At 41.5% G+C, this 57,671-nt stretch carries 61 protein-coding genes (2 of these 61 running past the window's edge); all 61 read left to right on the top strand.

What is annotated here, in order from left to right; genetic code table 11:
- Positions 1-1,578 carry the 3' portion of a DAK2 domain-containing protein gene (locus LCD34_RS16755; RefSeq protein WP_048002836.1) on the top strand. Its footprint begins 96 nt before the window's first position, so 1,578 of the gene's 1,674 nt are visible here — the last part of the coding sequence; the start codon falls outside the window, past its left edge; its stop codon occupies positions 1,576-1,578.
- A gap of 149 nt (positions 1,579-1,727) precedes the next feature.
- Positions 1,728-2,390 carry an L-serine ammonia-lyase, iron-sulfur-dependent subunit beta gene (gene sdaAB / locus LCD34_RS16750; protein ID WP_017367229.1) on the top strand — a complete coding sequence of 221 codons (663 nt, stop codon included), beginning with the start codon at positions 1,728-1,730 and terminating at the stop codon, positions 2,388-2,390.
- A 20-nt stretch (positions 2,391-2,410) separates the two neighbouring features.
- Complete coding sequence (gene sdaAA / locus LCD34_RS16745; RefSeq protein WP_008354543.1) at positions 2,411-3,313, top strand: L-serine ammonia-lyase, iron-sulfur-dependent, subunit alpha; 903 nt, start codon at positions 2,411-2,413, stop codon at positions 3,311-3,313.
- Positions 3,291-5,339 (top strand): ATP-dependent DNA helicase RecG, encoded by a 2,049-nt coding sequence (gene recG / locus LCD34_RS16740; protein ID WP_224559768.1) that lies wholly within the window; start codon positions 3,291-3,293, stop codon positions 5,337-5,339. The genes sdaAA and recG overlap by 23 nt, the downstream gene beginning before the upstream one ends.
- 112 nt (positions 5,340-5,451) lie before the next feature.
- Positions 5,452-6,018 carry a transcription factor FapR gene (fapR, locus tag LCD34_RS16735; protein ID WP_017359102.1) on the top strand — a complete coding sequence of 189 codons (567 nt, stop codon included), beginning with the start codon at positions 5,452-5,454 and terminating at the stop codon, positions 6,016-6,018.
- A gap of 15 nt (positions 6,019-6,033) precedes the next feature.
- Positions 6,034-7,032, top strand: coding sequence for a phosphate acyltransferase PlsX (gene plsX / locus LCD34_RS16730; protein ID WP_017359101.1), 999 nt, complete (start codon positions 6,034-6,036; stop codon positions 7,030-7,032).
- Positions 7,033-7,047: 15 nt separating this feature from the next.
- Positions 7,048-7,992: an ACP S-malonyltransferase gene (gene fabD, locus LCD34_RS16725; protein WP_041090537.1), complete on the top strand. Its 945-nt coding sequence runs from the start codon at positions 7,048-7,050 to the stop codon at positions 7,990-7,992.
- Positions 7,992-8,735, top strand: a complete 744-nt coding sequence (gene fabG / locus LCD34_RS16720; protein WP_060832327.1) for a 3-oxoacyl-[acyl-carrier-protein] reductase — start codon at positions 7,992-7,994, stop codon at positions 8,733-8,735. Before fabD ends, fabG begins: the two co-directional genes overlap by 1 nt.
- An 81-nt stretch (positions 8,736-8,816) precedes the next feature.
- Positions 8,817-9,050, top strand: a complete 234-nt coding sequence (acpP, locus tag LCD34_RS16715; RefSeq protein WP_008344853.1) for an acyl carrier protein — start codon at positions 8,817-8,819, stop codon at positions 9,048-9,050.
- 184 nt (positions 9,051-9,234) lie between these two features.
- Positions 9,235-9,978 (top strand): ribonuclease III, encoded by a 744-nt coding sequence (gene rnc, locus LCD34_RS16710; protein ID WP_008344850.1) that lies wholly within the window; start codon positions 9,235-9,237, stop codon positions 9,976-9,978.
- Positions 9,979-10,083: 105 nt separating this feature from the next.
- Positions 10,084-13,644 carry a chromosome segregation protein SMC gene (gene smc / locus LCD34_RS16705; RefSeq protein ID WP_224559767.1) on the top strand — a complete coding sequence of 1,187 codons (3,561 nt, stop codon included), beginning with the start codon at positions 10,084-10,086 and terminating at the stop codon, positions 13,642-13,644.
- A gap of 21 nt (positions 13,645-13,665) precedes the next feature.
- Entirely contained in the window at positions 13,666-14,652 is a 987-nt protein-coding gene (gene ftsY, locus LCD34_RS16700) for a signal recognition particle-docking protein FtsY (protein ID WP_017359097.1), read from the top strand.
- Positions 14,636-14,917 carry a hypothetical protein gene (locus LCD34_RS16695; protein WP_224559766.1) on the top strand — a complete coding sequence of 94 codons (282 nt, stop codon included), beginning with the start codon at positions 14,636-14,638 and terminating at the stop codon, positions 14,915-14,917. The genes ftsY and LCD34_RS16695 overlap by 17 nt, the downstream gene beginning before the upstream one ends.
- A gap of 77 nt (positions 14,918-14,994) precedes the next feature.
- Complete coding sequence (locus LCD34_RS16690; RefSeq protein ID WP_008344844.1) at positions 14,995-15,327, top strand: putative DNA-binding protein; 333 nt, start codon at positions 14,995-14,997, stop codon at positions 15,325-15,327.
- 13 nt (positions 15,328-15,340) lie between these two features.
- The gene (gene ffh / locus LCD34_RS16685; RefSeq protein ID WP_171465323.1) at positions 15,341-16,681 is read left to right on the top strand and encodes a signal recognition particle protein; all 1,341 of its coding nucleotides are present in this window, start codon (positions 15,341-15,343) and stop codon (positions 16,679-16,681) included.
- Between the two features lie 105 nt (positions 16,682-16,786).
- Positions 16,787-17,059, top strand: coding sequence for a 30S ribosomal protein S16 (gene rpsP, locus LCD34_RS16680; RefSeq protein ID WP_008344841.1), 273 nt, complete (start codon positions 16,787-16,789; stop codon positions 17,057-17,059).
- Positions 17,059-17,304, top strand: a complete 246-nt coding sequence (locus LCD34_RS16675) for a KH domain-containing protein (protein WP_012009937.1) — start codon at positions 17,059-17,061, stop codon at positions 17,302-17,304. Before rpsP ends, LCD34_RS16675 begins: the two co-directional genes overlap by 1 nt.
- A gap of 103 nt (positions 17,305-17,407) precedes the next feature.
- Positions 17,408-17,794 carry a YlqD family protein gene (locus LCD34_RS16670; RefSeq protein ID WP_008344839.1) on the top strand — a complete coding sequence of 129 codons (387 nt, stop codon included), beginning with the start codon at positions 17,408-17,410 and terminating at the stop codon, positions 17,792-17,794.
- Between the two features lie 8 nt (positions 17,795-17,802).
- Positions 17,803-18,327 (top strand): ribosome maturation factor RimM, encoded by a 525-nt coding sequence (rimM, locus tag LCD34_RS16665; RefSeq protein ID WP_008344836.1) that lies wholly within the window; start codon positions 17,803-17,805, stop codon positions 18,325-18,327.
- Positions 18,324-19,058: a tRNA (guanosine(37)-N1)-methyltransferase TrmD gene (gene trmD, locus LCD34_RS16660; RefSeq protein WP_007499635.1), complete on the top strand. Its 735-nt coding sequence runs from the start codon at positions 18,324-18,326 to the stop codon at positions 19,056-19,058. The genes rimM and trmD overlap by 4 nt, the downstream gene beginning before the upstream one ends.
- A gap of 137 nt (positions 19,059-19,195) precedes the next feature.
- Positions 19,196-19,543 (top strand): 50S ribosomal protein L19, encoded by a 348-nt coding sequence (gene rplS, locus LCD34_RS16655; RefSeq protein WP_008344834.1) that lies wholly within the window; start codon positions 19,196-19,198, stop codon positions 19,541-19,543.
- Between the two features lie 90 nt (positions 19,544-19,633).
- A complete protein-coding gene (ylqF, locus tag LCD34_RS16650) occupies positions 19,634-20,482 on the top strand; it encodes a ribosome biogenesis GTPase YlqF (protein ID WP_007499632.1) in 849 nt (282 codons plus the stop codon).
- Positions 20,483-20,558: 76 nt separating this feature from the next.
- Positions 20,559-21,323, top strand: a complete 765-nt coding sequence (locus LCD34_RS16645) for a ribonuclease HII (protein ID WP_224559765.1) — start codon at positions 20,559-20,561, stop codon at positions 21,321-21,323.
- A 28-nt stretch (positions 21,324-21,351) separates the two neighbouring features.
- Positions 21,352-23,085 (top strand): glycosyltransferase, encoded by a 1,734-nt coding sequence (locus LCD34_RS16640; protein WP_224559764.1) that lies wholly within the window; start codon positions 21,352-21,354, stop codon positions 23,083-23,085.
- Positions 23,082-23,357, top strand: a complete 276-nt coding sequence (locus LCD34_RS16635; RefSeq protein ID WP_008344827.1) for a FlhB-like flagellar biosynthesis protein — start codon at positions 23,082-23,084, stop codon at positions 23,355-23,357. The genes LCD34_RS16640 and LCD34_RS16635 overlap by 4 nt, the downstream gene beginning before the upstream one ends.
- A 176-nt stretch (positions 23,358-23,533) precedes the next feature.
- Positions 23,534-24,694, top strand: a complete 1,161-nt coding sequence (gene sucC / locus LCD34_RS16630; RefSeq protein ID WP_008344824.1) for an ADP-forming succinate--CoA ligase subunit beta — start codon at positions 23,534-23,536, stop codon at positions 24,692-24,694.
- Between the two features lie 22 nt (positions 24,695-24,716).
- The gene (gene sucD, locus LCD34_RS16625; protein ID WP_007499624.1) at positions 24,717-25,619 is read left to right on the top strand and encodes a succinate--CoA ligase subunit alpha; all 903 of its coding nucleotides are present in this window, start codon (positions 24,717-24,719) and stop codon (positions 25,617-25,619) included.
- Between the two features lie 63 nt (positions 25,620-25,682).
- On the top strand, positions 25,683-26,585 hold the full coding sequence (gene dprA / locus LCD34_RS16620; protein WP_017367240.1) for a DNA-processing protein DprA: 903 nt from the start codon (positions 25,683-25,685) through the stop codon (positions 26,583-26,585).
- Positions 26,586-26,779: 194 nt separating this feature from the next.
- Positions 26,780-28,855, top strand: coding sequence for a type I DNA topoisomerase (gene topA / locus LCD34_RS16615; protein WP_008344821.1), 2,076 nt, complete (start codon positions 26,780-26,782; stop codon positions 28,853-28,855).
- A 70-nt stretch (positions 28,856-28,925) separates the two neighbouring features.
- On the top strand, positions 28,926-30,230 hold the full coding sequence (trmFO, locus tag LCD34_RS16610) for an FADH(2)-oxidizing methylenetetrahydrofolate--tRNA-(uracil(54)-C(5))-methyltransferase TrmFO (RefSeq protein WP_007499618.1): 1,305 nt from the start codon (positions 28,926-28,928) through the stop codon (positions 30,228-30,230).
- A gap of 62 nt (positions 30,231-30,292) precedes the next feature.
- Complete coding sequence (gene xerC / locus LCD34_RS16605; protein WP_007499616.1) at positions 30,293-31,210, top strand: tyrosine recombinase XerC; 918 nt, start codon at positions 30,293-30,295, stop codon at positions 31,208-31,210.
- A gap of 14 nt (positions 31,211-31,224) precedes the next feature.
- Positions 31,225-31,770, top strand: coding sequence for an ATP-dependent protease subunit HslV (gene hslV, locus LCD34_RS16600; protein ID WP_007499614.1), 546 nt, complete (start codon positions 31,225-31,227; stop codon positions 31,768-31,770).
- A gap of 16 nt (positions 31,771-31,786) precedes the next feature.
- Positions 31,787-33,187, top strand: coding sequence for an HslU--HslV peptidase ATPase subunit (hslU, locus tag LCD34_RS16595; protein ID WP_008344818.1), 1,401 nt, complete (start codon positions 31,787-31,789; stop codon positions 33,185-33,187).
- A gap of 34 nt (positions 33,188-33,221) precedes the next feature.
- Complete coding sequence (gene codY, locus LCD34_RS16590; protein ID WP_007499612.1) at positions 33,222-34,001, top strand: GTP-sensing pleiotropic transcriptional regulator CodY; 780 nt, start codon at positions 33,222-33,224, stop codon at positions 33,999-34,001.
- A 288-nt stretch (positions 34,002-34,289) separates the two neighbouring features.
- A complete protein-coding gene (gene flgB / locus LCD34_RS16585; RefSeq protein ID WP_208755866.1) occupies positions 34,290-34,679 on the top strand; it encodes a flagellar basal body rod protein FlgB in 390 nt (129 codons plus the stop codon).
- Positions 34,679-35,131 carry a flagellar basal body rod protein FlgC gene (gene flgC / locus LCD34_RS16580; protein WP_007499610.1) on the top strand — a complete coding sequence of 151 codons (453 nt, stop codon included), beginning with the start codon at positions 34,679-34,681 and terminating at the stop codon, positions 35,129-35,131. Before flgB ends, flgC begins: the two co-directional genes overlap by 1 nt.
- A gap of 11 nt (positions 35,132-35,142) precedes the next feature.
- Positions 35,143-35,460, top strand: a complete 318-nt coding sequence (fliE, locus tag LCD34_RS16575; protein ID WP_007499609.1) for a flagellar hook-basal body complex protein FliE — start codon at positions 35,143-35,145, stop codon at positions 35,458-35,460.
- A gap of 50 nt (positions 35,461-35,510) precedes the next feature.
- Positions 35,511-37,103, top strand: coding sequence for a flagellar basal-body MS-ring/collar protein FliF (gene fliF / locus LCD34_RS16570; RefSeq protein WP_007499608.1), 1,593 nt, complete (start codon positions 35,511-35,513; stop codon positions 37,101-37,103).
- An 11-nt stretch (positions 37,104-37,114) separates the two neighbouring features.
- On the top strand, positions 37,115-38,131 hold the full coding sequence (gene fliG, locus LCD34_RS16565; RefSeq protein WP_008344808.1) for a flagellar motor switch protein FliG: 1,017 nt from the start codon (positions 37,115-37,117) through the stop codon (positions 38,129-38,131).
- Positions 38,124-38,888: a flagellar assembly protein FliH gene (fliH, locus tag LCD34_RS16560; protein ID WP_017367245.1), complete on the top strand. Its 765-nt coding sequence runs from the start codon at positions 38,124-38,126 to the stop codon at positions 38,886-38,888. Before fliG ends, fliH begins: the two co-directional genes overlap by 8 nt.
- Entirely contained in the window at positions 38,885-40,201 is a 1,317-nt protein-coding gene (fliI, locus tag LCD34_RS16555; protein WP_008344803.1) for a flagellar protein export ATPase FliI, read from the top strand. The genes fliH and fliI overlap by 4 nt, the downstream gene beginning before the upstream one ends.
- A gap of 8 nt (positions 40,202-40,209) precedes the next feature.
- On the top strand, positions 40,210-40,653 hold the full coding sequence (fliJ, locus tag LCD34_RS16550; RefSeq protein ID WP_024720352.1) for a flagellar export protein FliJ: 444 nt from the start codon (positions 40,210-40,212) through the stop codon (positions 40,651-40,653).
- A gap of 12 nt (positions 40,654-40,665) precedes the next feature.
- Positions 40,666-41,352 (top strand): MotE family protein, encoded by a 687-nt coding sequence (locus tag LCD34_RS16545; RefSeq protein WP_017359089.1) that lies wholly within the window; start codon positions 40,666-40,668, stop codon positions 41,350-41,352.
- Entirely contained in the window at positions 41,353-42,675 is a 1,323-nt protein-coding gene (locus tag LCD34_RS16540) for a flagellar hook-length control protein FliK (protein WP_224559763.1), read from the top strand.
- A complete protein-coding gene (flgD, locus tag LCD34_RS16535; protein WP_224559762.1) occupies positions 42,675-43,118 on the top strand; it encodes a flagellar hook assembly protein FlgD in 444 nt (147 codons plus the stop codon). The genes LCD34_RS16540 and flgD overlap by 1 nt, the downstream gene beginning before the upstream one ends.
- Positions 43,119-43,139: 21 nt before the next feature.
- Complete coding sequence (gene flgG, locus LCD34_RS16530; RefSeq protein ID WP_017359086.1) at positions 43,140-43,931, top strand: flagellar basal body rod protein FlgG; 792 nt, start codon at positions 43,140-43,142, stop codon at positions 43,929-43,931.
- Positions 43,932-43,968: 37 nt separating this feature from the next.
- Positions 43,969-44,184: a flagellar FlbD family protein gene (locus LCD34_RS16525; protein WP_008344794.1), complete on the top strand. Its 216-nt coding sequence runs from the start codon at positions 43,969-43,971 to the stop codon at positions 44,182-44,184.
- Complete coding sequence (fliL, locus tag LCD34_RS16520) at positions 44,181-44,609, top strand: flagellar basal body-associated protein FliL (RefSeq protein ID WP_007499592.1); 429 nt, start codon at positions 44,181-44,183, stop codon at positions 44,607-44,609. The genes LCD34_RS16525 and fliL overlap by 4 nt, the downstream gene beginning before the upstream one ends.
- Before the next feature lie 32 nt (positions 44,610-44,641).
- Positions 44,642-45,640 carry a flagellar motor switch protein FliM gene (gene fliM, locus LCD34_RS16515; protein WP_008354483.1) on the top strand — a complete coding sequence of 333 codons (999 nt, stop codon included), beginning with the start codon at positions 44,642-44,644 and terminating at the stop codon, positions 45,638-45,640.
- Positions 45,630-46,751 (top strand): flagellar motor switch phosphatase FliY, encoded by a 1,122-nt coding sequence (gene fliY / locus LCD34_RS16510; protein WP_007499588.1) that lies wholly within the window; start codon positions 45,630-45,632, stop codon positions 46,749-46,751. The genes fliM and fliY overlap by 11 nt, the downstream gene beginning before the upstream one ends.
- A 27-nt stretch (positions 46,752-46,778) precedes the next feature.
- Complete coding sequence (locus LCD34_RS16505) at positions 46,779-47,141, top strand: response regulator (RefSeq protein WP_007499584.1); 363 nt, start codon at positions 46,779-46,781, stop codon at positions 47,139-47,141.
- An 18-nt stretch (positions 47,142-47,159) separates the two neighbouring features.
- Positions 47,160-47,819, top strand: coding sequence for a flagella biosynthesis regulatory protein FliZ (gene fliZ / locus LCD34_RS16500; RefSeq protein ID WP_024720357.1), 660 nt, complete (start codon positions 47,160-47,162; stop codon positions 47,817-47,819).
- Positions 47,812-48,477, top strand: coding sequence for a flagellar type III secretion system pore protein FliP (fliP, locus tag LCD34_RS16495; RefSeq protein ID WP_007499580.1), 666 nt, complete (start codon positions 47,812-47,814; stop codon positions 48,475-48,477). Before fliZ ends, fliP begins: the two co-directional genes overlap by 8 nt.
- Before the next feature lie 16 nt (positions 48,478-48,493).
- Positions 48,494-48,763: a flagellar biosynthesis protein FliQ gene (fliQ, locus tag LCD34_RS16490; RefSeq protein WP_003211206.1), complete on the top strand. Its 270-nt coding sequence runs from the start codon at positions 48,494-48,496 to the stop codon at positions 48,761-48,763.
- A gap of 6 nt (positions 48,764-48,769) precedes the next feature.
- A complete protein-coding gene (gene fliR, locus LCD34_RS16485; RefSeq protein WP_007499578.1) occupies positions 48,770-49,549 on the top strand; it encodes a flagellar biosynthetic protein FliR in 780 nt (259 codons plus the stop codon).
- The gene (gene flhB, locus LCD34_RS16480; protein WP_007499576.1) at positions 49,546-50,634 is read left to right on the top strand and encodes a flagellar biosynthesis protein FlhB; all 1,089 of its coding nucleotides are present in this window, start codon (positions 49,546-49,548) and stop codon (positions 50,632-50,634) included. Before fliR ends, flhB begins: the two co-directional genes overlap by 4 nt.
- Positions 50,635-50,663: 29 nt before the next feature.
- Entirely contained in the window at positions 50,664-52,697 is a 2,034-nt protein-coding gene (gene flhA / locus LCD34_RS16475) for a flagellar biosynthesis protein FlhA (protein WP_007499573.1), read from the top strand.
- The gene (flhF, locus tag LCD34_RS16470) at positions 52,697-53,815 is read left to right on the top strand and encodes a flagellar biosynthesis protein FlhF (protein ID WP_224559761.1); all 1,119 of its coding nucleotides are present in this window, start codon (positions 52,697-52,699) and stop codon (positions 53,813-53,815) included. Before flhA ends, flhF begins: the two co-directional genes overlap by 1 nt.
- Positions 53,812-54,717, top strand: coding sequence for a MinD/ParA family protein (locus LCD34_RS16465; protein WP_017367251.1), 906 nt, complete (start codon positions 53,812-53,814; stop codon positions 54,715-54,717). Before flhF ends, LCD34_RS16465 begins: the two co-directional genes overlap by 4 nt.
- Positions 54,714-55,796 carry a chemotaxis response regulator protein-glutamate methylesterase gene (locus tag LCD34_RS16460; protein WP_008344775.1) on the top strand — a complete coding sequence of 361 codons (1,083 nt, stop codon included), beginning with the start codon at positions 54,714-54,716 and terminating at the stop codon, positions 55,794-55,796. Before LCD34_RS16465 ends, LCD34_RS16460 begins: the two co-directional genes overlap by 4 nt.
- 5 nt (positions 55,797-55,801) lie before the next feature.
- A protein-coding gene (locus LCD34_RS16455; RefSeq protein WP_224559760.1) for a chemotaxis protein CheA crosses the window boundary here: on the top strand, positions 55,802-57,671 show its 5' portion. 158 nt of this gene lie beyond the right edge of the window; the window shows 1,870 of its 2,028 coding nt (coding positions 1-1,870); the start codon lies at positions 55,802-55,804; the stop codon falls past the right edge of the window.

Here is a 57,671-nt window from a genome sequence, read left to right as displayed (position 1 = left end):
AATGTTTTTCCAGTGCCAGACGGAGACACGGGGACAAATATGAATTTGTCAATGACTTCAGGGGCAAAAGCAGTTGAAGAAACAAATACCGATCACATTGGTAAGGTCGGGGTGGCTCTGTCGAAAGGGCTGTTAATGGGGGCAAGAGGAAACTCAGGTGTGATCCTGTCTCAGCTCTTCAGAGGTTTCAGCAAAAATATAGAACAAAAAGAAACAATTGACGCAAAAGAATTTGCGCTTGCCTTGCAGGCCGGTGTTGATACAGCATATAAAGCCGTCATGAAACCGATTGAAGGAACCATCTTAACGGTTGCAAAAGACGCAGCAAAGAAAGCGGTTGCTGTTTCAACAACAGAAGACCAAATCGATCGTGTGCTTGAATTAACGATTGAGGAAGCAAGAGCATCACTTGACCGCACGCCAGATCTCCTTCCTGTTTTAAAAGAAGTCGGCGTTGTAGATAGCGGCGGTAAAGGGCTTCTTTGTGTATATGAAGGTTTCCTTGCTTCATTAAGAGGAGAAGAGCTTCCTCCTAAAACGGCCTCTTTGCCAACATTAAAAGAATTAGTGAGTGCAGAGCATCATAAAAGTGCACAAAGCCATATGAACACAGAAGATATTGAATTTGGCTATTGTACAGAATTTATGGTGAAATTCGAAGAAGACAAACAGTCCTTTGACGAAAATGCCTTCAGAGAAGAATTAAGCGAATTCGGAGATTCACTTCTTGTGGTATCTGATGATACGCTTGCAAAAGTTCATATTCATGCAGAGCAGCCAGGAGATGTCTTATCATATGCACAGCGCTATGGCAGCTTAATTAATATGAAAATTGAAAACATGAGAGAGCAGCATAGCTCGATCGTCAATGAAGAAAAAGATCACTCGCCTGCTGCACCAAAAGCAACAGCTGCTGAAAAACAGCGTTTTGGAGTAGTGAGTGTCGCAATGGGAGAAGGGATTGCTGACTTGTTTAAAAGTATCGGAGCATCCGTCGTCATTGAAGGCGGACAGACAATGAATCCGAGCACAGAAGACATTGTCAAAGCAATTGATAGCATTCATGCCGAAACCGTCTTTATCTTACCTAATAATTCTAATATTGTCATGGCAGCTAAACAGGCGGCAACTGTCTCAAGTCGTGAGGTCGTTGTTATTCCGACAAAGACCGTTCCTCAAGGAATGTCGGCACTTCTTTCTCTCAATGAAGCAGCTTCGAATGAAGACAATGAAGCAGCGATGTTAGAAGCGATTGATCATGTGAAAAGCGGCCAAATTACCTTTGCGGTAAGAGATACCCAAATTGATGGGATCGACATTGCCAAAGGCGACTATATGGGCCTATACAATGGAAAAATCACCTTAACAGCTAAAAATCAATTAGATGCAGCAAAAGAGCTTTTGACCCAAATGGTGACAGAAGATGATGAGATTGTCACAATCATCAAAGGGGAAGATGCATCATCTGATGAGATGGAAGCTTTAGAAGCATATATTGAAGACACATTTGAAGATGTAGAAGTTGAAGTCCACGATGGAAAACAGCCGCTTTATTCATATATTTTGGCTGTTGAATAAAGAAAGAAGGGCACATGAAGCCCTTCTTCTTCTTTTGCATTTTTTTACTATGTGTTCATTCGTGAAATGAGTTGCGGGAATCGAATGAATCCATTAGTCTAAAGGGAGTAACAAACCAATCTGTGATTGGTGATGAGAGGGGAAGACCTATGAAATTTAGAAGTGTGTTTGATATTATTGGACCCGTCATGATTGGTCCATCAAGTTCGCACACGGCGGGTGCGGCTCGTATTGGAAGAGTGGCTCGCAGCTTGTTCGGAAGAGAACCGAAACGAATTACTGTATCGTTTTATGGTTCTTTTAAAGATACGTATAAAGGACACGGGACAGATGTAGCCATTATCGGCGGTGTTCTTGACTTTGATACATTTGATGAACGAATTAAAACAGCGATTGATATTGCAAAAAGCAAAGAAATCGATATTGAGTTTAAAGAAGAAGATGCGGTGCCAGCGCATCCAAATACAGCAAAAGTAGAAATTTCAGATGCGAATGGAAGCCTTGAATTAATCGGCATTTCCATTGGCGGAGGTAAAATTGAAATCACAGAATTAAATGGCTTTGAACTGAGACTCTCAGGGAATCATCCGGCCATTCTTGTGGTTCATAACGACCGCTACGGGACGATTGCAGCAGTTGCCAATGTGTTAGCGAAATTCGCCATCAACATTGGTCATATGGAAGTGGCACGTAAAGAGGTCGGGCAAGAAGCACTCATGACGATTGAAGTGGATCAGAATATTGATCCAGCGGTTTTAACAGAGCTTGAGACGCTGCCAAACATTATTCAAGTCACACAAATTGCAGAGTAACAACAAGGAGGTTATGTATGATGTTTAAAAACGTCAAAGAACTCGTGCAGCTAACAGAAGAACGGAATACCTCCATTTCAGAAATTATGATTACTCAAGAAATGGAAGTGACAGGGAAGTCACGTGAAGACATTTTCTCGCAGATGTACCGCAACCTAGAAGTGATGGAACAGGCCGTTGAAAACGGATTGAAAGGTGTGAAATCATTATCTGGTTTAACAGGCGGGGATGCTGTGAAACTTCAAGCATATATCGCATCAGGCAAAACATTGTCTGGTCATACCATTTTAGATGCCGTGAGTAAGGCAGTGGCAACAAATGAAGTGAATGCAGCAATGGGAACGATCTGTGCAACGCCTACAGCTGGCTCAGCAGGTGTTGTGCCAGGAACGCTCTTTGCGGTGAAAGAAACATTAAAGCCAACAAAGGAACAAATGGTCAGATTCCTATTTACATCTGGTGCATTTGGTTTTGTTGTCGCCAATAACGCAAGTATCTCTGGTGCAGCAGGCGGCTGTCAGGCAGAAGTAGGATCTGCATCAGGTATGGCAGCAGCAGCCATTGTAGAAATGGCAGGCGGTACGCCGCAGCAATCCGCTGAAGCCATGGCCATCACCTTAAAAAATATGCTGGGTCTTGTTTGCGATCCAGTCGCAGGACTTGTGGAAGTGCCATGTGTGAAACGAAACGCAATGGGGGCTTCTAATGCGATGATTGCAGCAGATATGGCACTTGCCGGCATTACAAGCCGCATCCCTTGTGATGAAGTCATTGATGCGATGTACAAAATTGGTCAAACGATGCCAACAGCTCTTCGTGAGACTGCACAAGGCGGACTTGCTGCAACACCGACAGCAAGGGAGCTTGAAAAGAAGATTTTCGGAGGTGTGACCTCATCTCGTGATACAGAAACTGCAAGATAAGATCTCTGCCCTCAAAGGGATTGGAGAAGAAACAGAAAAAACACTAAATGAACTTGGAATCTACACAGTAGCCGATTTACTCGGCTACTTTCCTTATCGATATGACGACTATGAGCTTCGCAACTTAGAAGAAGTCAGACATGACGAACGTGTCACAGTTGAAGGAAAAGTGCACAGTGAGCCCGTTCTCACCTATTATGGAAAAAAACGAAGCAGGCTGACATTCAGGCTGCTTGTCGGTCGTTTTTTGATTACAGCCATATGCTTCAATCGCCCTTATTTAAAACGAAGTCTTGTTTTAGGCGATACGGTATCCGTCACAGGGAAGTGGGATAAAAACCGGCAATCCATTATGGTGCAGGAATTTAAAAAAGGAACACACGAACAAGATGGCAGTATAGAACCTGTTTATTCAGTCAAAGAAAATGTAACCGTGAAGATGATGAGACGATTTGTAAAACAAGCGTTGTCACTCTATGTAGACCATGCAGAAGATCCACTGCCAAAGCAACTTGTAGCTGCTTATAAACTCATGTCTTATCAAGAAGCACTAAAAACCATTCATCTCCCTGAAACGAGAGACTCGCTCAAGCAAGCAAGACGACGCTTCGTGTACGAGGAATTTCTCATCTTTCAGCTGAAGATGCAGGCGATCAGAAAAAAAGAACGAGAAAAAACATCAGGCATCCAGCATCCGTTTTCAAAAGAGGCGGTCTTTGAGTTTGTTCATAGCCTGCCGTTCCCGCTGACAAAAGCACAATCAAGAGTGCTGGATGAAATTATGTCAGATATGGCATCCCCGTACCGGATGAACCGGCTTCTTCAAGGGGATGTTGGATCGGGGAAAACAGCTGTAGCGGCAATTGCCCTTTATGCCGCTCATTTATCCGGCTTTCAAGGTGCGCTGATGGTGCCAACTGAAATTTTGGCAGAACAGCATGCCGATTCACTGTATCAGCTATTTGAAAAATGGGGGCTAAATATTGCTCTTTTGACGAGTTCAGTGAAAGGAAAGCGCCGCAGAGAACTGCTTGAACGTCTGAAAGAGGGAGATATTGATATTTTAGTCGGCACGCATGCCCTTATCCAGGACGAAGTGGAATTTCAGCAGCTTGGTCTTGTTATTACAGATGAACAGCACAGGTTCGGCGTGGAACAGCGGAAAAAACTGCGAAGCAAAGGGCAGGACCCAGATGTTTTGTTTATGACCGCAACGCCGATTCCAAGAACGCTTGCCATCACAGTATTTGGAGAAATGGACGTCTCTGTCATTGATGAGCTCCCAGCCGGCCGAAAGCAGATTGAAACGTATTGGGTGAAGCATGACATGCTTGAACGGATTCTTGCTTTTGTTGATAAAGAGCTGAGAAAAGGCAGACAAGCGTATATTATTTGTCCACTTATAGAAGAATCAGACAAACTGGATGTCCAAAATGCGATTGATGTTCACAGCATGCTGACAGAGGCGTATCGCGGAAAATGGTCGATCGGCTTAATGCACGGGAAACTCGCCAGTGATGAAAAAGATCAAGTGATGAGAGATTTCACTTCCAATGAAGTGCAAATCCTTGTGTCAACGACAGTTGTTGAAGTTGGAGTCAACGTGCCGAATGCGACCATCATGGTCATTTATGATGCGGACCGCTTTGGACTGTCACAGCTTCATCAGTTAAGAGGCCGGGTCGGACGCGGAGAGCATCAATCTTTTTGTATTTTAATGGCGGACCCTAAATCAGAGACCGGAAAAGAGCGTATGCGGATCATGTCTGAAACAACGGATGGCTTTGAACTGTCTGAAAAGGACTTAGAACTAAGAGGCCCTGGCGACTTCTTTGGCAAGAAACAAAGCGGAATGCCTGAATTTAAAGTGGCAGATATGGTTCATGACTATAGAGCGCTTGAAACCGCTAGAAAAGATGCGGCAGAGCTCGTGCAGTCTGAAGCCTTTTGGACAGACCCTGAATACAAAGAACTTAGGCAAACACTCGTAGACAGCGGTTTGCTTGGCGGAGATAAATTGAGCTGATCAAGTGCTGGAGGAATTTTCTTGTCTTTTTGAAACAAGGATTGATTTATCATCTATGAGATTATATACTACTATTAGTACCTAGTCATAAATGTACGGATGGTGTCTGCATATGAAACTAAATAAAAAAGAACGACAAAAGCTTCTCCAGCAAACGATCAGCTCGACTCCGTTCATTACTGATGAAGAATTGGCAAGTAAATTCGGTGTAAGCATTCAAACAGTTCGACTTGACCGTTTGGAGCTGTCAATCCCTGAATTACGCGAACGAATTAAGCACGTGGCCGAAAAGACATTAGAGGATGAAGTGAAGTCTCTTCCGCTGGATGAAGTCATTGGAGAAATGATTGATGTAGAGCTTGATGATCAAGCGATTTCCATTTTTGAAGTAAGAAAAGAGCATGTATTCAGTCGTAACCAAATTGCCAGGGGACATCATCTTTTTGCCCAGGCAAATTCGCTGGCAGTAGCCGTCATCGACGATGAACTGGCTTTGACAGCAAAAGCAAATATTAAGTTTACAAGGCAGGTCAAACAAGGCGAAAGAGTCGTCTCAAAAGCCAAAGTTGCCTCACATGATAAAGAAAAAGGCAGAACCGTAGTTGAAGTAAACAGCTATGTAGGTGAGGAAGTTGTCTTCTCAGGCGATTTCGTCATGTATCGCTCAAAACAAAAGTAAAAGGTGGCACATAACATGAGAATTGCAGTCGATGCAATGGGGGGAGATCATGCCCCTAAAGCCATTATTGACGGTGTGCAAAAAAGCTTAGAAGCATTTTCAGATATCGAGATTACACTAGTCGGCGATGAAAGCAAGATCAAATCATACATAACAAATCATGAACGCATCACGATCTTAGATGCAAAAGAAGTCATTGAACCAACGGATGAGCCAGTGCGTGCAGTGAGACGTAAAAAGGATTCTTCTATGGTGAAAATGGCGCAGGAAGTTTCAGAAGGAAGAGCAGATGCCTGTATTTCAGCTGGAAATACTGGGGCACTCATGACAGCAGGCCTGTTTATCGTAGGCAGAATTGATGGCATTGACAGACCAGCACTTGCTCCGACGTTGCCAACACTTGATGGCAGCGGGTTCTTATTATTGGATGTCGGCGCAAACGTTGATGCAAAGCCAGAGCATCTTGTGCAATATGCCATGATGGGATCTATTTACGCAGAGCATGTCTTCCCGAAGAGCAATCCCCGCGTTGGACTTTTAAATGTCGGGACAGAAGATAAAAAAGGCAACGATTTAACGAAAAAAACCTTTGAATTATTAAAAGCATCAGATTTGAATTTCGTAGGAAATGTAGAATCGCGTGACTTATTAGAGGGTGTAGCTGATGTCGTTGTCACAGATGGTTTCACGGGGAATATCGCCCTTAAAACGATCGAAGGCACAGCTCTTTCTGTTTTTAAAATGCTGAAAGAAACCTTAACATCCAGCTTCACAGCTAAAATAGCAGCAGGTATGATGAAGCCAAAATTAATGCAGATGAAATCTAAAATGGATTACTCCGAATATGGTGGTGCCGCATTATTTGGTTTAAAAGCGCCCGTTATTAAAGCGCATGGATCCTCTGATGAAAATGCGATTTTTCATGCCATTCGTCAGGCGCGCGACATCGTTAAAAAAGACGTTTCAGCTATCATTCATCAAGAAGTTCAAAAAGAAGACACGAATGAGTCGTAATGGAGGTAGAGCAGCATGAGTAAAATTGCTTTTTTATTCCCAGGCCAAGGCTCTCAAAAAATTGGCATGGGAAAAGATTTATTTGACCAAGAAGCAGCATCTAAAGCTGTGTTTGAAGAAGCAGATCAGACCCTTGGTTTTGATTTATCTTCAATGATTTTTGAAGGAGATGCAGAAGAACTGACGCTGACATATAATGCACAGCCAGCTCTTTTAACGACAAGCATCGCGATCTTAAAGAAGTTTGAAGAGAGCGGAATCAAAGCAGATTATGCAGCAGGGCACAGTCTGGGTGAATATACAGCCCTTGTTGCAGCGGGAGCTCTTTCGTTTAATGATGCCGTTTTCGCAGTGAGAAAGCGCGGCGAATTAATGAATGAAGCCGTTCCAGCAGGAGAAGGCGCAATGGCGGCGATTCTTGGCTTAGACCAAGCGGCGCTTGTAGAAGTGACAAAAGAAGTGACAGAAAGCGGTCATCTTGTAGAACTCGCGAACTTAAACTGTCCGGGGCAAATCGTCATCTCTGGTACAGCAAAAGGTGTGGAACTTGCATCAGAGAAAGCGAAAGAAAAGGGCGCAAAACGTGCAATTCCACTTGAAGTGAGTGGACCTTTCCATTCTGCATTAATGAAACCAGCAGCTGAAAAATTCACAGATGTATTATCTAAATTAGACATTTCTGATGCCGCTACGCCAGTGATTTCAAACGTAACAGCAGACATCGTGACATCACGTAATGAAATTGAAACGAAGCTGATTGAACAATTGTATTCTCCTGTTCGATTTGAAGAAAGTGTAGAACGCCTGATTGACTTAGGCGTGACAACATTTATTGAAATTGGTCCTGGTAAAGTGCTCTCAGGTCTTGTGAAAAAAGTCAATCGCCGCCTGACGACCATTTCCGTATCAGATCAAGCAACAATTGAAGCAGCTATTCAAACACTCAAGGGGGATTCTTGATGCTTACAAATAAAACAGCCGTTGTCACAGGTGCATCACGCGGTATTGGCCGTTCGATTGCGATCGATTTGGCGAAAAAAGGTGCCAATGTTGTGGTGAACTATTCAGGCAACGAAGCAAAAGCAAACGAAGTCGTCGATGAGATCAAAGCACTTGGCCAGCAGGCTTTTGCTGTCAAAGCGGATGTGTCAAATGCAGAAGAAGTACAGGCATTAATGAAACAAGCCGTTGATACATTTGGTTCAATCGACATTCTTGTGAATAATGCTGGAATTACAAAGGACAACCTGCTCATGAGAATGAAAGAAAATGAATGGGATGATGTCATTAACATAAACTTAAAAGGTGTCTTCAACTGTACAAAAGCTGTGACACGTCAAATGATGAAACAGCGCAGCGGAAGAATCATCAATGTAGCATCTGTTGTCGGCGTTTGCGGAAACCCTGGACAAGCAAACTATGTTGCAGCAAAAGCTGGTGTGATCGGTTTAACGAAAACAACAGCGAAAGAGCTGGCAAGCCGTCATATTACAGTCAATGCCGTAGCACCAGGCTTTATTTCTACTGATATGACTGACAAGCTTGATGAGAATGTTCAAACAGAAATGCTTAAGCAAATCCCGCTCGCACGCTTTGGTGCGCCTGAAGATATAAGCAACGTCGTTGTCTTTTTAGCTTCAGAAGGAGCAGGTTATATTACAGGTCAAACCATCCAAGTAGATGGCGGAATGGTTATGGCCTAAGAAATATCAAAATTTCGTTACGTTTTCTCTAGTTTTTTAAAAACGAATCAACTATAATACTTTGAGGGGAGGTGAAAGGCAATGGCAGACGTATTAGAGCGTGTATCAAAAATTATTGTAGACCGCCTTGGCGTTGATGAGGCTGACGTGAAAATGGAAGCTTCATTTAAAGAAGATTTAGGCGCTGATTCCCTTGATGTAGTTGAGCTAGTTATGGAACTTGAAGATGAGTTCGATATGGAAATTTCTGACGAAGATGCTGAAAAAATTGCAACAGTCGGTGACGCTGTGAACTACATAAATAACCAGCAATAAGCGTAACAAAGTCCCGTCTATTTTCATGGCGGGACTTTGAAAATTTATGTTAGTTTCAACATATTCAGCTGATCAATTGTCAGCCTTTTTCAGATGCTAAGGAGCACGGTTTCCTTGCATGTAGAAAGAGAGACTCCATATAATCAGTATCCTTAAAGGCGATGACGCCTACCTGGAGGTTGCTATGCCAAAACAATATAAAGACAAACAGAAACAGAGCAAAAAACTAGAGCAATTCAGAGAATTTCAGCAGCGCATTTCTGTACACTTTAAAAATGAAAAACTACTCTATCAAGCCTTTACACATTCCTCTTATGTGAATGAGCATCGTAAAAAACCTTATGAGGATAATGAAAGACTTGAATTTTTAGGGGACGCTGTTTTAGAATTGACGATCTCACAGTTCTTATTTGCAAAGTACCCAGCCATGAGCGAGGGAGATTTAACAAAACTGAGAGCGGCGATCGTATGTGAGCCATCACTTGTGTCATTAGCGCATGAGCTGTCCTTCGGAGACCTTGTTCTTTTAGGAAAAGGGGAAGAAATGACAGGCGGCAGAAAACGCCCAGCACTCTTAGCAGACGTATTTGAGGCGTTTATCGGAGCGCTTTATTTAGATCAAGGACTTGAGCCTGTTGAACGATTCCTAGAAGCCTATGTATACCCGAAAATTAATGACGGGGCATTCTCACATGTCATGGACTTTAAAAGCCAGCTTCAAGAATTTGTTCAGCGAGATGGAAAAGGTGTACTTGAATACCGAATCCTGCATGAAAAAGGCCCAGCACATAACCGGGAATTTGAAGCCAATGTATCCCTTAGAGGTGAAGTGCTCGGAATTGGAAATGGCCGTTCAAAAAAAGAAGCGGAACAGCATGCTGCACAGGAAGCACTTGCTAAATTACAGAAACATCATATGAACCAATAAAATCCCCCTCGTGATTCAGGGGGATTTCACTCTGTTTTCCATCATCTTTTTTCAGTTCATATGGTAAGATAATAGTACTTTAAATACATAAGGAGGATCACTCTCATGTTCCTCAAACGTTTAGACGTGATAGGATTCAAATCTTTCGCACAGCGGGTGACTGTAGACTTTGTCAAAGGGGTTACAGCTGTTGTTGGACCAAACGGAAGCGGCAAAAGTAATATTACTGATGCGATCCGCTGGGTACTTGGAGAGCAATCAGCAAAAAGCCTCCGCGGAGGAAAAATGGAAGACATCATTTTTGCAGGAAGTGACTCAAGAAAACGAGTCAACTTAGCAGAAGTGACATTAACGCTCGATAACGAAGATCACTTTTTGCCGATCGATTTTCACGAAGTCAGTGTGACAAGAAGAGTCTATCGTTCTGGAGAAAGTGAATTTCTCATTAACAATCAATCTGTCCGCTTAAAGGATATTATTGATCTTTTCATGGATTCAGGTCTTGGAAAAGAAGCTTTTTCGATCATCAGCCAAGGTAAGGTAGAAGAGATTCTATCGAGTAAAGCTGAAGAAAGACGTAGCATCTTTGAAGAAGCAGCGGGTGTCCTGAAATATAAAACAAGAAAGAAAAAAGCCGAGAATAAACTGTTTGAAACGCAGGACAACTTAAACCGGGTAGAAGATATTCTGCATGAACTAGAAGATCAAGTAGAACCACTAAGAATGCAGGCATCTATTGCAAAAGACTATCTGCAAAAGAAAGAAGAACTTGAAAATGTAGAAATTGCTCTCACCGTCCATGATATTGAAGCACTACACAAAAAATGGACAACACTTGGTGAAGCTGTCGAGCGGTTCAAACAAGATGAAATGAAGCAGTCCACAGATATTCAAGCGAAGGAAGCCAAAATCGAAGAATCGAGAGACCGTATTCAGGCGCTTGACGATTCGATTCATGACCTCCAAGAAGTCCTCCTTTTCACAAGTGAAGAACTAGAAAAGCTTGAAGGGAAAAAAGAAGTTCTAAAAGAACGGAAAAAAAATGCGGCCGCTAACCAAGGGCAGCTAGAAGACACGCTCGTGCGTTTAACCGAAAAACAGGCGTTGTTAACGGAAAAGATTGAACAGCAGAAAGTCACACGTGACAGCCTGCAAACAGAAGTGCAGCAGCTAAAAGATGAAGTGAAAACAAAACAGCATCAGCTGTCTCTTCATAGTGAAGATGTGGAAGGGCAAATTGAACAGCTGAAAAGCGATTATTTTGACCTATTAAACGAGCAAGCTTCTATCCGAAACGAACGTAAATTACTAGAAGAGCAGCAGCGCCAAGCAGCCTTGCAGCTAGAGCGGTTAACGCAAAATAATCAGAAACATATCGAAGAACGGGTGTCTGTGAAGGAAAAGAAAACAGAAGCCGAGCAGCAACTTTCAGAACGAGAAGAAGACATTTTGGCTCAGGTGAAACGCTTTAGAGAAGCGGAACAAAAGCTAGAGCAGATGAAGCGTCAATACGAGAAAAAAGAAACGGCTCTTTACCAAGCCTATCAATATGTACAGCAGGCAAAATCTAAAAAAGAAATGCTTGAATCGATGCAGGAAGACTTCTCAGGTTTTTTCCAAGGAGTAAAAGAGGTTTTAAAGGCAAAGGACCGGTTAGGCGGTATTCACGGGGCGATTGCAGAGCTGATTCAAACAGAGCAGCAACATGAAACAGCGATTGAAATTGCACTTGGCGCAGCCACGCAGCATGTCGTTACTGAAAATGAAGCGGCTGCCAGACAGGCCATTGGATATTTAAAGCAGCATTCCTTTGGGCGTGCGACCTTCCTGCCGATGAACGTCATCAAAGAACGAACCATTCAGTTCAGAGATATTCAAACAGCTGAGCAGCATGACGCATTTATCGGCGTAGCGAGTCAGCTCGTTTCCTTTGACGAAAAGTATGAAAAAGTCATTCGGAATTTGCTTGGAACAGTCCTAATCGTGAAAGACTTAAAAGGTGCCAATGAGCTAGCGAAAATGCTTGGACATCGTTATCGTATCGTGACCCTTGATGGGGACGTGGTGAACCCAGGCGGTTCAATGACTGGGGGAGGCGTAAAGAAAAAGAACAATTCCCTCCTGTCCAGAAACCGAGAGATTGAAACATTAACAAAGCAGCTCGTTGAAATGGAAGAAAAAACAACGATCCTTGAAAAAGAAACAAAAGAAACGAAGCAATCGATTGCGGAAAGCGAAGTCCAATTAAATGAATTGCGTCAGCGCGGCGAAATGCTTCGAGAAAAGCAGCAAGAGTTAAAAGGGACATTATATGAACTGCAAGTAGCTGAAAAAAATATTAACGCTCATCTAGAGCTCTATGATCAAGAAAAAGCAGAGTTGCAGCAGCGCTCTAGCGAACTTGCGAGCAAGGATAAAGAGCAGGCAGCCCTTGAAACATCTATAGGTGAGAAACTGACCTCTCTTGACGAAGAGATCAACACGTTAACAAAACGGAAGCAGACCCAAAGCTCAACGAAAGAAACCATTTCTTCCGAATTAACAGAGCTGAAAATCTCGCTTGCCAAAAAAGAGCAGTCTTTAGCAAATGAACAAGAAAAACTGTCGAGCTTAACGGCTGAATTAGAAGAGGCTGAAAAGACGCTGACGGAAACAAAAGAAGATTTGTCCCTCTTAACAAGTGAAATGTCATCTAGCTCAAGCGGCGCAGAACAACTGGAAGAAGCGGCAAAAGAGAAACTGGAACATAAAAACAAAACGACAGCGCTTATCTCAGAGCGACGCAAACAGCGCCTGGCTCTTTCTGAAACATTAGAATTCGCAGAACGTGAACTGAAAGAGCAAAAACGCCTGTATAAACAGCTCACGACAAGCTTAAAAGATGAAGAAATCAAGCTTGGCCGCATGGAAGTTGAACTTGATAACCTCATCGCCTATTTAAACGAAGAGTATGCCCTTTCGTTTGAAGGAGCAAAAGAAATGTATCATCTGACGCTATCGCCGGATGAAGCAAGAAAACGCGTGAAATTGATCAAACTAGCCATTGAAGAGCTTGGAACAGTGAACTTAGGCAGTATTGACGAGTATGAACGTGTGAATGAACGTTTTCTCTTCTTAACTGAACAGCGCAATGATCTGACAGAAGCGAAAAATACGTTATTCCAAGTCATTGAAGAAATGGATCAGGAGATGACGAAACGTTTCTCTGAGACATTCTCTCAAATCCGCGGGCATTTTGAATCTGTTTTCCAAGCATTATTTGGCGGAGGAAGAGCAGACCTTAAGCTCACAGATCCAAACGATTTACTAAACTCAGGTGTCGATATTGTGGCGCAGCCGCCGGGGAAAAAGCTGCAAAATCTAAGCCTGCTTTCAGGCGGAGAAAGAGCATTAACAGCCATTGCTTTATTATTCTCGATCTTAAAAGTGAGACCAGTTCCATTCTGTGTGCTAGATGAGGTAGAAGCAGCGCTTGATGAAGCAAATGTGTTCCGCTTTGCCCAGTATTTAAAGAAATATAGCCAAGAAACACAGTTTATTGTGATTACACACCGAAAAGGAACCATGGAAGAAGCAGATGTTCTGTACGGTGTCACGATGCAGGAGTCAGGTGTCTCAAAACTGGTATCTGTCAAACTAGAGGAAACGAAAGAGCTTGTCCAGTAATTAAAGGAGGTTTTTGAACCAATGAGCTTTTTTAAGAAATTAAAAGAAAAATTTACGCAGCAAACCGATTCAGTATCAGAAAAGTTTAAAGATGGACTTGAAAAAACGAGAAATTCGTTTCAGGGAAAAGTAAATGAACTCATTTCTCGCTATCGTAAAGTGGATGAAGACTTTTTTGAAGAACTAGAAGAAGTGTTAATCGGTGCGGATGTTGGTTTCACGACTGTGATGGAACTGATTGATGAGCTGAAAAAAGAAGTGAAATTAAGAAACATTCAAGACCCAAGTGAAGTACAAGCAGTCATCTCTGAAAAACTCGTGGAGATTTACAATAGCGGTGAGGAACAAATCTCTGAACTGAACATTGAAGACGGCCGTTTAAATATTATTTTATTCGTAGGCGTGAACGGTGTCGGTAAAACCACAACCATTGGTAAGCTGGCAAACAAGCTAAAAAATGAAGGGAAATCCGTCATTTTAGCAGCAGGTGATACGTTCCGTGCGGGGGCGATTGAGCAGCTTGAAGTATGGGGCGAGCGCTCTGGTGTTCCTGTCGTTAAACAAACAGCAGGCTCTGACCCGGCAGCGGTCATCTATGATGCCGTTCAATCAGCTAAAGCCAAAAAAGCAGATGTCTTGATCTGTGATACAGCAGGCAGACTGCAAAACAAAGTCAACTTGATGAAAGAGCTAGAGAAGGTCAAGAGAGTCATTGAACGCGAAGTGCCCGATGCACCGCACGAAGTACTGCTTGCCCTTGATGCGACAACGGGTCAAAATGCGATGGCGCAAGCGAAGGAATTTTCTAAAGCGACAAACGTGACAGGTATCGCTTTAACAAAGCTTGACGGTACTGCAAAAGGCGGGATTGTTCTTGCCATTCGCAATGAGCTCAACATCCCTGTAAAACTTGTCGGATTAGGTGAAAAAGTAGACGATCTGCAAGAGTTCGATGCTGAATCGTATGTGTACGGATTATTCTCAGACATGATTGATCAAGAAGACTAATCAAAATGCCGGCAAAATTGCCGGCATTCAGCGTGTAGACAAACCCTCGCATTCTTTGTCAGTCCTGCGTGCTGGTGCTCACGAATGTGACATTCGCTCCGCGCCAGTACTCGTCCTTCCTAAACTGCAAAGGTTTTCTATCACGCTGAAAAGAAGACAAAGGGCTAAAATCAAGTTCATTTTAGCCCTTTATCAACAATCTGGGGATGCCGGCAAAATTGCCGGCATTTTTATTTATATGTCGCCGCAGGAAGTGACAAGATAAAAACTTGACACATAGATCAGAACCGTGTAAACTTAGTTGTTGTAAAGGGAATGAACTTAACAAAGGGGAGAGAGCCCATGACGCTTGAAAAGACAACGAGAATGAACTACTTGTTTGATTTCTATCAATCGTTGTTGACCGCAAAACAAAAGAGCTACATGTCGCTTTACTACCTAGACGATTTTTCCCTCGGTGAAATTGCGGATGAATATGAAGTATCAAGACAGGCTGTTTATGATAATATTAAACGGACTGAAGCGATGCTTGAACAATATGAAGAAAAGCTGCTCTTGTTTAAGAAATTTAAAGAGCGTAAAGAACTTCTCACAAAAATGAGAGAGCTTGTAGCAGATTCCGCGCAAAAGGAAGAAGCAGAAGCTTTAATTGAATCGCTTGAGAAATTAGATTAGGAGGCGGCACAGTATGGCATTTGAAGGATTAGCCGACCGACTGCAGCAGACGATTTCAAAAATCCGCGGCAAAGGAAAAGTGTCAGAGCAAGATGTAAAAGAAATGATGCGCGAGGTACGCCTTGCCCTTCTTGAAGCTGACGTCAATTTTAAAGTAGTCAAAGACTTTGTGAAAAAAGTAAGCGAGCGGGCAGTTGGACAAGAGGTCATGCAAAGTCTTACCCCAGGACAACAGGTCATTAAAGTTGTAAAAGAAGAACTCACTGAATTAATGGGCGGGGAAGAGAGTAAAATCGCTGTAGCGAAAAAATCTCCAACTGTCATTATGATGGTTGGTCTTCAAGGGGCAGGTAAAACAACCACGACTGGGAAGCTTGCCAATTTACTTCGCAAAAAACATAATCGCAAGCCGATGATGGTGGCTGCTGATATTTACAGACCAGCAGCAATCCAGCAGCTTCAAACGCTCGGGAAACAGCTTGATATGCCAGTATTTTCATTAGGTGATCAAGTCAGCCCTGTCGAAATTGCCAAACAGGCAATTGAAAAAGCGAAAGAAGAACATCATGATTATGTCATTTTAGATACAGCAGGACGTCTTCATATTGATGAAGAATTAATGGATGAACTTCAGAAAGTAAAAGAAGTAGCGAATCCAGAAGAAATTTTCCTAGTTGTTGACTCTATGACAGGTCAAGATGCTGTCAATGTTGCGAAAAGCTTTAATGAACAGCTTGGTTTAACGGGTGTCGTTCTAACTAAACTAGACGGTGATACAAGAGGTGGTGCAGCACTTTCTATTCGAGCTGTCACCAATACGCCGATTAAATTCGCTGCACTAGGAGAAAAGCTTGATGCGATTGAACCATTCCATCCGGAGCGGATGGCATCAAGAATTCTTGGTATGGGAGATGTGCTCACGCTTATTGAAAAAGCACAGGCAAACGTCGACCAAGATAAAGCAAAAGAGCTTGAGCAAAAAATGCGGACAATGAGCTTCACGCTCGATGATTTCCTCGAGCAGCTTGGGCAAGTTCGAAATATGGGTCCTCTTGATGAACTGATTCAAATGATGCCGGGAGCCGGTAAAATGAAAGGGCTCAAAAACGTCCAAGTAGACGAAAAGCAGCTCAATCATATCGAAGCGATCATTAAATCAATGACGACCAAGGAAAAAGAACAGCCAGAGGTCATCAATGCAAGCCGAAGAAAACGGATTGCAAAAGGAAGTGGAACATCTGTACAGGAAGTCAATCGCCTTTTAAAGCAATTTGATGAAATGAAAAAGATGATGAAGCAAATGACCAACATGTCCAAAGGAAAGAAAAAGGGCTTTAAATTACCATTTATGTAATTGGTTATACATGATAAAACCGTTGTTAAGAAAAAACACTTTACAAACCCTTTTATCATTGTTAATATACTATCTTGTTGAAATATTTTCGGAGGTGCTAGTAAAATGGCAGTAAAAATTCGTTTAAAACGTATGGGAGCAAAAAAATCTCCTTTCTATCGTATTGTTGTAGCAGATTCTCGTTCACCACGTGACGGTCGTTTCATCGAAACAGTTGGAACTTACAACCCAGTGGTATCACCAGCTGAGGTGAAAATCAACGAAGAATTAGCGCTTAAATGGCTTCAAAATGGTGCGAAACCATCTGATACAGTTCGTAACCTTTTCTCAAGCCAAGGAATTCTTGAAAAATTTCATAATGCGAAAAACAGCAAATAATGAATGAGCTGTCCTTGGAAGAATTGATTGTGTCCATCGTCGAGCCACTTGTTGATTTCCCTGAAGATATTCACGTATCTTCATTAGAAAAAGATGAGCAGGTCATTTACACACTGTCTGTCAATGCTGAAGATACCGGAAAAGTGATCGGAAAGCAGGGGCGTACAGCTAAAGCGATACGAACAGTCATGTTTGCAGCAAGTGCAGAGTCTTCTAAGAAAGTTCAACTTGAGATTGCTGACTAAAAAGGGAGAGGGCTTAGGACCTCCCCTTTTTTTACACGTTTAAATCTATTTTTCGTTATACTGTAGAGGACAAATGCCTTCGGATAGGGGGACAAAAAGGAAGATGCAGATCATTCAACATGTCACCGTCATGCAAGTATTAACTGAAAGCAGTAAGGACAAACTGTTAACGACTTTTTTGGAGAAAAAAGAAAGACTAGAACGTGAATGCAATCAACTATATTTTCAACTAAAAAAGCATGAAAAAGAACCACATCAGCAAGAAGCCATCCCTCAATTTCAAAAAGCCATTGAAAAAAGACAAGAGAAAATGAGGCAAATTGATTTTCAAGTCGAGCAGCTGCATATCTTGCCTCTTGGCAGTGAAATGAAAGAAACAGAAGTGGATGCGCTGATTGAAGTAAAAATAGGTGATAAATGGGATGACAAAATGCAAGACAATGTCATCGTCGTGAAAGACGGCACCATTGTGGAAATACGTCAGGGGTGATTGAGAACATGGAGCTAGAATGGTTGAATGTCGGAAAGATCGTCAATACACATGGAGTGCGCGGAGAAGTACGTGTTGTGTCAAAGACTGATTTCCCAGAAGAACGCTACAAAAAAGGCAGCGTCCTTTATATTTTCAAACAAAATCAAAAAGAACCGCTAAAAGTGACTGTCGCATCACATAGACAGCACAAACAATTTGATTTACTGACATTTGAAGAAGTTGGCTCGTTAAATGAAGCTGAGCAATTAAAAGAGTCGATTTTAAAAGTAGAAAAAGAACACCTTGGTTCATTAGATGAAGGGGAATTCTATTTCCACGAAATCATCGGCTGTGAAGTATATGATGAAGAGGACAAACTGATTGGTCAAATCAAAGAGGTTTTAACGCCAGGGGCAAATGATGTATGGGTGGTTGGAAGAAAAGGCAAAAAAGATGCCCTCATCCCTTATATTCCATCTGTCGTCAAAACAGTTGATATTTCATCCAAGAAAGTACACATTGAAGTGATGGAAGGACTCATTGACGAATGAAAATTGACTTTTTAACACTGTTTCCTGAAATGTTTGAAGGGGTGCTTCACTCATCGATCTTAAAAAAAGCTCAGGAAAAAGATGCGGTCTCATTTGATGTCGTGAATTTTAGGGAGTATTCCGATCATAAACATAAAACAGTGGATGACTATCCGTATGGCGGCGGTGCTGGCATGGTTCTGAAAGCACAGCCTGTATTTGATGCGGTAGAAGATTTAACGAAAAAAGCAAACAAGAAGCCCCGCATTATTCTTGTCTGTCCTCAAGGAGAAAGATATACACAAAAGAAAGCAGAAGAGCTTGCAAAAGAAGAGCATCTTATGTTCATTTGCGGCCACTATGAAGGCTACGATGAGCGCATCAGGGAGCATCTTGTCACAGATGAAATTTCAATCGGAGATTTCGTTCTCACAGGCGGAGAGCTGCCGGCGATGATGATTGCAGACAGTGTGGTCAGGCTTTTGCCTCATGTGCTTGGAAAAGAAGCGTCTCATATCGAAGATTCATTTAGTACAGGTCTGCTTGAGCATCCGCACTATACAAGACCAGCTGATTATAAAGGATTGAAAGTACCAGATGTGCTTCTCTCTGGAAATCATGCCAAAATTGAAGAATGGCGGCGTAAAGAATCGTTGAAGCGAACCTATACAAGACGGCCAGATTTGATCGATTCTTGCAAAACATTAACGGATGAAGAAAAAAGATGGCTTTGGCAGCTTCATAATGACTAGATTGTATTGCACAAGGTATACAGGTGTGGTATGATACTACTTGTGACTTGGACGGCTTGCCGATTCAAGTTTGAAAACGATGTTCCGCTGCAATGAAGAAAGAGGACATGAGCATCTGTTGGAAGGAGTTGAAAACGATGCAACAATTGATTGAAGAAATCACAAAAGAACAATTACGCACTGATCTTCCTGCGTTCCGTCCTGGTGACACTTTACGTGTACACGTGAAAGTTGTCGAGGGTACTCGTGAGCGTATCCAGATCTTTGAAGGTGTTGTAATTAAGCGTCGTGGTGGTGGAATCAGCGAAACTTTCACAGTTCGTAAGATCTCTTACGGTGTAGGCGTTGAGCGTACATTCCCTGTACACACACCAAAAATCGCTAAGATCGAAGTTGTACGTCACGGTAAGGTACGTCGTGCGAAACTTTACTACCTACGTGAACTTCGCGGTAAAGCGGCTCGTATCAAAGAAATCAGACGATAATGATATCAAAGGAAAGAGCTTGTTACCTGTAACAGGCTCTTTTTTTGTACAATGTATAGAGACAACCGTTAGAAGAGAGAAGGTGCACATATGACAATTCAATGGTTTCCAGGCCATATGGCAAAAGCAAGACGGGAAGTCACAGAAAAATTAAAGCTCATCGACATCGTATTTGAATTAACCGATGCAAGGATTCCGATGTCCTCTAGAAACCCAATGATTGAAGAAATCCTCCAAAACAAACCGAAAATTATGCTTTTGAACAAAGCAGATAAAGCAGATCCTCGTATGACAAAAGAGTGGCAGGCACACTTTGAAGCGCAAGGTGTACGGTCGCTTGCCATTAATTCTGTCGATGGACAAGGGTTAAATCAAATCATTACGACATCAAAAGAAATATTAAAAGAAAAGTTCGATCGAATGAAAGCAAAAGGTGTTAAGCCGCGTGCCATTCGAGCTTTGATTATCGGAATTCCCAATGTCGGCAAATCAACGCTGATCAATCGGTTGGCAAAGAAAAATATTGCGAAAACAGGAGATCGACCTGGTATTACGACGTCACAGCAATGGGTGAAGGTAGGAAAAGAACTTGAACTGCTCGATACCCCCGGAATTCTCTGGCCGAAATTTGAAGATGAACAAGTAGGTCTTAGGCTGGCCGTCACCGGAGCGATTAAAGACTCAATCATCAACTTGCAGGATGTCGCCGTTTATGCGCTACGCTTTTTAGAAGAGCACTATCCAGAGCGATTAAAAAAACGCTATGATCTAGCAGAAATACCTGAAGATACAGTTGAGCTGTTTGATGCCATTGGCACAAAACGCGGCTGTCTGATGAGTGGAGGATTCATTAATTACGACAAAACGACCGAAATCATCATTCGGGATATTCGAACGGAAAAATTTGGTCCCCTCACTTTTGAGAAGCCTGAAAGCTAAAAGACACGCAGCTCATGCGGGTCTTTATTTTTTGCGAAAAACTGCCGATATAAAGAAGGAGGCTGCGGAAAAGCCAATGTACACGGTCAAACAAATAAAAGAATTAATAGAACAACATGCTGACGACGAGTCATACATTCGTGAACTATTGAAAGACGATACAAGAAAAAGTGTCCAGAAGCTGATGGACAAATGGAACAAAGAGAGAGAAAAACAGCAAGAACTACATGAAGCATGGAAGCAAATGCTGCAATTTGAAACCAAAGCAAAAGCGCAAGGATACACTTATATTGCAGGCATAGATGAAGCAGGAAGAGGACCACTCGCTGGTCCAGTTGTTGCGGCAGCTGTGATATTAAAAGAAGATACCGTCCTACTCGGTTTAAATGATTCGAAACAGCTATCTGAGAAAAAAAGAATGACCTATTATGAGCTCATTCAAAAGGAAGCGCTCGACATCGGCATCGGCATTGTTGATGCGGCAACGATTGACGAAATCAATATATACGAAGCATCAAGACTGGCGATGGTGAGGGCTGTAAAGCAGCTTACTCACACACCTGATTATCTACTCATAGATGCGATGACGCTCCCGCTTCCTACTCAACAGGAGAATATCATCAAAGGAGATGCTAAAAGCGCATCCATCGCAGCTGGTGCATGTATTGCCAAAGTGACAAGGGACCTAATGATGGAAGAGTATGGACGCCAGTACCCTGAGTATCAATTTGAAAAACATAAGGGGTATGGAACGAAAGAGCACCTGGCTGCCATTCAAACACATGGCGCTACACCTATCCACCGGTTATCATTTGCACCAGTGAAATCTGTTATTTCATAAATATATTGACACAAGGAGGCTGCCTGTGATGACAAGAGTTGAAGATATACATACTGCACTGAATAGTCGGCTGAATACGGCAGAATCTGTTCCGCTTAACACGGAAGGAAAGGAAAATATTCACCGGCTCATTCTTGGTAAAGTACTAAAAATGCTTGGAGATGATACAGCGCTTGTTCAAATAGGCGCTACTAAAATAAAAGCGCAGCTAGCGGCTCAGCTCAAAGCCGATTCATTCTATTGGTTCCAATTAGAACAAGAAGGTGGAGGCAGCCTGAGTAAATTAAGACCTGTTCAGCAATTTGACCAAGATCCTAAAACTTTAAAGGATGCCGCAGCTAAACTACTAGAAGGTCTGTCGCTTAAAAATGGACTTGAACAAATGTTAACAGCTACAGCCTTTTTAAAAGAAAAACCGGTCATCAACGAAGCAGAGTTAAAAACGGCAGTAAAATGGATTGAACAACTTCAAGGCGCGGATATCAAAAAAGGTCTGCAAGCACTTCTTTTTGCTTTAAAGAAAGATTTGCCGATTCAGCAAGGAGTGCTCCAATCAATATTAGCGATGAAATCCCCCTCTGCACTTCACCAGGATGTGACAGCACTGCTAGATCGATTAACACAGCTTCCGAAGCACTCAGAAGCCACACAGGCTCTTACACAGGCCGTTCGTACGGTTGTAAATGCTGAGACAACCGTTCATGCAGAAAAGCTCTTATCGGTGCTTCTAGGAGCAAAAGAAGGCCAAACGAAGCAAGGAGAAAGCTTGCAGGTGCAGCCTCATGTCAATCCGGCTCAGCAAACAAAGCAGAGCCAGCCCGCCTCTATACAACAAGGGCGACAGGTGGATACAGTGAATCAGAACAGCGTGCAGCAATTATTAAGTCCAAAACAGCTCCCGCTTCAGCAAATAGAACGCATTCTGACAAGCATCACAAAGCAAGGCATAGACGGACAGCAGCAGCTTGATGTAAAACAGCTCACATCACTGGTTCAAGCAGTCCAGCAGGCAGGACCACAGGCTGACGCAAAGGCAGCCGTGCTTCAAAAGGAATTTCCGTTTCTTTCAAAAACAGAGGCGAACGCATTGGTAAAGGTCATTCAGCAGACTGAACCAGCATTAAGCAATAAAACCGATGTACTCGATTTACTGATGACGATGAAAAAAGCGATAGGTGTACGAGATGAAATTGGGATGCTGAAATTACTGGAAAAGGGCAGCCAAGATGTCAAAAGTCAAGAGCTTCACCAATTAAAGATGGTTTTAAATGATGCAAGGCAAGCTGATGTTCCCGAGCCCGTAAAAAAAGAAGTGGATCAATTATTCCATAGATTAAATGGGCAGTTACTAGTGCATCAGGAAAACCAAACAGTTAGTCAAATGATGGTTTCTTACCCGCTTTTCTCAAAACATAGTGTTCAAGATTTAACCTTTATTCTAAAAGGGCATAAGAAAAAAGATGGCTCTATCGATATTTCTCAGTGCCGTTTAATGTTTTATTTAAACATGGAAAACTTAGAAGAAACGTTAATAGACTGTACGATTCAGCAAAAAGTGATGTCAATTACAGTCGAGACGGCTCACGAACTGCAAGGGACCATTAATCCAATGATTCCAGCTGTTCGAGAGAATTTAAATGCCCTAGGGTATAGTTTGACGGGGATTACAGCGAAAAAGAGAGAAGAGCCAATTGATCCGTCTGACTTTCTGGATGAACACTTTCATAAAATCAGCGAGAAAGGGCTGGACTTACGAGTATGAAAGATTCAAAACCGCTTAGAAGAGCGGTCGCTCTACACTATGATGAAGAAAAACAAAAAGCGCCAAAAGTCGTTGCAACAGGCAGTGGCTATGTGGCTGATCATATTATTGAAGAAGCTCAAAAAGCTGGGGTCCCTATTCAAGAAGACCGTAATTTAGTAGAACTGATGCGCCACTTAACGCTCGATGAGGAAATCCCAGAAGCGTTATACGATACTGTAGCAGAAATATTTTCATTTATCTATCGATTGGATCAAAAAATGAAAAAATAAGGTAAAATAAGTGTTTTGACTGAAAAATTTATATTTTTAATAAAATAAAAGTTTGAATGTTTAGAAGGATTTTACGATTTTACATAGAACCCTAGACATTCTCTTTTTTATTCTTTAAAATGAAAGCGCAGTCTATTTTATAATTTTTGTTTCTACATATGTTGGGAGGATGGGAAATGAATATCCATGAGTACCAAGGAAAAGAAATCCTAAGAAAATATGGGGTTTCAGTTCCAAATGGTAAAGTAGCATTTACACCTGATGAAGCAGTGAAAGCATCAGAAGAGCTTGGAAGCTCTGTATATGTCGTAAAAGCACAGATTCATGCAGGCGGCCGTGGTAAAGCAGGTGGGGTAAAAATTGCAAAAACAAAAGATGAAGTGAAAGGGTTTGCAGAGGAATTGCTCGGCAAGACACTTGTCACACATCAAACAGGGCCTGAAGGGCGCGAAATAAAACGCTTACTTATTGAAGAAGGCTGCGATATTCAAAAAGAGTACTATGTAGGACTCGTTTTGGATAGAGCGACATCAAGAATTGTTTTGATGGCTTCTGAAGAAGGCGGTACTGAAATTGAAGAAGTAGCAGAAAAAACGCCAGAAAAAATCGTGAAAGTGGTCATCGACCCAGCGATTGGTCTCCAAGCCTATCAGGCGAGAGAAGTTGCGTTTAAAATTAATATTCCAACAAAATTAGTTGGTCAAGCTGTTAAGTTTATGACAAGCCTTTACAATGCGTTTATTGAAAAGGATTGTTCAATTGCCGAGATAAATCCTCTTGTTGTAACAGGTGATGGAAAAGTCATGGCACTTGATGCAAAATTAAACTTTGATAGCAATGCCTTATATAGACAAAAAGATATATTAGAATACCGTGACCTTGATGAAGAAGATCCAAAGGAGATTGAAGCATCTAAATATGACCTAAGCTACATTTCACTAGATGGGAATATTGGCTGTATGGTGAATGGAGCAGGCCTTGCGATGTCTACAATGGATATCATCAAGCATTACGGCGGGGACCCTGCAAACTTCCTTGATGTTGGCGGCGGTGCAACTGCTGAAAAAGTAACGGAAGCATTTAAAATCATCTTATCTGATCAAAATGTCAAAGGGATTTTCGTGAACATTTTTGGCGGCATCATGAAATGTGATGTCATTGCAGAAGGTGTTGTTGAAGCGACGAAACAAGTCGGCTTAACATTACCACTCGTTGTACGTCTTGAAGGAACAAACGTTGAATTAGGGAAGAAAATCCTGAGTGATTCAGGCTTAAATATCACTTCTGCTGAGTCTATGGCTGACGGGGCAGAAAAGATTGTATCTTTAGTCAAGTAGAGCAGAAAGGCAGGGAACCTAAATGAGTGTATTTATTAATAAAAATACGAGAGTAATTGTTCAGGGGATTACCGGTTCAACCGCATTATTCCATACAAAACAAATGATTGAGTATGGAACAAATATCGTTGGCGGTGTCACACCTGGAAAAGGTGGAACTGAAGTAGAGGGAGTTCCTGTATTTAATACTGTATCTGAAGCAGTACAGACAACTGGAGCAAATGCTTCTGTTATCTATGTACCAGCACCATTTGCAGCAGACGCCATTTTAGAGGCTGTTGATGCAGAAGTGGATCTAGTGATTTGTATCACAGAACACATTCCAGTTCTGGATATGGTTAAAGTGAAACGCTATATGGAAGGTAAGAAGACAAGACTTGTTGGACCGAACTGTCCTGGTGTGATTACACCTGAAGAATGTAAAATTGGCATCATGCCTGGCTACATTCATAAAAAAGGTCATGTTGGTGTTGTGTCTCGTTCTGGAACGCTTACATATGAAGCGGTACATCAGCTTTCAGAGGCTGGTGTTGGTCAATCAACAGCTGTAGGAATTGGCGGCGACCCTGTCAATGGTACGAACTTTATTGATGTATTAAAAGCCTTCAATGAAGATCCTGAAACGCATGCTGTGATCATGATTGGTGAAATCGGTGGTACTGCTGAAGAAGAAGCAGCTGAATGGGTAAAAGCAAATATGACCAAGCCGGTTGTTGGCTTTATTGGCGGTAAAACAGCGCCTCCAGGAAAACGTATGGGACATGCTGGTGCCATTATTTCTGGTGGTAAAGGAACTGCTGATGAAAAAGTAAAAACAATGCGTGAATGTGGAATTGAAGTGGCAGAGACACCATCAGTCATGGGAGAAACCTTAATTAAAGTGTTAAAAGAGAAGAATCTCTTCGAAGCTTGTAAAACGCATTAATGACACAAGAAGACTTGTTCTTTGACAAGTCTTCTTCTTTCTATCTTAAACTGGAGGAATGGTATGTACAACGTGTCCGAAAGAATGATTTTTCACCGCTTAAAAGGCCTCATCTCACCCTCTTTGTTAACAAAATGGTGGAAAGTCGATCCTGAGCTATATATAAATGAAGAAACACATCATTTCAAACAGGATCGATCATTACAAAAGATCGACTTTACCCGCTTACAACAAGCTGAAGAAAATGAATTCCCCATTTTTCAACACATCGTTCAAGCCTATTTAAAGCAAAATATTCACATGATTCCCATCACATCACCTTTATATCCCAGCTCACTAAAACACATTTATGATCCTCCCCCAGTATTATTCCTAAAAGGAAACGTTACCTATTTAAATGAAGAAAAAAGTTTAGGTGTAGTAGGTACACGAGTGCCATCCTCTTATGGAGAAGCGTGCGTGAAGAAAATTGTTGGAGAACTTGTAGAGGAAGATTGGATGATTGTGAGCGGTTTAGCAAAAGGAATTGATGGACTTGCACACAAAGAGTGCATAAGAAAAAAAGGAAAAACGATTGGTGTTGTAGCTGGCGGCTTTCAACATGTATATCCAAAAGAACATGTGCAAATGGCTCAATATATGGGAGAACATCATTTACTGTTGTCAGAGCACCCGCCTTATATCAAACCAGAAAAATGGCATTTTCCAATGAGAAACCGATTAATTAGTGCCCTGACAAGAGGAACCATCGTGGTCCAGTGCAAAGAAAAGAGCGGTTCGCTTATTACAGCCTACCAGGCATTAGAGCAAGGAAAAGAAGTGTTTGCTGTTGCAGGATCGATCTTTGATTCTAATTCTATAGGTCCAGCTAGATTGATTCAGCAAGGTGCCAAGCTTGTTCATTCAACGAAGGATATTTTAGAGGAATTCTCCTTGAGCGGTGTTCAATATACTGAACTCACATAAAAATATCGTTTGACAAAAGACATCGGAATATTTAATAATAGTGAGGATTTAAGTTTACACTTTGTTTTTCGTGTTTATAATGATGTTCATCATAAAGAATTTTTAACGATTGCCTGTTAAATAGGTGCAATTAACATAAATATAAATTTGTGAAATGGATAAAGAGAGAACACCTCTTAAGGGGGATTTTGAGTATGGCTGATTATTTAGTCATCGTTGAGTCGCCAGCAAAGGCGAAAACGATTGAGCGTTATTTAGGAAAAAAGTATAAAGTAAAGGCTTCAATGGGGCATGTAAGGGATTTACCGAAAAGTCAGCTTGGTGTTGACACTGAGCATGACTTCGAACCGAGATATATTACGATTCGAGGAAAAGGTCCAGTCTTAAAAGAATTAAAAACAGCAGCGAAAAAAGCAAAAAAAGTATATCTCGCAGCTGACCCCGACAGAGAGGGAGAAGCGATTGCTTGGCATTTAGCCCACAGCCTTGACCTTGACCTCTCTTCAGATTGCCGGGTTGTCTTTAACGAGATTACAAAAGATGCAATTAAAGATTCCTTTAAACATCCACGTATGATCGATATGGACTTGGTTGATGCGCAGCAGGCAAGACGAATCTTAGATCGTCTCGTTGGATATAAAATCAGCCCAATTTTATGGAAGAAAGTCAAAAAGGGCTTAAGCGCCGGTCGTGTTCAATCAGTTGCACTCCGCCTGATTATTGACCGCGAGAATGAAATTAATGAATTCAAACCAGAAGAATACTGGACAATTGATGGTACCTTCCTAAAAGGGAAAGAAAGCTTTGAAGCGAGTTTCTTTGGCGTAAATGGCAAAAAACATCCGCTAAAAACAAAAGAAGATGTAAAAGAAATCCTTTCGAAATTAAAAGGAAGCAAATTTTCTGTTGAAAAAGTGACGAAAAAAGAACGTAAACGCAACCCAGCTGTTCCGTTTACAACATCTACCTTACAACAAGAGGCAGCGAGAAAACTAAACTTCCGTGCGAAGAAAACGATGATGATTGCACAGCAATTATATGAAGGGATTGATCTTGGTAAAGAAGGTACAGTAGGTCTCATTACATATATGAGAACGGACTCAACACGTATTTCCAATACGGCAATTGAAGAAGTATCTGCTTTCATTGATCAAACGTATGGCAAGAATTTCTTGAATACAACAAAACGAACTGCCAAAAAGAACGAAAATGCACAGGATGCTCACGAAGCCATCCGTCCGACTTCTACGCTAAGAAAACCAGCAGATGTCAAACATGTGCTAAGTAGAGATCAGCTTCGTCTTTATAAATTGATTTGGGAACGTTTTGTGGCAAGCCAAATGGCACCAGCTGTTCTTGATACAATGAGTGTGGATCTTGAAAATAACGGGCTTACTTTCCGTGCAAATGGAAGTAAGGTGAAATTCCCTGGATTTATGAAAGTATATGTTGAAGGGAAGGACGACCAGTTAGAAGAAAAGGACAAAATGCTTCCTGATCTGAAAGAGGGAGACACCGTTCTTTCAAAAGATATTGAACCAGAGCAGCACTTCACGCAGCCGCCTCCACGTTACACTGAGGCAAGACTTGTCAAAACCCTTGAAGAGCTAGGTATTGGCCGCCCATCTACGTATGCACCAACATTAGATACCATTCAAAAGCGTGGCTACGTGGCACTTGATAACAAACGGTTTATTCCAACAGAGCTTGGAGAGATTGTGCTCAACTTAATTATTGAATTCTTCCCTGAAATCATTAACGTAGAATTTACTGCGAAAATGGAAAAAGAACTTGATAGCGTTGAAGAAGGTACGATTGAATGGGTACGCATTATCGACAGTTTCTATCAAGATTTTGCAAAACGGGTAGAAAAAGCAGAAGCAGAGATGCAGGAAGTTGAGATCGAGCCTGAATACGCCGGAGTTGATTGCGAAGAGTGTGGTCATCCAATGGTGTACAAAATGGGGAGATACGGTAAGTTCATGGCATGCTCTAATTTCCCTGACTGCCGTAACACAAAACCAATTGTCAAAGATATTGGTGTCAAATGCCCGACTTGTCACGAAGGAAATATCGTTGAACGGAAATCTAAGAAGCGCCGCATTTTTTACGGTTGCGATCGTTTTCCAGAGTGTGAATTCGTTTCTTGGGACAAACCAATTGAAAGAAAGTGTCCAAAATGCGAAAATATGCTTGTAGAGAAAAAGCTGAAAAAAGGCATTCAAGTTCAATGTGTGAACTGTGATTATAAAGAGGAACAACAAAAATAGCGGTGAGCAGCCTTGTTCACCTGCTTTTTTATGTCATCAAATAGAACTTACGAAATAGGAGAGTTGTACAATGAGTCAATTTGTAAATGTGATCGGAGCAGGTTTAGCAGGAAGTGAAGCGGCATGGCAAATTGCCAAGCGCGGAATTAAAGTCCATCTGTATGAAATGAGACCTGTCAAACAAACACCAGCTCACCACACAGATAAATTTGCGGAGCTCGTATGCAGTAACTCATTGCGTGCGAATGCTTTAACGAACGCAGTCGGTGTTTTAAAGGAAGAAATGCGTCATTTAGATTCAGCAATCATCGCAGCAGCAGATGAAAGCTCGGTTCCTGCTGGTGGAGCGCTTGCAGTAGATCGTCATGAATTTGCAGCTAACGTCACAGACCGCGTGAAAAATCACCCGAATGTGACGGTCTTTCAAGAAGAAGTGCAAAGCATTCCAGAAGGTCCGACGATTATCGCAACGGGTCCTCTTACATCAGAAGCACTTTCAAAAGAATTAAAATCTTTAACAGGTGAAGAGTATTTATATTTCTACGATGCAGCAGCGCCTATCCTCGAGAAAGACAGCATCGATATGGATAAAGTGTACTTGAAATCACGTTATGATAAAGGGGAAGCGGCTTATTTAAACTGTCCGATGACAGAAGAAGAATTCGATCGTTTTTATGAGGCGCTCATTTCTGCTGAAACTGTGCCGTTAAAAGAGTTCGAAAAAGAAATCTTCTTCGAAGGCTGTATGCCCATTGAAGTCATGGCCAAAAGAGGGAAAAAAACCATGCTCTTTGGCCCGATGAAACCAGTTGGACTTGAAGATCCAAAAACAGGAAAAAGACCTTACGCTGTTGTTCAATTAAGACAGGATGATGCAGCAGGTACTTTATATAATATTGTTGGTTTCCAAACACATCTAAAATGGGGCGATCAAAAGGAAGTATTCCGTTTGATCCCAGGTCTTGAAGAGGCTGAGATTGTTCGCTATGGTGTGATGCATCGTAATACATTTATTAACTCGCCAAGCCTTCTAAAACCGACGTATCAATTTAAAAATAGAGACGACTTATTCTTTGCCGGACAAATGACTGGTGTTGAAGGATATGTTGAGTCCGCGGCTTCAGGACTAGTGGCTGGAATCAACGCAGCTCGTTTTGTTAAAGGAGAAGAGCTTGTGACACTTCCAGAAGAAACAGCGATTGGCAGTATGGCTTACTACATCACATCAACAAACAAGAAAAGCTTCCAGCCGATGAATGCAAACTTTGGCTTGCTGAAAGATCTTGGCGTTCGAATTAAAAACAAACAAGAGCGCTATGCAGAGTACGCTAAACGCGCAATCGAAACTATTCAAACTATTTCGAAATCTCTGTAGTAAAACATTGCACGGGAAGCAAGATATGTGATACCATTTAAAAGCCTTAAAGAGGTGTAAAAATGACAGATAAACAGCGTCTTGTCCACTTATTCATTGAATATTTGCAGATTGAAAAGAACTATTCAGCTTTAACGATCTCGGGTTATACTGAGGCGATTGAAGAGTTTGTCAGATTTATGAACATTCAAGGAATAGACGGTTTTGAAGAGGTATCCTATCAAGATACGAGAATTTATTTAACAGAAGCTTATGAAAAAGGCCTTACAAGAAGAACGATTAGTAAGAAAGTCTCTGCACTTCGCAGCTTTTATAAATTTTTATTAAGAGAACAGCTTGTGAAAGAAAATCCTTTTTTACTCGTTAGCTTACCAAAGCAGGATAAGCGAATTCCTTCATTTTTGTATGAAGAGGAACTAAAAGAGCTATTTACAGTTTCTGATGTAAATACACCGCTTGGTCAAAGAAATCAAGCCATTTTAGAACTTCTTTATGCAACAGGTATGAGGGTTAGTGAGTTATGTTCATTAAAAGAATCTGATCTTGATTTATCGATGGATACAGTGCTTGTTCATGGGAAAGGCAGCAAACAGCGGTATGTACCTTTCGGCTCTTATGCACATGAAGCGCTCTCCACATATTTAGAGGATGGAAGGCAGAAGCTGAAAGTGAAGGGAAAGGATCGTGCTGATTCACATGTGTTTTTGAATCAGCGCGGAGCTCCTCTTACAGACAGAGGCGTTCGATTCATTCTAACTGAATTAATGAAAAAGGCATCTGGCACATTACATATCCATCCTCACATGTTAAGGCACACCTTTGCTACGCATCTTTTAAACGAGGGAGCGGATTTAAGAAGTGTTCAAGAACTTCTCGGTCACTCAAATTTATCATCAACACAGGTGTACACGCATGTATCAAAAGATTCTTTAAGAAAAACGTACATGTCTCATCACCCAAGGGCTTTTAAACGATCCTAAAAGGAGGTTTTTTCATGTCATCATTTCATGCAACCACAATCTTTGCCGTTCAACATAAAGGAAAAAGTGCGATGGCTGGAGACGGTCAAGTCACTTTTGGGCAGGCTGTCGTCATGAAACACACAGCAAAAAAAGTGCGCCGTCTTTTCGGAGGCAAAGTACTCGCAGGTTTTGCTGGTTCAGTTGCAGATGCATTTACACTCTTTGAGAAGTTTGAAACGAAGCTTGAAGAATACGGTGGTAACCTAAAACGAGCAGCTGTAGAACTGGCGAAAGAATGGAGAAGTGACAAGATGCTCAGACAGCTTGAGGCCATGCTGATCGTCATGAATAAAGAAAGCATCCTGCTCGTATCTGGAACAGGAGAGGTCATCGAGCCAGACGATGGCATTTTGGCTATCGGGTCAGGCGGTAACTACGCGCTTAGCGCCGGGAGAGCACTCAAAAAACATGCAGGTGACCATCTCTCAGCTCGAGAGATTGCAAAGGCGGCTCTTGAAACGGCCGGAGAAATCTGTGTCTACACGAACGATCAAATCACTTTAGAAGAGCTTGAATAGAAAGGACATGAGACGTATGGAGAAAAAGCCGTTCACCCCAAGAGAGATAGTTGAAAAGCTTGATCAGTACATTATTGGTCAGCTTGATGCGAAAAAAGCAGTGGCGGTGGCTTTAAGAAACCGTTACAGAAGAAGTCTTTTACATGATAAGCTAAAGGATGAAGTCGTTCCTAAAAACATCTTAATGATTGGTCCGACAGGTGTGGGGAAAACAGAAATTGCTCGCAGAATTGCAAGGATTTCTGGTGCACCTTTCATTAAAGTGGAAGCAACGAAGTTTACTGAAGTTGGATATGTCGGACGTGACGTAGAATCAATGGTCAGAGATTTAGTGGAAACAGCAATCAGACTAGTCAAAGAAGAAAAAATGAAGGATGTTCAAGAAGAAGCGGAAAAACAAGCAAACAAACGGCTTGTTCATCTACTTGTTCCTGGAAAGAAAAAAAGTCAGTCTGTGAAAAATCCTTTTGAGATGCTGTTTGGTGGTTCTGATGCTGATGAAAGTGACCGAGATCACTCAAGTGAAGAAGTAGAGCTTGAGTCGACGAGAAAACGCATTGCGCACCAGCTGGCGATGGGTGAACTTGAAGACCATTACGTCACGATTGAAGTTGAAGAGCAGCAGCCTTCCATGTTTGATATGCTTCAAGGCTCGGGTATGGAGCAAATGGGTATGAACATGCAGGATGCGCTTAGCAATCTCATGCCTAAAAAGAAAAAACGCAGAAAGCTGACCGTCAGAGAAGCGAGAAAAGCGTTAACTGCTGAGGAAGCTTCAAAACTGATTGATATGGATGAAGTCGGTCAGGAAGCCGTGCAAAAAGCAGAGCAGCAAGGAATCATCTTTATCGATGAAATCGATAAAATTGCCAAAAGCGGTGGTGCATCGTCTGCAGATGTTTCTCGTGAAGGGGTTCAACGTGATATTTTACCGATTGTAGAAGGTTCCACTGTGATGACGAAGTATGGGGCTGTGAAAACAGATCATGTTCTATTTGTAGCAGCAGGCGCTTTTCATATGGCGAAACCCTCGGATTTGATTCCAGAGCTTCAAGGGCGCTTCCCAATCCGTGTAGAATTAGATAAATTAAGTATAGAAGACTTTGTGAAAATCTTAACGGAACCAGATAACGCGTTATTAAAGCAATATAAGGCTTTACTTGAAACAGAAGGTATATCTCTTGAATTTTCTGACGATGCTATTCATAAGATTGCCGAAGTGGCTTATCACGTCAATCAGGAGACGGATAACATCGGTGCAAGAAGGCTTCACACCATACTTGAGAAACTGCTAGAAGAGCTCTCATTTGAGGCGCCTGATATTACAATGGAAACAGTGACTATTACCCCTCAGTATGTAGAAGAGAAGCTAGGAAAGATTGCAAATAACAAAGACTTAAGTCAATTTATACTTTAACAAATGAATAAAGTAATCTAGGAGGATCATTATTATGGCGTTACTACAAAAAACAAGGATTATTAACTCGATGCTGCAAGATGCAGCGGGGAAACCGGTTAATTTTAAAGAAATGGCAGAAACACTGAGAGATGTCATTGATTCAAACATTTTCGTATTAAGCAGAAGAGGGAAGCTTCTTGGCTACTCCATTAACCAGCAGATTGAAAATGCACGTATGAAAAAAATGCTGGAAGATCGTCAGTTCCCTGAAGAATATACAAAAAGCTTATTCAATGTCCCTGAAACATCTTCAAACCTTGACATCAACAGTGAGTACACAGCTTTCCCGATTGAGAACCGTGATTTATTCCAATCAGGTTTGACAACGATTGTGCCAATTATCGGAGGCGGGGATCGCTTAGGGACGTTAATCCTTTCTCGTTTGCAAGATACATTCACAGATGATGATTTAATTCTTGCTGAATACGGCGCAACAGTAGTTGGGATGGAGATTCTTCGCGAGAAAGCGGAAGAAATTGAAGAAGAAGCAAGAAGTAAAGCGGTTGTTCAAATGGCGATCAGCTCTCTTTCATATAGTGAACTTGAAGCGATTGAACATATCTTTGAAGAACTCGATGGAAACGAAGGGCTGCTTGTGGCAAGTAAGATTGCTGACCGTGTAGGAATCACTCGTTCAGTGATCGTAAACGCACTTCGTAAATTAGAAAGTGCAGGCGTTATTGAATCTCGTTCTCTTGGAATGAAGGGAACATACATCAAAGTATTAAACAACAAATTTTTAATTGAACTTGAAAATTTAAAATCTCACTAATCAAAAAACCCTTTTCGGCCGAAATAAACGCTGAAAAGGGTTTTTTTGTATAAAAAAAGAGGATTTGTCCGAAAAATGACACTCTTTTTTCCAAGAAACCCCTTACAATTCTGTAGTGCTTTGAATCTAGGTCTTTATACCTATTCGTAAAATAGATATATATTACGAGTTTTTTTTACAATTACATCATAGACTTTAATCCTATTATTTCTTACAATGAACATATGGTTTTACAAATCTCGACATGATTAAATGGAATGAAATACATATGATTGGAGGTATATGGTTTTGGATATATTTTCTGGAACGATAAGCAACCTTGAGAATGCCTTGGGCAGAGCGAATGTTAAGCAAAAAGTCATAAGCAATAATATCGCGAATATAGACACACCGAACTACAAGTCTAAAAAAGTTGCATTCCACGACATGCTAAATGATGCGTCAATCAAATTAGATGCTAAAAAAACATACCAAGGTCACATTGATTTTTCTAAAACAGGGTCTAATTATTCAGTTGTTTCGAGTGACCGTACTTCTTATCAAGAAAACGGAAATAATGTCGATATTGATCAAGAGATGAGTGAACTCGCTAAAAACCAAATTCAGTATAATGCGTTGGTTGAAAGAATGAGCGGAAAGTTCAATTCTCTTAAAACAGTTTTGACAGGAGGTAAGTGATGTCGATTTTTTCAGGCGTGAACGCTTCGGCCTCAGCATTAACAGCACAGAGGCTCAGAATGGACGTTGTATCCTCTAACCTTGCGAATATGGATACAACAAGAGCTAAACAGGTTGATGGCAAGTGGGAGCCTTATAGACGCAAGCTCGTCACATTACAGCCGTCAGGTGAATCATTTTCATCTATATTGAACTCAAGCATGAATTCGAGCGGCAAATTAGGAAACGGCGTCAAAGTAACAAAAATTACTGAAGACGAAACTCCATTCAACCTTCAATATGATCCTACAAATCCCGATGCCAATGAAAATGGATATGTTCAAACACCAAACGTTGATCCATTAAAGGAAATGGTTGATCTCATCAGCAGCTCAAGGTCATATGAAGCAAACGTGACTGCGCTGAATGCGAATAAAAGCATGCTGATGAAAGCTTTAGAAATAGGAAAGTAAGGTGAAAAGAATTGGTTAACGCAATATCTCCTTTCCAGCTTCAAACCGCTCAGCAAGCAAGTGAATTGACGAATGCATCGTCTGTGCAGGCGGCTGCACCTAAAAGTCAAACGAATTTCTCTGATGTGCTGAAGAATTCCATTGAGGCATTAAATCAATCACAGCTGAAATCAGACCAGTATACGAATGCTCTCGCACAAGGGAAAGATGTCAATCTCGATGAAGTCATGATTGCTTCACAAAAAGCGAGTGTGACACTCACAGCTGCAACCGAGTTTCGGAATAAAGCAGTCGAAGCGTACCAAGAGATTATGAGAATGCAGATGTAGGAGGTGCTGGTGGACAAAAAATAGACTGAATGGAATGACCGGGGGTTAAGATGAATCGTACTTTAATGCAATTAAGAACAAAAACAGTTGAGTTTTGGCGAAATCGATCAAAATTACAAAAAATACTCATGATTGGCGGCGTAGCTGCCCTAGCAATCATTATTACGGTTGTTAGCATCTTTGCTTCTTCTGAAAAAATGGTTCCGTTGTTTAGAGATTTGTCTGAGGCAGAAGCAGGACAAATCAAACAGGAACTGGATGGCAAAAACGTTAAATCGGAACTTGCAAATAACGGAACGACGATTTTAGTTCCAGAAAAGCAAGCAGACACTTTAAAAGTAACACTTGCATCAGAAGGACTTCCTAAAACGGGGAATATTGATTACTCCTTCTTTGCGAACAATTCCGGCTTCGGTTTAACAGACAATGAATTTGATGTTCTGAAAGTAGACGCAACTCAGACAGAACTATCCAATCTGATCAACACGATTGATGGGATTAAAGATTCAAAGGTTATGATTAACCTGCCAAAAGATTCCGTTTTTGTTGGAGAAGAGCAAAGTAATGCATCAGCATCAATTGTGCTGCAAGTTCAGCCAGGCTACACGCTTACTCAGCAACAAGTAAAAGGCCTTTATCATCTTATTTCAAAAAGTGTGCCGAACTTAAAAACAGAAAACATTGTCATTATGGACCAAGATTCCAACTACTATGACTTAAACAGCAGCTCAGATTCCTATGCAAGTGGAATGGATGCACAGCAGCAGAAAAAAGAAGAGATTGAAAAGAATCTTCAACGAAAAATTCAACAGCTGCTTGGAACGATGATGGGTCAAGAGAAAGTTGCCGTATCGGTCACTACAGACATTGATTTTACTGAAGAAAAAAGAAAAGAAGATCTTGTCGAACCAGTTGATCAAGAAAACATGCAAGGAATTGCTGTCAGCGCTGAAAAGATTGCTGAAACTTATTCAGGTAATGGCGCAGCAGCTGGAGGCACCGCTGGAACAGGTGACGATGATGTCACAAATTATCAAGGCGCTGATGGAACGAATGGAAGCGGAGATTACGAAAAGAGCGAAGATCGCATCAATTATGAAGTCAACCGCATTCATAAAGATATCAAAGAAAGTCCTTATAAAATCAGAGACGTTGGCATTCAGGCACTGGTTGAACCACCTACTGCAAACGATCCGACCTCATTAACTGCTGAAAGGCAGGATGATATCAAAAAAATTCTTTCAACCATCATCAGTACATCGATTGATAAAGAATACACAAACGGTCAAGCGCTCACTCAAGCAGACTTAGATAACAAAATCGTTTTATCTGTATCAAAATTAGACGGTAAACAGCAAACGGCAGCAGAAAACCCTTCAAACAATATTCCGATTTGGGTTTATATTGTTGGCGGTGTGCTACTACTTGCCATTATCGCTCTCATTATCCTTCTCGTACGTAAGCGAAGAAAAGATGAGGAAGAAGAGTTTGAGTTTGATGAACGTACACCAATTCATGTTCCTGATATCGATACTGAGCCAGAAACAGAAGAAATGGTGAGAAAAAATCAGCTTGAAAAAATGGCAAAAGATAAACCAGAAGACTTTGCTAAATTGCTACGCAGCTGGCTGTCCGAGGATTAGGAGGAATACACATGTCGAGAAAAGATCCAAATCGACTAACAGGCAGACAAAAAGCAGCAATCCTAATGATTTCCTTAGGGCTAGACGTGTCAGCATCTGTATACAAACATCTGTCTGAAGACGAAATAGAAAAATTAACATTAGAAATTTCAAATGTAAGAAGTGTAGATACTGCTAAAAAAGATGAGATCATCGAAGAATTTCACAGCATTGCCATCGCGCAGGACTACATATCACAAGGCGGCCTTATGTACGCAAGACAAGTGCTTGAAAAAGCGCTTGGTGAGGACAAAGCGGACAGCATCTTAAATCGCTTAACATCCTCACTTCAAGTGAAACCATTTGATTTTGCTAGAAAGGCTGACCCAGAGCAAATTTTAAACTTTATCCAGCATGAGCATCCACAAACCATTGCGCTCATTCTTTCCTACCTAGATCCAGTACAGGCTGGACAGATTTTATCTGAGTTAGGCGAGGAAGTACAAACCGAGGTTGCAAGAAGAATTGCTTTAATGGACCGCACATCTCCAGAGATCATCAATGAGGTGGAACGTATTCTTGAACAAAAGCTCTCTTCAACCTTTACGCAAGATTATACCCAAACGGGCGGAGTCGAAGCGGTAGTCGAAGTCCTGAATGGTGTAGACCGTGCAACGGAGAAAACCATTTTAGATACACTGGAAATTCAAGATCCTGAGCTTGCTGATGAAATTAAGAAACGTATGTTTGTCTTTGAAGACATTGTCACTCTTGATAGCAGAGCCATTCAGCGCGTGATTCGAGATGTTGAAAATGACGATTTACTACTTGCACTCAAAGTGGCAAGCGAAGAAGTCAAAGAAATTGTCTTCCGCAACATGTCGCAGCGTATGGTCGAAACGTTCAAAGAAGAAATGGAGTTTATGGGACCTGTCCGGCTTAGAGATGTCGAGGAAGCACAGACTCGTATTGTCAGCATCGTAAGACGACTTGAAGAGGCTGGAGAAATCGTCATAGCTCGAGGTGGAGGAGACGATATCATTGTCTAGGATTATCAAACATGAAACATCTGTTATTCCTGAACAAGGCCGTCAAACCATTCCCTTGCAGCAAGTGGAATTCAAAAGAGAACATCACGAAGAAGAGCTTGTCAACGAAACAGAAGCATCTCAACTTGTATTAAGTGATGCACAAGATGAAGCAAGCCGTATTTTAGAACAAGCAAATCGTGAGCTGGAACAAACAATGGCTGAAATCAATCAGCGGCGAGCTGATTTTGAAGCAGAAAGAGTACAGCTCATTGAAGAAGCGAAACAAACAGGATATCAAGATGGTTTTCAAAAGGGCGAAGCAGATGCGAATTTACAGTATCAATCGATTCTTGATCAAGCGAATGACATTGTCAGCCTTGCAAAGCAGGACTATGAAGCAAAAATCGAAAGCTCTGCTGAAGAAATTGTCGAACTTGCCTTTGAGCTCGCTAAACGAGTATGGAATGCAGCTGAGGACACAAAAGAACAATTTTTAACGCTAGTGAAGCAGGTCATTTCAGAAGTGAAAGAATATGACGATATTTCCATCTATGTCGACCCTGCACATTACGAACATGTGATGGAATATAAAGACGAATTAAATAGAATCCTTCAAAAGAATACACATCTTGCCATTTACTCGGATGAAAAAGCACCAAAAGGTACTTGTTACGTCGAAACAAGCTTTGGAAAAGTGGAAGCGAGTGTTGATACCCAAATGAATCAGTTAAAAGAAAAGTTATTAGAAGTCATTGATTCAGGTGATCACAAATGAACATAGATGTGCTAAAAGAAACGATTGAAACCGCCGATCCTTATAAACGTTTTGGTAAAGTCAATCGAGTTGTTGGACTGATGATCGAGTCCAAGGGGCCAGAAAGCTCAATCGGTGATGTATGTCTTATTCACAAAAAAGGGAGTAAGAATCATCCGATCAAAGCAGAAGTCGTTGGTTTTAAAGATGAAAACATTCTGCTCATGCCTTATGTAGAAGCCTCTAACATCTCACCAGGCAGTCTTGTTGAAGCAACAGGTGAGTCGTTAAAGGTCAAAGTAGGAACTGGTTTAATCGGGCAGGTTGTTGATGCATTCGGTGATCCACTGGATGGCAGCATGCTTCCTAAAGGACTTGCACCTGTCTCAACAGAACAATCTCCTCCAAACCCGATGGACAGACCGCCTATTCGTGAAAAAATGGGCGTTGGTGTCAGAGTGATCGACAGCTTGCTCACAGTCGGCACTGGTCAAAGAATTGGCATATTCGCGGGAAGCGGTGTTGGTAAAAGTACCTTGATGGGGATGATTGCCAAGCAGACAGAAGCGGATCTCAATGTCATTGCACTTGTTGGAGAGCGTGGACGTGAAGTTCGCGAGTTTATCGAAAAAGATTTAGGAGCTGAAGGACTGAAGCGTTCGATTGTTGTTGTCGCAACTTCAGATCAGCCCGCACTGACAAGATTAAAAGCAGCCTATACTGCAACAGCTATTGCCGAATATTTCAGAGACAGAGGAAAAAATGTCATGTTTATGATGGATTCTGTCACAAGGGTCGCCATGGCACAGCGGGAAATAGGACTTGCAACCGGTGAACCGCCAACAACAAAAGGATATACGCCTTCAGTGTTCGCTATACTGCCAAAATTGCTAGAACGAACTGGTACAAATCAACTTGGTTCCATCACAGCGTTTTACACAGTGCTTGTTGATGGTGACGATATGAATGAGCCGATCGCTGATACAGTGCGGGGGATTTTAGATGGCCACATAGTACTTGATCGTGCATTGGCCAACAAAGGACAGTTCCCAGCTGTCAATATTCTGAAAAGTATCAGTCGTGTCATGAGTAATATCGCAAGTCATGATCATAAGGAAGCGGCTAACCGGTTCCGCCAGCTTTTATCCACATATCAAAACGCTGAAGATCTCATTAACATTGGAGCATATAAAAAAGGCTCCTCTAAAGATATTGATGAGGCCATGCAAGCTTACCCACAACTGATTTCATTTTTGAAGCAGGACGTTGAAGAGGCTGTATCGATTGAAGACAGCGTGAGGATATTGCTCAGTTTGATGAATAGAGAGGATTGACAAAAACAGTGAGATATCAATACAAATTTCAAAAGCTCTTAGAATTGAAAGAAAGTGAAAAAGACAAATCACTCGCAGCGTATCAACAATCCGTTTCGGCATTTGAGCAAGCCGCTGAAAAACTCTATGAAAATATGAGTAAAAAAGAGCTAATGGAAAAGAGCAAAGAAGAAAAGCTGAGAAGTGGGATGAGTGTTCAAGAAATGCGTCATTATCAGCAATTTGTGACGAACTTAGATAACACCATTCATCATTATCAGCAGCTTGTGATCATGAAACGCCATCAAATGAATGAAAAACAATCTGATTTAACTGAAAAAAATATTGAGTTTAAAAAGTTTGAAAAAATGAAAGAAAAGCAATTTGAAAAGTTCTCCCTTGAACATAAGGCAATTGAAATGAAAGAAATGGATGATATCTCTATCAGCCAATTCATGTTTCAAGGACATTAGGAGTCGAGATGAATGCCTAAGAAGGAAAAAACAAAGGAATCAAGCGGCGGCGGTAAATTTCAATGGATCTTGTTTATTGTCATTATCCCATTGGTTGTGCTTGTGATCGTGACGGGCACAATCCTTTATATGGCGGGTTATGATCTAAAGAAACCGCTCCAAAACATTCCGGGGATTAGCAGCTTGGTTGGATCAGATGACACATCAAAAACGTCATCTTCAAATAACGATCAACGTGATACAGAGTTGAAAGCGTTGAAAAAGACGATTAAAGAACAAGAGAATGAACTTGAAATTGCTCAAAAAGACTTGAAGACAAGTGATGAAGAGATTAAACGATTGAATCAAAAAATCAATTCACTTGAAAAAACATCTGATAAAGAGAACACGTCAGCAAGTGACAGTTCATCAAACAGTACATCATCAAGTAATAACGCATCAGGATCTTCCTCTGATTCGTCAGCATCTTCTAATCAGCAATCAAAAGGAAAGGTCGCCAGCATTTATGAAAGCATGGATGCAGGGAAATCTGCCAAAATTTTATCAGAGCTAAGTGATAAAGAAGCTTTGAAGATCCTTGAAGAGCTGAGTAAAAATAAGCTGACGGACATATTAGCAAAACTGACACCTCAGAAGGCAGCAACGTTCACGAAGGAGCTTGCCAAAAAAGAAGAAAGTGAAAATGGGGGTGGACAATAAGTGAAGCTATTGGACATTGGAGCCTTACAGCAATCTTCCCAAGGTCTCTCGGGACTAAAGGGAGAGGGGGCAGTATCTGCTCGCGGCCTGTTTAAACAATTGTTAAATGGCGCAGGTATTCAAAGTGGTCCAGCTATTTCTCAGCCAGCGGAAACCACTCTATCCATGAATGATGCGATGCAAATCATTGAAAAATGGATGCAATCACCTGAAGAAGGAATAGATGGAGATCTTCTTGCGGCACTTCAGGCGCTGCAAGGTCAAAAGCTTGAAGGGGCTGACTTAAAGTCACTTGAAGAGCTATTTCAAAAGATGGAATCGGTTATCTATGGTGATCAGGATGAGAAGCCAGTTGCTGAACATAGTGAACAGCTCATACAAGTCCACTTTTTCTTATATCAAATACTGAATCAGCAGCCGGTGAGCTTTGATGCAAAACTTGTACAGGATATTCAAGCAAAAGGTGAAGATTTTATCAAGTTTCTAACGAAAAACGGAGCAGATGAAAAGCTCATTCAACAAGTAAAAGAGCAGTTCTTCTCGCAAGGATCGGCACCTAAGCTGAATAATATGTCGCAAAGCGAGCTGAAACACTTTAATCAGTTAATCGATCATATGATGGCGAATGCGAAAGGGTCAGATAAAGAGTGGAAAATTTCCTTAGGAGAGTTAAAAGAAATGGTTGCTCCAAGGCAAGAATCTTCCTTCTCATCTCCAGCAAAAGGTGCTGCCTCACTTGAATGGCTCATGAAAAAAGAAGTCATCAAAGGTCAAGGCACTGCGGCACCTGCTTCTGAAAAAACAATCACCCATACGCTGCTTCCAGGGCATAAACAGTTTTTCCAACTGCAATCAGCTGCTCCTATGCAGCAGACGCAAACAACTGACGAAAAGCCAGGCACGGTTGATCAGCAGATTTTAAATACGTGGAAACAAATGAAGTTCACACCATTTGGCAATTCAAGCGGACGGTTTACCGTACGATTAAATCCAGAAAATCTCGGGTTTATTACCATCCAGCTAACGAAACAAAACGGGATGTATGCGAGTAAAATTACAGCTTCAACGCAAGCAGCTAAAGAGCTGTTAGAGCATCATCTGCCGCAACTCAAGCAGGCGCTACCGAATATGTCGGTTCAAGTTGACCGTTTCCATATACCGCTTCAGTCAAATGAGCAGCCGTCTTTTGGACAATTTAATGAGGAAGGCAAGCAGCAGCCATCAAAAGGACAAAGTTTCCAGCAGCCTGATGAACAGGAAGCTGAATTCCAAGATGTACTAGATGCGCTTGTTGGATCAGAAGAAGAAGAGGAGGAGATCTAATGGCAACTGTTGATGCGACGAATAGAACAGCCGCACAAGCGGACACTTCTTCAAACGCAGCAAAGAAAACAGATACACTTGGCCGAGATCAGTTCTTGAAAATCTTGCTTACGCAGCTTCAAAACCAAGATCCGACAAACCCGATTGATGACCGTGAGTTTGTCACACAGCTTGCAACATTTTCTTCTTTAGAACAGCAAATGAATATGAATGAATCAATCACCAAAATGAATCAGATCATGTCTACATTTGTTACACACCAAGATCCATTTACGACATATGTAGGCTGGATTGGTAAAGAAGTAGCGGGTAAACAAGATGATAAAGACATATCTGGCACTGTGAAGTCTGTGAAAAACATAAACAATGAATACTTCCTATATTTAGAAGATGGAACGAAAATCAGCCCTTGGGACGTTACAACTGTTGGAGAAAAATCGTAAGCAAATCGAGGAGGAAAATAAATGTTACGCTCACTTTACTCAGGAATTAGTGGAATGAAAAACTTCCAATCAAAATTAGATGTTGTAGCCAACAACGTAGCCAACGTCAACACACACGGATACAAAAAAAGCCGTATCACTTTTAAAGATATGGTCAGCCAAACCATTGGAAGTTCTGGTGGGCCAACGAACAACTCTGGTTCAATCAACTCAAAGCAAATTGGTTTAGGGTCATCTTTATCTTCAATCGATAAAATCATGTCAGCGGGATCTTCTCAAAATACAAATGAACCTTACGACTTCTATATCAATGGAGATGGGTTTTTCCGTATTGAAGTTCAAGGAGAAGTTCTTTATACAAGAACAGGAAATTTCGACACTGATTCAGAGGGAAGCTTAGTCACCCCTGATGGAAATTATCTACTTGGAATGAATGGACAAAAGATAACGATTCCAGACGGTGTTTCAAGTGTAAGTGTTGGTCCAGATGGAACGATTTCGGTTGTTGAAAACAATGTATCAAGAACCGTTGGTCAAATATCACTCGTATCTTTCCGTAACGCAGGAGGGCTAGACAAAGTTGGTGACAACCTTTACCGCCAAACGTTAAGCTCAGGTGCTCCAAGTAATCCAATCGTACCAGGTGAACAAGGAACGGGCGTCGTCCAAACAGGTAAACTTGAAATGTCAAACGTTGATTTAACAGACGAGTTTACAGAAATGATTATCGCACAGCGTGGATTCCAATCGAATGCAAAGACGATCACAACATCTGATGAAATTCTGCAAGAACTTGTGAATCTGAAACGATAGGAGGTAGGGGGAGCGGTTTATCGCTTCTCTGCTTAATATGATTGAAGTGACAAGATTAAATGGCAAAGGATTTATGCTCAACGCTCTCCATATCGAGCAAATCGAAAGCTTTCCAGACACGACCATTACACTCGCCAATGGAAAGAAATTCGTTGTGAAAGAAGATGAAGAGCAGCTTCAGGAGAAAATCATTTCTTTCTATAGAAAAATCCAAGTCATTTCATTGAATCAAGGAATAGAGGAGTTTGAATGAAGAAGAAATTAGTCGTAGTAATGCTAATCATGATTATTGCTATCGTCGGAATTGGAGCAGGTATTGTCTTTCTGGTGAATGGGTCAGACGAAGCAAAAGCAGAAAAAGAGCCAACAGCAGATGAAGTCGTAAAAGCTTCTGTTGAAATTCCTGAGATTGTGACCAATTTAAAATCTGAAGGAAATGCGGTCAAACTTGTACTAAATATTGAAACAGATTCAGAAAAAGCCAAAGAAGAGCTTGAAAAAAGAAGCTTCCAAGTGAAGGATGCTGTGATCGACATTTTATCAGACACGAATGCAGATGAACTTGATGGCAAAAAAGGCAGAGAACATTTTAAAACACAGGTCAAAAACAAAGTGAATAACTATTTGCAAGATGGCAAGGTGAAAGAAGTTTATATAACCTCCTTTAATCTGCAATAGAGGCGATTAATTGACACGATGGAGGTGAAGAAATGTCAGGAGAAGTGCTTTCCCAGAATGAGATCGATGCATTATTATCCGCCATATCAACAGGCGAAATGGATGCAGAAGAGCTGAAAAAAGAAGAAACGACGAAAAAAGTGAAAGTGTATGACTTTAAACGTGCACTGCGCTTTTCAAAAGACCAGATTCGAAGTTTAACAAGAATTCATGATAACTTCGCTAGACTGCTTACCACACACTTTTCAGCGCAGCTAAGATCATATATTCAAATTTCTGTCAGCTCGGTTGACCAAGTGCCATATGAAGAATTTATTCGTTCGATTCCTAATATGACATTATTAAACTTATTTTACGTCAGCCCGCTTGAAGGAAGAATCATGCTTGAAGTGAACCCAACGATTGGCTATGCCATGATGGATAGGCTGATGGGTGGGATTGGCATTAGTCATAATAAGACAGAATCACTGACAGAAATCGAAACAAAGATTATCTCAAACATGTTTGAGGGAGCTTTGGAAAACTACAGAGAAGCGTGGCAGTCCATAACCGACATCGAGCCAGAAATGGCAGATTTCGAGGTAAATCCCCAGTTTGTTCAAATGGTGTCACCAAACGAAACAGTTGTCGTCATTTCTCTTAATACACAAATTGGTGAGGTAAGCGGGGTTATTAATCTCTGTATTCCTCACGTAGTATTAGAGCCTATTATTCCGAAGCTGTCTGTACACTACTGGATGCAATCGGAACGAAATGAACCGAAACAAGAAGAAACAAAGGCCATTGAAAAACGGATTATGACGGCGAAAATACCGGTAGTCGCAGAGCTTGGACAATCGGAAATGACGGTGGAAGAGTTTTTGAATTTGGAAATTGGTGATTGTATTGCCTTGGACAAACCAGTAAATGCGCCTCTTACTGTTATGGTCGGAAATAAACCGAAATTCTTGGGACAGGCCGGCCGCGTGAATCGGAAACAGGCGATTCAAATTCTAGATCACGACATAAGAGGTGAAGAAGATGGAGAATAACGGAAGTAAATTATCACAAGATGAAATCGATGCGCTCCTTAAAGGAGGCAGCAATGACGATATAGAGCCTGATACACTCCTTTCTGCAATGGAACAAGATGCCATTGGGGAAATCGGAAATATATCATTTGGAAGCTCTGCAACAGCACTTTCAACCCTATTAAGTCAAAAAGTGGAGATTACAACTCCAACTGTCACAGTGATTCAAAAAAGCAAGCTGAATGAGGAATTTCCTCATCCGTATGTCGCAATTGAAGTGAATTATACGGAAGGCTTCAGCGCTAGTAACCTGCTTGTCATCCAGCAAACCGATGCGGCAGTCATTGCGGATTTAATGATGGGCGGAGATGGAACAAATGCTGACCCGTCGTTAAGTGAAATTCACTTAAGTGCAGTACAAGAAGCGATGAACCAAATGATGGGTTCAGCAGCGACGTCCATGTCAACAGTCTTTAATAAAAAGATTGATATTTCTCCGCCTCGCGTTGAGCTGCTTGATGTGAAAGAAGGAGAAGGCACAGACCGCATTCCAGCTGAAGAGATGCTTGTCAAAGTGTCCTTTAGATTAACGATAGGTGAACTCATAGATTCAAATATTATGCAGCTTTACCCTATTACGTTTGCGAAAGATTTGATTGCAGAATTAACAGACCCAGCGGAAGAAGAGCCGGTTCAAGAAGCACCTCAGAGTGCACCTGAACCACAGCAGGCTGCTCCGCAAGCACAATCTGCTCCTATGCAGCAATCGGCACCGCCGAAAAGACAGGCGAAGCCAAAGCCGGCAGAACCTGTCAATGTGGCGCCAGTTGAATTTGAGGCATTTAGTGAGCCTCAGCATACAACAAGTCAGCTCGGTAATCTTGATATGCTGATGGATATTCCACTTTCCATTACAGTGGAGCTTGGAAGAACGCAGCGCAGTGTGAAAGAAGTACTTGAACTTTCCGCTGGAAGTATCATTGAACTGGACAAACTTGCAGGTGAGCCAGTCGACATTCTGGTCAACAAACGAATCGTCGCCAAAGGAGAAGTTGTTGTCATTGATGAGAACTTTGGTGTACGTGTGACTGACATTTTAAGTCAGTCTGAAAGACTTTCTAATTTAAAATAAACAAACATATAGGGAGAGAATAAGTAAATGGCTACTAAGGTATTAATCGTAGATGATGCAGCATTCATGAGAATGATGATTAAGGATATTCTTGTAAAAAATGGATTTGATGTAGTAGGAGAAGCAGAAAACGGCGCACAAGCTGTTGAAAAATATAAAGAAACATCTCCTGATCTAGTCACAATGGATATCACAATGCCAGAAATGGACGGGATCACAGCATTAAAAGAAATTAAACAAATCGATGCTTCGGCAAAAATCATTATGTGCTCAGCGATGGGACAACAATCAATGGTTATTGATGCCATCCAAGCAGGTGCAAAAGACTTTATCGTGAAGCCATTCCAGGCAGACCGTGTACTTGAAGCAATTAATAAAACGTTAGGCTAAAAAAGGGTGTAAGACTTGTTGAAAAAACGTTTGATATGTATAGCAATGATCAGTTTTATGCTTTTCTTGACAGCGCAGCCCGCCTCACTGTTTGCTGAAACAAAAGATCCTGAAAATGGCACGGTGAATGACTGGCTCAAAGATGAGAAAGAAAGCAAAAAGGATACAGAAAAGAAAACCACTGACAATCAAACGAATCCGGCAGAAGAAGTTCCCTCTTCTTCTGTCTCCATTATGGATTTTGTCAAAATGATTGGTGCCTTACTTTTTGTCATCCTGCTCATTTACGGATTGGTGAGATTTGTTGGAAAGCAAAACCGCTTACTCAAGCCATTTCGCTATGTTGAAAATATTGGCGGAACGACGGTTGGTCAAAATCGTTCAGTTCAGCTGATCAAAGTGGGCAAACGAGTATTAGTTGTCGGCGTAGCAGACTCAATCCAGCTGCTAAAAGAAATCGATGATGAACAAGAATGCGAAGCGATTGTGAAACAATACGAAGAAGCGATGGAAAGTAAGACTGACTTACCGAAAATGATGCAAAAATTAACATCGCAAGTGAAGAAACACGATCAGCCGACCACTTCTTCTTTTTCAGCCAATTTAAAGGCGCAGCTAGCCGAATTGAAAAAGACCCAATCAGAAGTCAGAAAGAAAGGCCCGAAACAAAATGAATGAGTTTATCGATTTATTTAATTCCAGTGGCGCAGGGAATATTAGCACATCTGTCCGTCTTCTTTTATTGTTAACTGTATTTTCAGTTGCACCAGGCATTCTTATTTTAATGACCTGTTTTACACGGATTGTGATTGTTCTTTCGTTTGTTAGAACATCACTTGCAACCAACTCAATGCCGCCAAACCAAGTGCTTGTAGGACTTGCTTTGTTTCTCACATTTTTTATTATGGCACCCACGTTCTCAGAGATTAATAAAGAGGCACTCACGCCGCTGTTAAATGATGATATTACGTTAAATCAGGCCTATGAAAAAGCCGAAGTGCCAATTAAAGAGTTTATGAGTAAACATACGAGACAGAAAGATTTGGCTTTATTTCTTAGTTACGCAAAAATGGATACCCCTGAATCAATTAAAGATATTCCCTTAACGGCGATGGTACCAGCTTTTGCAATTTCAGAATTAAAGACGGCATTTCAAATTGGTTTTATGATCTTTATTCCATTTTTAATTATTGACATGGTGGTCGCAAGTGTCCTGATGTCGATGGGGATGATGATGCTTCCGCCGGTTATGATATCGCTCCCTTTCAAAATATTGTTATTTGTATTAGTTGATGGATGGTATTTGATTGTTAAATCTTTGCTGCAAAGCTTTTAGAGTAGGTGCTTAAAACATGAGTTCAGAATTTGTCATTACGATGGCTGAAAGATCAGTGTATGTTGTTTTACTTGTCAGCGGGCCGCTTCTTGCGCTCGCACTAATCGTGGGACTAATTGTCAGTGTGTTTCAGGCGACAACCCAAATCCAAGAACAGACGCTTGCGTTCATTCCAAAAATTGTTGCAGTGCTAATTGGACTTGTTGTGTTTGGTCCGTGGATGCTTTCAACAATTGTGTCATTTACAACAGAGCTGTTCTCGAATTTAGATCGATTTGCAGGTTAATCAGAGATGTCAATCATAGAATTATTTCCTGCCTTTCTTCTCGTTTTCATTCGGATCACCGCTTTTTTTGTGACAGTGCCGCTATTAGCGCATCGAACGATACCAGCAGTTCACAGAGTTGGTTTTTCACTGTTTTTGGCTGTCATTAGTTTTAGCACCATTAAAGAACCGCCAGCACTCGATATCGACGGTCTTTACATGATGCTTGCCGTGAAAGAAGCAATGGTCGGACTTCTTCTTGGACTGATTGCATATATCATGGTGTCCGCAGTTCAAATTGCCGGCTCATTCATCGATTTTCAAATGGGCTTTGCGATCGCCAATATTATTGATCCACAAACAGGGGCGCAAACGCCGCTGATGGGGCAGTTTTTTTATACGGTGACCTTGCTGCTGATGCTGGCAACAAATGCACATCATTTGCTGCTTGATGGAATCTATTACAGTTTTCAATATATTCAAGTTGATCAGTATGCACTGAACTTCGGTAGTGAATCCTTTGCTTACTTTATTGCAAAGAGCTTCAACCAAATGTTCATCATAGCCTTTCAAATCTCAGCACCTGTTGTGGCTAGTTTGTTTTTAGTCGATTTGGCATTAGGAATTGTGGCACGTACAGTTCCGCAAATGAACGTATTTGTCGTTGGACTTCCCATTAAAATGGGCGTGAGTTTTATTATGATCATCATTTGTATGGGTGTTATCTTCGGGGTCGTCCAAAATACATTTGAAACGATTGTGCTCACCATGAGGAATTTCTTAGCATTGGTCGGTGGTTCGTCATGACGACAAGACTTAGACTCGACTTGCAATTTTTCGCAGGTGAAAAAACAGAAAAAGCAACACCGAAAAAGAGACGGGATTCACGTAAAAAAGGGCAGGTTGCCAAAAGTACCGACGTCAATACAGCCATCTCATTTCTACTAATCTTTTTATCATTCTTTTTTATTGGGCCTTTTATGAAAGAGCGTATTATTGCGCTCATTGAACGTTTTTATTCAACAACGATGCTAATGAAGGTTAGCACATCTAATATTCACCAGTTATTCTTGGAATTGCTTCAAGAGACAGGTCTCCTCCTCATGCCAATTCTTGGTGTTGGGATGCTGGCAGGGATCATCAGTAACTATTTACAAGTTGGGTTTCTCTTTTCAACTGAAGTGATCAAGCCCAAATTAGAAAAGCTTGATCCAATCAAAGGGTTTAAACGAATATACAGTATTCGAGCACTCGTTGAGCTATTAAAATCCATTTTAAAAATTGGTTTTGTTGGCTTTGCGACATTTATCGCTCTATGGATGCACTTTGACGAAATCTTGCGGCTCCCTCTACTCACTGCAGAGGAAACCCTTCATTTCGTGGCAAATATGACCTTGATTATGGGTCTATATGCAGCAGGTGCTCTTCTCATCTTAGCTGGGCTTGACTACATGTATCAGAAATTTGATTATGAAAAAAACTTACGGATGTCTAAACAAGACATCAAAGATGAGTATAAAAAATCAGAGGGTGACCCGCTCATAAAATCAAAAATTAAACAGCGGCAAAGGGAAATGGCCATGAGACGGATGATGCAGGAAGTCCCAAAAGCGGACGTCATCATTACAAACCCGACCCACTACGCAATTGCCTTGAAATATGACGAAGAAAAGATGGACGCGCCGTTTGTTGTGGCAAAGGGAACGGATATTTTGGCTTTGAAAATTAGAACAATTGCGAAAGAACATGATGTCATGACTGTAGAGAACCGGCCGCTCGCCCGCGCCCTCTACGATCAAGTGGATATCAACCAAGCGGTGCCTGAAGAATATTTTAAGGCGATCGCAGAAATTTTGGCTTACGTATATAAAACGAAACAAAAGATTTTATGAATTTTTGGTTTTAAAAGGAGAGAACAGGCATGTCAGCAAGAGATTTATCTGTTTTATTCAGTGTTATTTTAATCGTGGCGATGCTGGTCATACCGTTTCCGCCCGTCCTATTAAGTATTTTAATCATTATTAATATTTCTCTTGCGCTTATCGTGCTTCTCACCACAATGAACATGCAAGAACCACTGCAATTTTCCATTTTTCCATCGTTACTTTTGCTCTTAACACTGTTTCGTTTAGGGCTTAACATCTCTACAACCCGTTCTATTTTATCAACTGGAGATGCTGGTAAGGTTGTAGAAACGTTTGGATCATTTGTTGTTGGGGGCAATATACTCGTTGGTCTGGTTGTCTTCCTTATTCTGATCATCATTCAGTTTGTTGTCATCACCAAAGGGGCAGAGCGTGTATCAGAGGTTGCGGCCAGATTTACACTCGACGCGATGCCAGGTAAACAGATGAGTATTGACGCAGATTTGAATGCAGGAATGCTGACAGAGAGTGAAGCTAGAAACCGCCGTGAAAAAGTAGCCAGAGAAGCAGACTTTTATGGTGCGATGGATGGTGCAAGTAAGTTCGTTAAAGGGGATGCCATCGCAGGTATTATCATCGTTATTATCAATATTATTTTTGGCATCATTATTGGGATGATTCAGCAAGGAATGTCGATTCAAGAATCAGCTTCCCACTTTACTCTTTTAACAGTAGGGGACGGAATTGTGTCGCAAATCCCTGCACTTCTCATCTCAACAGCGACAGGGATTGTTGTCACGAGAGCGGCTTCTAACGGAAACCTTGGTTCAGACATTACGGGTCAGCTCTTTGCCTTCCCTGCCATGCTTTACGTCACAGCAGGTACGATCTTCCTGCTTGGATTGTTTACGCCAATTGGCGTACTTTTGACAGGGCCGATCGCAGGTTTACTTGCACTCGGTGCGTACATGATGTCGAAAAACAAACAGGATCAAGAAGAGATTGAAGAAGTACTGGAAGAACAGGCAGAGGTAGAAGAGATGAAAAGTCCAGAAAGTGTCATTCATCTCCTGCAAATGGATGCCATTGAATTTGAATTTGGCTACGGGTTGATTCCACTTGCAGATGCCAATCAAGGCGGAGACCTGCTAGACCGGATTGTCATGATCAGAAGGCAGCTTGCTCTTGAACTAGGTCTTGTCATTCCAGTTGTCCGTATTCGAGACAACATTGCGCTGAACCCGAATGAATACAGGCTCAAAATAAAAGGGAACGAAGTGGCAAAAGGAGAGCTGCTGCTTGATCATTACTTAGCGATGTCCCCAACGCCTGATGATGATCCGATTGAAGGAATTGAAACAATCGAACCATCCTTTGGTCTGCCGGCAAAATGGATATCAGAAGCAGAAAAAGATCAGGCTGAAATGCTTGGGTATACAGTGGTCGATCCAGCATCTGTTGTGTCTACCCACATCACAGAGAAGATTAGACAAAATACCCACGAACTGCTTGGACGCCAAGAAACGAAGCAATTAATCGATCATCTGAAAGAAAGTTATCCAGTTCTAGTAGATGAGGTAACACCGAATCCACTAGCAGTCGGGGATATCCAAAAAGTACTTGCAAAACTTCTGAAAGAAAAGGTCTCCATTCGAAACCTTGTGACCATTTTTGAGACCCTTGCAGACTACGGAAAATTAACAACTGATACAGACTTGCTAACAGAGTATGTTAGACAGGCACTTGCAAGACAGATTACTGCACAGTATGCAAGAGAAAATGAATCACTGAAAGTCGTGACATGCTCAGGCCGAGTCGAAAAGGTGATTGCAGACAGCGTGCAGCAAACGGAGCATGGGAACTACTTATCGTTAGATCCAGAATCCTCTGAAAGTGTGATTCAATCAGTGGCGAGAGAAATTGAACAGCTTTCGCTTCGTCAGGAAACGCCGGTTCTATTATGCTCACCTCCTATAAGAATGTACGTCAAACAGTTGTTAGAAAGATATTTCCCAGATTTACCGGTACTATCTTATAACGAACTAGAAGCAAATGTGGAAGTACAGAGCATCGGAGTGGTGGATATCTAATGAAAATGAAAAAAATCACAGCGAATTCTATGCAGGAGGCAACGATCCAAATCAGGCAGCAGCTTGGGAAGGATGCCGTCATATTAAATTCGAAAACCGTTGTCAAACGAAAGCTGTTCGGTTTAAAGAAACAGCAAATGGTCGAAGTGATTGCAGTGCTGGATCAAGATTTTGAAGAAAGAGCCGGTAAAGGATTACAACCAGCAGCTGCGCCTATCCCGGTGTTACCGAAAAAGGAGCAGATTCAACATCTTACGCAAGAGCTGCCGGCTGCCACTCAAGCAGTTAAAGCAGCGCCTTCTCATTCTCAGCCTTTAGAATATGCAAGAAACGAGCGACATGCTGGGATCTTGCCGGATTCTCTCATGAAGATTGATCAAAAGCTAAAAGATCAAGGTCTTGATGATGAGATTCGAGATGAATGCTTAAAGGGTCTTTTAACAAAAGGTGCTGTGAAAGAAGAGCAGATTGAAAAAGAACTTGAAAAACTACTCACAGGGATGCTGCCGGCTCACACTTCTGATGAGCCGATGATTCGTTCGAAATACATTGTGCTGTTTGGTTCAACTGGTGCTGGTAAAACGACAACGATTGCAAAGTTGGCTGCGAAAACGGCTATTCAGCAGCAAAAGAAAATTGCTTTTATCACAACAGATACGTACCGGATTGCAGCGATTGAACAACTAAAAACATATGCTGAACTGCTGAATGCACCTCTTGAAGTTTGTTATTCAAGAGAGGACTTTGTGAAAGCACAGCAGACCTTTAAAGACTATGATCATATTTTCATCGATACAGCAGGCCGTAACTTTAAAGAAGAGGCGTATATTAAAGAGCTGACGGATATCATTCCATTTGATGAAAGCATTCAAAGCTTTCTTGTCATGAGTGCGACGTCGAAGTATCAGGATATGAGAGCTATGGTCAAACGTTTTGAACCTGTTCCAATCGATCAATTTATTTTTACAAAAGTTGATGAAACAGACACGATGGGAACGATCTTTCAAATCATTGCAGAATCTCAAATCGGGCTAGGGTTTTTAACAAATGGCCAAAATGTGCCTGAGGATATTCTTGAGAGTTCCCCCCTTGATTTGACAAGGATGGTCTTACAATGATGAAGCCTGACCAAGCCGAAGGTTTAAGAAAGCTTGTTCAGCAGAATCAACTGATTGTACCGAACTCTCTTCATGCGAATGGACAGGCGAAAACCATTGCTGTCATGAGCGGTAAAGGCGGGGTAGGTAAATCGAATTTGACGCTGAATATGGCACTGTCTATCGCAAAAACAGGCAAGCAAGTGCTCATTATTGATCTCGACTTTGGCATGGGGAATATTGATATTTTACTAGGGAAAACATCGACCAGCTCTATATTAGACGTGCTTGTTAGAAAAAAATCCTTCCAAGCGGCTATGACAAAAGGAACGGACAATTTGTATTACATTTCTGGCGGAAGCGGGCTTGAACAGCTGTTTTCTTTAGACAAAGATCAATGGTCGTTCTTTTTAGAAGAGATGGAGAAAATATTGAATGACTTTGATTGTATATTCTTTGATATGGGTGCAGGATTGTCAAAAGATCAACTCCCTTTTGTCTTATCGGCAGGTGAGGTGGTCGTTGTGACAACGCCAGAACCAACATCCATCATGGATGCCTACAGCGCAATTAAGCACTTAGCCATTCATCAGTTTGAACAGTCTGTTCAAATCATTGTCAACCGGTGTAAAACCCCTTCGGAAGGATCTGAAACGTACCGGAAATTAGCGGGAGTAGTGACGTCATTTCTACACCGAAAGCTTGTGTTTGCTGGTGCGGTACCTGATGATCCTGCTGTTCCTAAAGCAGTCACTGAACAAATACCATTTTATATGAAACAGCCTCATTCAAGGCTAAGTAAAACCATTAAAATGCTGGCTGAAACACTTTATCATCAGCAGATAAGAGAGGCACAGAGAGAGCAGCATACGTTTATAGATAAGTTGTCCTCTTTTTTTAAAAGGAGGAAGGTGGACTCATGATTAGAGTGCTTGTAGTAGATGACTCGGCTTTTATGAGAAAACTCATCAGTGATTTCCTAAGTGCCGAGCAAGAAATTGAAGTCGTCGGAACGGCGCGAAATGGAGAAGATGCCTTAAAACGGATTAAGGAATTGAATCCAGATGTTGTCACACTTGATGTGGAAATGCCTGTTCTAAATGGAACAGAAGCATTAAAACAAATTCTGGCTGAACACGACCTTGCTGTGATTATGGTGTCAAGCCAGACGAAGCAAGGGAAGGAATTAACCATCCATTGCTTAGAACTCGGTGCTTTTGACTTTGTGACAAAGCCTTCAGGAAGTATTTCGCTCGATTTACACAAAGTAAGAGGTCAAATTGTAGAGCGGGTACTTGCGGCAGGCCTGTCTAGAAAACGTACTGAGAAACAAGTTTCTCCTAAGCCGTTCATGAAGCCGCCAAGTCCAATTCCAGCGGCCGCTCCCCGCCTGCAAGAAGTAAGAAGCGGCTCATCACTCCGAAAGATTATTTCAATCGGAACTTCTACGGGAGGGCCTAGGGCGCTTCAACGAGTCGTCACGAAGTTGCCAAAAGACATAGAGGCGCCGATTTTGATTGTGCAGCATATGCCGGCAGGATTTACGGCATCGCTGGCTACTAGATTAGATCATTTATCACAAATTACGATCAAAGAAGCTCAAGATGGAGACATCGCTAAAAATGGAGTGGCTTACATAGCTCCTGGTGGATTGAATATGTCACTTCATGAACAAGGGGCAGCTTTAGTGATCAGGCTGTCCCCAGAAGACACTGACAGCCGTCACAAACCTTCTGTTAACTATTTATTTGAATCCATCAGCAACATAAAAGGTTACGAGAAAATCGCTGTCATTATGACAGGAATGGGTAGTGACGGCACAGAAGGTGTCAAAAAAATGGTCGCAAGCGGTCATACAAAAGTCATTGCAGAAAAAGAAGAATCATGTGTTGTTTTCGGAATGCCTAAATCAGTCATTAAAGCAGGCCTTGCACATGAAACAAGGCATGTGGATGACATCGCACATGCAATTATAAGCTCCATGAAAAAAGAGAGGGCGTGAACACGTTGGATGTAAACCAATACTTAGATATCTTTTTAGATGAAAGCAGAGAACACTTACAAACTTGTAATGAAAAACTTCTTGAATTAGAAAAGAACCCAACAGACTTGCAGCTAGTGAATGATATATTCAGAGCCGCTCATACACTGAAAGGCATGAGTGCAACGATGGGCTTTGATGATATGGCTCAATTAACACATCATTTAGAAAACATGTTTGATGCCATCAGAAACGAACAAATGATTGTCACTCCTGAATCAATGGATACGATGTTTGAAGCACTCGATCACCTTGAAGCAATGGTTCAATCGATTGCAGAGGGCGGGGATGGAAAACGTGATGTCACGGAGATTAGTAAAAAACTAGATGTGACAGGAAGCCATGCAGAAACAGCATCTGCCGTTGAGACAGCTGAAGCATCATCAGCTGCAAGCGACCTAGATTATAACGAATTTGAACGAACAGTTCTTGATGAAGCAAGAGAACAAGGCTTTAAATGTTATGAGCTGACCGTGACATTAAGTGACGCATGCTTATTAAAAGCCGTTCGTGTCTATATGATTTTTGAAAGACTGAACGAAGCAGGAGAAGTTGTCAAAACGGTTCCGAATGCAGAACTTTTAGAATCAGAAGATTTTGAATCTGAATTCAGCATTTCTTACTTATCGAAACAGCCGATGGAAGAAGTGAAAAAAATCGTGACAGCGATCTCAGAGGTTGAACAAGTGGAGATTTCTGAAGTCTCTGCCTTTGAAGAAGCGGCTCCGGCTGAAACAAAAGCAGCGAAACCTGAGCAGAAAAATGAAGAAGCCACAGTTCCTGCCACTAAAGCGCCAGCAAACGATGCGCCAAAAGCAAATGGCAATAACGGTGCAGCTGCCGGCGGAACGAAAACGATCCGTGTCAACATCGATCGTCTAGATTCACTTATGAACCTGTTTGAAGAGCTTGTCATAGATAGAGGACGTTTAGAACAGATTGCCAAAGAACTTGAAAACAACGAACTCACGGATACAGTGGAAAGAATGTCCCGTATTTCTGGCGACCTGCAATCGATCATCTTGAACATGAGAATGGTGCCTGTAGAAACTGTGTTTAACAGATTCCCACGTATGATTCGTCAATTGACGAAAGAGCTCAATAAGAAAATTGAACTGATCATTGAAGGTGCTGAGACAGAGCTTGATCGAACAGTGATCGATGAAATTGGCGATCCGCTCTTACACTTACTTAGAAACAGTCTCGATCACGGGATTGAATCACCAGAAGAACGTGTGAAAAAAGGCAAACCAGAAAAAGGAACTGTTCTTTTAAAAGCATATCATAGCGGAAACCATGTCTTCATTGAAGTCGAAGATGATGGCGGCGGAATTAACCGTAAAAAGGTCCTTGAAAAAGCATTAGAGCGCGGAGTTATTACAGAAAGAGAAGCGGAAACGCTTGAAGATCACCAAATTGATTCATTGATCTTTGCAGCAGGGTTCTCTACAGCTGATACGATTTCTGATATCTCGGGCCGAGGTGTAGGTCTTGACGTTGTGAAAAACAAGCTGGAATCATTAGGTGGTTCTGTGAGTATTAACTCAACAGAAGGTCAAGGCTCACTGTTCTCAATTCAGCTTCCACTCACATTATCGATCATTTCCGTCCTTCTTGTGAAACTAGAGGAAGAAACATTTGCTATTCCGATTTCTTCTATTATAGAAACGGCTGTCATTAAGAAGAGTGACATCCTTCAAACGCATGATCGTGAAGTCATTGATTTCCGTGGATTTATCGTACCGGTTGTGTACTTGAAGAAACAGTTCAACGTACCAAATGCGAATGATTTAGAAGAAGAACTGCACATTATTGTTGTCCGTAAAGGAGACAAGC

Source organism: Bacillus sp. RAR_M1_44 (genome assembly GCF_020165935.1).
Classification (GTDB): Bacteria; Bacillota; Bacilli; order Bacillales; family Bacillaceae; genus Bacillus; species Bacillus altitudinis.
Note: the sequence above shows the minus strand (reverse complement) of the source record. Positions and strands in the feature narration are given on the sequence as shown.

Excerpts from the sequence above, each read along its gene's own strand:
- codY (WP_007499612.1), top strand. The coding sequence starts at position 33,222 with ATGGCGTTACTACAAAAAACAAGGATTATTAACTCGATGCTGCAAGAT.
- xerC (WP_007499616.1), top strand. The coding sequence starts at position 30,293 with ATGACAGATAAACAGCGTCTTGTCCACTTATTCATTGAATATTTGCAG.
- rplS (WP_008344834.1), top strand. The coding sequence starts at position 19,196 with ATGCAACAATTGATTGAAGAAATCACAAAAGAACAATTACGCACTGAT.
- LCD34_RS16670 (WP_008344839.1), top strand. The coding sequence starts at position 17,408 with ATGCAGATCATTCAACATGTCACCGTCATGCAAGTATTAACTGAAAGC.
- trmFO (WP_007499618.1), top strand. The coding sequence starts at position 28,926 with ATGAGTCAATTTGTAAATGTGATCGGAGCAGGTTTAGCAGGAAGTGAA.
- LCD34_RS16635 (WP_008344827.1), top strand. The coding sequence starts at position 23,082 with ATGAAAGATTCAAAACCGCTTAGAAGAGCGGTCGCTCTACACTATGAT.
- rpsP (WP_008344841.1), top strand. The coding sequence starts at position 16,787 with ATGGCAGTAAAAATTCGTTTAAAACGTATGGGAGCAAAAAAATCTCCT.
- sdaAA (WP_008354543.1), top strand. The coding sequence starts at position 2,411 with ATGTTTAAAAACGTCAAAGAACTCGTGCAGCTAACAGAAGAACGGAAT.
- sucD (WP_007499624.1), top strand. The coding sequence starts at position 24,717 with ATGAGTGTATTTATTAATAAAAATACGAGAGTAATTGTTCAGGGGATT.
- LCD34_RS16460 (WP_008344775.1), top strand. The coding sequence starts at position 54,714 with ATGATTAGAGTGCTTGTAGTAGATGACTCGGCTTTTATGAGAAAACTC.
- fliY (WP_007499588.1), top strand. The coding sequence starts at position 45,630 with ATGGAGAATAACGGAAGTAAATTATCACAAGATGAAATCGATGCGCTC.
- LCD34_RS16505 (WP_007499584.1), top strand. The coding sequence starts at position 46,779 with ATGGCTACTAAGGTATTAATCGTAGATGATGCAGCATTCATGAGAATG.
- dprA (WP_017367240.1), top strand. The coding sequence starts at position 25,683 with ATGTACAACGTGTCCGAAAGAATGATTTTTCACCGCTTAAAAGGCCTC.
- fliI (WP_008344803.1), top strand. The coding sequence starts at position 38,885 with ATGAACATAGATGTGCTAAAAGAAACGATTGAAACCGCCGATCCTTAT.
- LCD34_RS16640 (WP_224559764.1), top strand. The coding sequence starts at position 21,352 with ATGACAAGAGTTGAAGATATACATACTGCACTGAATAGTCGGCTGAAT.
- sucC (WP_008344824.1), top strand. The coding sequence starts at position 23,534 with ATGAATATCCATGAGTACCAAGGAAAAGAAATCCTAAGAAAATATGGG.
- acpP (WP_008344853.1), top strand. The coding sequence starts at position 8,817 with ATGGCAGACGTATTAGAGCGTGTATCAAAAATTATTGTAGACCGCCTT.
- hslV (WP_007499614.1), top strand. The coding sequence starts at position 31,225 with ATGTCATCATTTCATGCAACCACAATCTTTGCCGTTCAACATAAAGGA.
- flhF (WP_224559761.1), top strand. The coding sequence starts at position 52,697 with ATGAAAATGAAAAAAATCACAGCGAATTCTATGCAGGAGGCAACGATC.
- LCD34_RS16525 (WP_008344794.1), top strand. The coding sequence starts at position 43,969 with ATGATTGAAGTGACAAGATTAAATGGCAAAGGATTTATGCTCAACGCT.
- flhB (WP_007499576.1), top strand. The coding sequence starts at position 49,546 with ATGACGACAAGACTTAGACTCGACTTGCAATTTTTCGCAGGTGAAAAA.
- fabD (WP_041090537.1), top strand. The coding sequence starts at position 7,048 with ATGAGTAAAATTGCTTTTTTATTCCCAGGCCAAGGCTCTCAAAAAATT.
- ftsY (WP_017359097.1), top strand. The coding sequence starts at position 13,666 with ATGAGCTTTTTTAAGAAATTAAAAGAAAAATTTACGCAGCAAACCGAT.
- flgD (WP_224559762.1), top strand. The coding sequence starts at position 42,675 with ATGGCAACTGTTGATGCGACGAATAGAACAGCCGCACAAGCGGACACT.
- fapR (WP_017359102.1), top strand. The coding sequence starts at position 5,452 with ATGAAACTAAATAAAAAAGAACGACAAAAGCTTCTCCAGCAAACGATC.
- flgG (WP_017359086.1), top strand. The coding sequence starts at position 43,140 with ATGTTACGCTCACTTTACTCAGGAATTAGTGGAATGAAAAACTTCCAA.
- LCD34_RS16690 (WP_008344844.1), top strand. The coding sequence starts at position 14,995 with ATGACGCTTGAAAAGACAACGAGAATGAACTACTTGTTTGATTTCTAT.
- fliG (WP_008344808.1), top strand. The coding sequence starts at position 37,115 with ATGTCGAGAAAAGATCCAAATCGACTAACAGGCAGACAAAAAGCAGCA.
- flgC (WP_007499610.1), top strand. The coding sequence starts at position 34,679 with ATGTCGATTTTTTCAGGCGTGAACGCTTCGGCCTCAGCATTAACAGCA.
- ylqF (WP_007499632.1), top strand. The coding sequence starts at position 19,634 with ATGACAATTCAATGGTTTCCAGGCCATATGGCAAAAGCAAGACGGGAA.
- plsX (WP_017359101.1), top strand. The coding sequence starts at position 6,034 with ATGAGAATTGCAGTCGATGCAATGGGGGGAGATCATGCCCCTAAAGCC.
- topA (WP_008344821.1), top strand. The coding sequence starts at position 26,780 with ATGGCTGATTATTTAGTCATCGTTGAGTCGCCAGCAAAGGCGAAAACG.
- rnc (WP_008344850.1), top strand. The coding sequence starts at position 9,235 with ATGCCAAAACAATATAAAGACAAACAGAAACAGAGCAAAAAACTAGAG.
- fliQ (WP_003211206.1), top strand. The coding sequence starts at position 48,494 with ATGAGTTCAGAATTTGTCATTACGATGGCTGAAAGATCAGTGTATGTT.
- LCD34_RS16545 (WP_017359089.1), top strand. The coding sequence starts at position 40,666 with ATGCCTAAGAAGGAAAAAACAAAGGAATCAAGCGGCGGCGGTAAATTT.
- fliF (WP_007499608.1), top strand. The coding sequence starts at position 35,511 with ATGAATCGTACTTTAATGCAATTAAGAACAAAAACAGTTGAGTTTTGG.
- fliR (WP_007499578.1), top strand. The coding sequence starts at position 48,770 with ATGTCAATCATAGAATTATTTCCTGCCTTTCTTCTCGTTTTCATTCGG.
- rimM (WP_008344836.1), top strand. The coding sequence starts at position 17,803 with ATGGAGCTAGAATGGTTGAATGTCGGAAAGATCGTCAATACACATGGA.
- smc (WP_224559767.1), top strand. The coding sequence starts at position 10,084 with ATGTTCCTCAAACGTTTAGACGTGATAGGATTCAAATCTTTCGCACAG.
- fliL (WP_007499592.1), top strand. The coding sequence starts at position 44,181 with ATGAAGAAGAAATTAGTCGTAGTAATGCTAATCATGATTATTGCTATC.
- fabG (WP_060832327.1), top strand. The coding sequence starts at position 7,992 with ATGCTTACAAATAAAACAGCCGTTGTCACAGGTGCATCACGCGGTATT.
- LCD34_RS16645 (WP_224559765.1), top strand. The coding sequence starts at position 20,559 with ATGTACACGGTCAAACAAATAAAAGAATTAATAGAACAACATGCTGAC.
- ffh (WP_171465323.1), top strand. The coding sequence starts at position 15,341 with ATGGCATTTGAAGGATTAGCCGACCGACTGCAGCAGACGATTTCAAAA.
- hslU (WP_008344818.1), top strand. The coding sequence starts at position 31,787 with ATGGAGAAAAAGCCGTTCACCCCAAGAGAGATAGTTGAAAAGCTTGAT.
- trmD (WP_007499635.1), top strand. The coding sequence starts at position 18,324 with ATGAAAATTGACTTTTTAACACTGTTTCCTGAAATGTTTGAAGGGGTG.
- LCD34_RS16465 (WP_017367251.1), top strand. The coding sequence starts at position 53,812 with ATGATGAAGCCTGACCAAGCCGAAGGTTTAAGAAAGCTTGTTCAGCAG.
- fliM (WP_008354483.1), top strand. The coding sequence starts at position 44,642 with ATGTCAGGAGAAGTGCTTTCCCAGAATGAGATCGATGCATTATTATCC.
- sdaAB (WP_017367229.1), top strand. The coding sequence starts at position 1,728 with ATGAAATTTAGAAGTGTGTTTGATATTATTGGACCCGTCATGATTGGT.
- fliP (WP_007499580.1), top strand. The coding sequence starts at position 47,812 with ATGAATGAGTTTATCGATTTATTTAATTCCAGTGGCGCAGGGAATATT.
- LCD34_RS16675 (WP_012009937.1), top strand. The coding sequence starts at position 17,059 with ATGAATGAGCTGTCCTTGGAAGAATTGATTGTGTCCATCGTCGAGCCA.
- flhA (WP_007499573.1), top strand. The coding sequence starts at position 50,664 with ATGTCAGCAAGAGATTTATCTGTTTTATTCAGTGTTATTTTAATCGTG.